Raw genomic sequence first — 57,671 nt, forward strand, 5'->3', positions numbered from 1 at the left:
GGCACGTCCGTCGGACGGACCACGGGCGCGGGCACGTCCGAGCTGTCGGTCTCCTCGGCGGCGGGCCATCCCACCGCCCGGGCCGCCTCGGCCGCAGGGGCGGCCGGGGGCACGGTGATGGCCATCGTGGGCCGGTCGTCGGGGCGCGGCGGAACGGCCGCGAGGTCGTAGCCGCACACCCCGCAGAACAGGTCGCCCGCGGCCGGCGGCTCCTCGCAGCCGGGACACTTCGACAGGGCGGGCTGCTGGTGGCTCTGTGACATCTTCACACCCACGTCCGGGGGCGGAAACGGTTGGCCCGCTCCACCAGTTCGATCCTCTCGTCGCCCCGCTGCGCGAGCCGGGCGAGCATCCGGTACGAGCGTTCCAGCCCGAACCGCAGCCCCCGCTCGTTCAGTTCGGCGCCGAGCAGCTTGCCTGCCCCGGACGAACCGGCGGCCGGTCCGCCCAGCCCCGGGACACCGGGACTACCGGAGAGTACCCAGTCGAGCGCCTTGCCCAGTACCTCGGTCGACAACTGCTCGTGACGCACCGGGTCCAGGCCGAAGGCGGCCAGCGCCGCCACCTGGACGCCGGCGGCCGTCAGGTCGGCCAGCAGCGGCTCCCGGTGCGAGCGCTCGCGCAGCCGCGCCCGCACGGCGGCGACCCGGGCCGCCGTGTAGTGGATCGAGGCCTCCGGCACCGACTCCAGGGTGCCCACCGCCCCGGCCCGCTCACCGGCGGCGATCTGCACCCGGGCCAGGCCGAACGCCGCGCTGACGAACCCCGGATCGGTCGCCCACACCAGGCGGTAGTACTCGGCGGCGTTGTCCAGCTGGCCCAGCACCTCCGCACAGATCCCGAGTGCCAGCTTGGGCGCCATCTCCCCGGGGAACGCGTCGTAGACCGCGTCGAAGGAGAGCGCCGCCGTCTCGTGGTCACCGGTCACCAGCGAGGTCACGCCGCGGTACCAGACGACCCGCCAGTCGTCCGGGTGTTCACCCTCCAGGGTGGTCAGCGCGCGGGCCGCCGAGTCCAGCTCCCGCATCTCCAGCCGGGCCCGCAACTCCCGCAGCCGGGTCTCCAGCGAGGGGGCCGCCACGGTGTGCAGGGCCGTGATCAGCTCGGCCGGGGCGGAGGCCATGAGACCGGCGAGGAAACCGGCGTTCGGGTCCATGGCGTCGACCCGGGGGACCGGCAGCGCCAGCGACGTGGCCCGCGTGTCGAACAGGGCGAGCAGGACGCCCCCGGAGGTCGCCCCGAAGGGCCCGTACGGTCCGGTCGCGACGTACGGCCCGGCCGACGTGCCCGGGGCCGGCTCGGCCGCCCGGGGCGCCGGGACCGGAGCCTGCGCCGGGGGAGCGTACGCGAGCGGGGCACCGCCCTGCGCCGAACCCCGGACATGGGTCGGCGGCGCCGCCAGCGGAGAGGCCCCCGCCGGGCCCGAGGGGCGGGCCCCCGCCGGACCGGGCGGCTGGGCGCCCACGGGCAGCGCCCCGGCCACCGCGGCCGTCACGGCCCCCGGCTCGACCGGAGCCGCGCCGCCGTGGGGCTGCCACGTGCCGCCCTGCGCGGGGACGCCGGACGGCGGGCCGCCGCGGCCCTTGCGGCCCAGGAGACCGCCGCGCCCGGAGCCGGTGTCCCGGCCGCCCAGCCGTGACACGTCGTCCGTCTGCCGGGCGAACAACTCGGTGTCGATCACCCGCAGTTCCGGGCCGAACAACGTCGACAGGGCGGGGCGCGGCCGACCCGTCTGGAGCGCCACGACCTCCCGCAGCACCCCTGTCAGCTGCTCGGCCATCTCCGCGGCCGAGGCGAACCGGCGGGCCGGATCCGGGTCGGTGGCCCGCACCAGCAGCCGGTAGAACGACTCGTAGGTCCGGAACACCTCGATGTTGTCCGGGTCCGGCAGCGAGTCCACGAAGACGTTCGTGTACCCCTGGAAGTCGAAGGTGAGGACCGCCAGCGTCCGGGCCACCGTGTAGAGGTCGGAGGCCACCGACGGGCCCACTTCCGCGACCTCGGGGGCCTGGTAGCCGACCGTCCCGTAGATGGCCGACTCCTCGTCGTCCATCCGGCGCACCGCGCCCATGTCGATCAGCTTGAGCTGGTCCTCGGTCTGGATCGCGTTGTCGACCTTGAAGTCGCAGTAGAGGAGGTTGCGGCTGTGCAGATGGCCGAGCGCCTCCAGCGCCTCGATCCCGTACGCGCAGGCCTGCTCGACCGGCAGCGGGTCGCGCTTCCCGGCCGGGGTGCGGCGCTCGTTGGCGATCTCCTTGAGCGCCTTGCCGCCGACGTACTCCATCACGATGTAGCCGTCGAGCGAGCCGGTCCGCTGGTCCAGGTGCTCGACGAAGTTGTAGATCCGCACGATGTTGGAGTGCTCGATCTCGGCGAGGAAGCGGCGCTCGGAGATCGCGGCGGCCATCGCGTCCTGGTCGCCGGTGTCCAACAGGCCCTTGAGGACCACCCAGCGGTCCGACACGGCACGGTCCACCGCCAGATACACCCAGCCGAGCCCGCCGTGCGCCAGGCAGCCCACGACCTCGTACTGGCCGTGCACGATGTCGCCGCCGGCCAGCTTCGGCACGAAGGAGTACGGGTGGCCGCACTTGGTGCAGAACCCCTCGGTGCGGCCCGGCCGTTCACCGCGCGAACGGCCCACCGGCGCACCGCAGTCCGAACGGGAGCAGAACCGCTTGCGCTCGGGCACCTCCGGGTTCTCCATCACCGCCGTACGCGGATCGGGCCGGGGCACGTCCGGGACCTCCACCAGGCCGACCCCGAGCCGCCCCCGGGCCGACGCGGCCGACGTCGAGCCGGAGGAACGCACCGAGACCGAACGGGAGGTGGCCGCCCCGGACAGCGAGCGCGACAGCCGGCCGGAGACCGAGCGGCGCGAGGTCGACGAACGGGACGAGGCGCGTCCGGAGGCGCGGGAGCTGGACCGCCCCGACGAGCTGCCCCGGCTGCTCGCCCGGCCGCCCCCGGCGATCCCGGTCGGCGGCGAGGAGACCATGCCCGTCGGCGAGACGACCGGAGCCAGACCGCAGGTGTCGCAGTACAGCTCACCGCCGCCCATGTCCTCGTAGTTCCCCTCGCACGCGGGGCGCTGGCACTGCGTACTCATCGTGTCTCCCCCTCTTCGCCGCTGCCCGTGGCCCGCCCGTCCTGCGGCCCGTCGGCCCGGCGCGGCGTCAGCATCTCCGCGACCGCGTGCTGGTAGCGCAGGACGGCCTGCTCGGCGACCCGCAGATCGCACGGCGCGCTCCACAGCATGCGGCGCGCCGCGTCGTACCGCTCGATCAGCACCGGGTCCTCCGCCAGCCCGTGCCGGGCCACCTTCGCCTTGAACGCGTCGAGCCGGCCGCGCAGCTCCGCACGGACCGCCAGCGGGGCCGTCACCGAGGTCAGCGACTCCCGGGCGCGCAGCAGTTCGTCCTCGGCCTCCTGCTCCAGCGACTCCAGCAGCGGCGACAGCCGGTGCCACTGGGCGTACCTGCGGTGGTCCGACGCCGCCGCCAGCCGCTCCTGGAGGGCGGTCGGCGGCCCGCTGACCGCGGGCACCTCGGAGGCGGCGATCTTGGCCAGCACCTCGCCGCGCGCCGCCCTCGCCTCCGTCAGCGTGCGGTCGGCCCGCGAGAGCACGTCCCGCAGCCGCACCAGCCGCGCCTCGGCGTCCTGCCGGACCGTGAGCACCGCCTCGATCTCCCGCCGTACGTCCTCCAGGGCGCGGGCCGCCCGGTCGTAGCGCGAGGTGTCGGGGCGGCCGCCGCCCGGCGCGGCGCTGCCGGGCCCCGGCAGCCAGAACGCCAGCGGGTCGGAGATCACCTGAACCCGCAGTGTGGCCAGCTCCTCGGTGATCTCCGCCAGGTCGTCCCCGGCCGGATGTTCACCGGGCCGCACCCCCACGCTGTGCGCCAGCGAACGTGTCCGGTGCAGCTCGGCGGCGAGCAGGTCGATACGGGCGGGCAGCGCCGACCACACGGAGTCGGAGGAGACCACCATGTCCAGGGACCTGGCGTACAGCTCGTTCATCCGGGCGACCAACTCCTGGAGGGAGAACCGCTCGGAGAGCCTGGCCGGACCCGCGACCGAGGGCGGCGGCACGGCCCCCGGATTGGCGACGGTGACGGCCTCGCCGCGCAGCAGGTCGGTCAGCGCGGTGAGGTCCTCCCGGTTCGGGTGGCGCCGCCGCGCACGGATCTCCCGGGCCTCGGACAGGGCGCCGGCGTACGCGTCGAAATAGCCCCAGAGCAGGGTGATCGACTGATCGGTCGTGGCCCAGCGCTCCCGGGTGACGCCGGTCAGCTCGGCGCCCTCCAGGAGCCGGCGGCCGGCATGGTCCTGGAGCGCGAGGAGCGAGGTCTCGATGGCCTCGTGCTCCGCACCGAGCCGGGCCAGCGCACGGTCCGCCTCCTCCCGGTCCAGGACCGGGCCGGGGGGCCTCCCCGCGAAGCTGGGGAAGGATCCCGCGACGCCCATCGATCACCTCTCCGCTCTCCCCGCCGGGCCGGTGGGCCCGGCGGGATCGGTCTGTCTCGGTCTGCTCGCCCTGTACCGGTCCGCTCGCCCCGGTCCGTGCGCGTGGGTGCGCTCCGGGTCAGTCGCCTCGGTACTTGGGGGCGGGCGGGCCCTCTATGCCGGGCAGCCCGGCCGCCAGCCACTTGCGGTACGACGTCATCCAGGGGCTGTTGTCACCGCCCGCCCGGTAGTCGACGAGGACCTTGTTCACCCGGGCCACCAGGTCGTCGGCGCCCTTCATCGCCGCGACGCCGTAGAACTCGGTGGTGAACGAGGTCTTCCCCTTGAGCTCCACCGCCGGGTCCTGCGCCGCCTGACCGGCCGCCAGGGCGTTGTCCGTGACGACCGCGTCGACCTCGCCGAGCTGGAGCCGCACCAGGCAGTCCAGCTGGTTGGGCACGGTCAGCAGGTCCCGGTCGCGCTCGGTGCCGTCGAAGTCGTCCTTGTAGAGCGCCCCGAACGACTTCCTCTCCAGAGCCTCGTACGCCGTGGAGCCCTCGGCCGAGCAGACCCGCTTGCCCTTCAGCGACGCGTCGTAGCCGGTGATCGTCGACTGCTTCGGGGCGAGCACCTGCTGCCCGGTCTGGAAGTAGGCGGTGGAGAAGGAGACCTGCTCCAGTCGCTTGCAGTTGATCGTCATCGTCCGCACGACGACGTCGACCCGGTCGTTCTCCAGGGCGGCGATGCGCTGGTTGGTGGGGATCGCACGGAAGATCACCGCGTCCGGGTCGCCCAGGATGTCCTTGGCGATGGCCCGCACCAGATCGATGTCGAACCCTTCGAGCTCACGGTTCTCCGGATTGCGGTAGCCCCAGCGGAAGCTGTTCTGGTCGACGCCCGCGATCAGCTTGCCGCGCTGCTTGATCCTGTCGATGAGGGGCCCGCCGTCGGCCGACGCGGGCAGGCTCGCCTCCGGCTCGGTGCACTCCTCGGCCCGTGCCCGGTCGGCCGTCACCGCCCCGCCGCCCGTGGCGCCCGCCCCTGCGGCCCCGCCGCTGTGGTGGGTCAGCGGCAGCAGGGTGACTGCCGCGGTGACCGCGCACGCCGCCGCCATCCCCGCCACGCCGCCCCAGCCGCGCAGGCCTCCGCGCGCGGGACGCTCCTTCGACCTGCTCATCGCTGCCCCTCTCACCGGTACTCCGAGAGCCTGCGGTTGACCCCGACGATCACGGCGGCGGCCCCCAGGACCGCCAGCGCCGCCCCACCGGTCGGCAGGCCCCGCAGGGCCCCGCGCCCGTCCTCCGCCGCCGAGGTGAACTCGCCCTGCTCATGCGCGAGCGCCTTCTCCAGCGCGGCGTCCACCCGCTGGAAGGACTGCCCGGTGGACTTGTCGGACCCGATGATCTTCGCCAGGGCGCCGTCGTATTCGCCGCGGTCGTCCGTGGCCCGCGCCTCGCGGTGGCGGACCTGCCACTCGGCCGCGCCCTCGGCCGCGTCGACCACCGGAGCGTTCCCGCTCTCGTCGTCCGCGAGCCGGTCGGCCTTCTCCAACTGGACCTTCAACGCCTTCATCCCCGTGCCGTAGTCCGCCTCGTACTGGTCGGCGGAGCCGTCGGGGGTCAGCACGGCGCCGCGCGCCACCAGCGTGAGGTTCTCGTTGGCGCGCGCCTTCAGGGAGCTGATCCGCGCGTCGTTGAGCACATCCAGGGACGCCTGGCCGTGCACCATCGCCGACCGCAGCTCCGCACGGGCCACCGCGTGCCCCACGGCCAGCCAGAGCACCACCACCGAGGCGGCGGCAGTCGCCGCCAGCAGCCCGTGGTTCAGCACCCGGTTCGTCCGGCGGTAGGTGCGCCGCTGCATCCACACCAGCGCGCCGAGCACCAGGATCCCGGCACAGAGCGACAGGACGGGCCACTGCCGGGCGTCGGCGGAGTCCGTCTCCAGCCGACCCGTCTCCGCCGCGTACAACCGCTCGGCGGCCGGCAGCATCTCGCCGGTCATCTTCTGGTTCGCGTACCGGAGATAGGCGCCGCCCAGCGGCAGGCCCTGGCGGTTGTTGGCGCGGGCGCGCTCGATCAGGCCCGTGTAGACCGGGAGCAGCTTGTTGAGGGTGGCTATCTCACGGCTGGACGCGCTGTCGGAGTCGGTGCTCCCGGACGCTTTCACCAGCAGCCGGGCCGCCTCCTCGATGTCCTTCCGATACTGCTCCTGCACGGCCTCGGGCTCCTGCGCGCCCGCGAGGAACCCACTGGCCGCCGTCGTGTCCGCGTCCGCCAGGAAGCGGTAGATGCCCGCCGCGTCGGCGCTGAGCGGCTGACTGCGGTTGACCACGTCGTCGGCCGACGACGCCCGCGACGAGATCTCCAGGGTGGTCACCGCGCCGAACGCCAGGACCAGCAGTGCCAGGACGGCTCCGATGATCTGGAGCCGGCCGGGCTCGGTCGTCGCCACGGCGCGCAGGCGCTCCGCCTGCGCGGCCCACGTGGTGCGGCGCTGTGCGTCCACGCCGGCGTGCGCGGACGCCGGATCCGGCGTCCGCAGCGTCTGCGAGCCGCCGCTCGGCGGGTGTGTCACTCGACCTCCCCCTCGGTCACTGACGGCGGGCCCGCGTCCCCGGCCCAGGGAAGCGCACCCGGCCAGAAGTATGGCCGCGGGGACGGACATCCACACCAGGAACGCCCGATTCCCGCAGGGGTCTCCACCGCGGACCCCACCGCGGACGACCGCGGACCCCCATCGGTCCCCGCATTCGATCAGGGCGGACGCGGCCGATCAAGACAAGCGGTGCAACGTGCCCTGATACATCCCCATAAGCGAACGGACTCCCCATCAGGTACACGTTCCAGGAGTCCGATCGGTTCCCTCCGGTCCCTCACGTGCCAGGTCTTCACCCGTACGAGGAGCGTCCCCCCACGCGAACCGCGTGGGGGGACGCCCCGTGACCTACGACGTGCTCCGGTCCTCAGAGGCACTGCCCCTCGGACGCACCGCCCTCCTCAGACGTACTGCGTGCGCAGCCTCCGGTGGACCTCCGGCGCCGCGCCCGTACGGTCCAGCCCCAGCAGTGCCGCGCCCAGCACCGGCGGCTCGGACACGACGCGCACCCCGGCCTTCGGGGCGCGTGCCGCGAGGAGTTCGGTGATCCGGTCGTTCAGCTGCGGATGGCGCGCGGCCAGCACGCTGCCGCCCAGCAGCACCGGAGCCTCCTCCGCCAGCAGACCGAGCCGGCTCAGCGCGACCGACGCCATCGCCACCACCTCCTCGGCCAGCCGCTCCACCAGTGCGAAGGCCACCGGGTCCCCGCCCGCGGCCGTCGCGAACAGCACGGGCGTCAGCTCGTGCCGCCGCGCCGACGGGATCCCGCCCCGGTGCAGCGCCTCGATGAGCGCGTACATCGAGGCGAGCCCGAAGTGGCCGGGCAGCGCACGGGCCAGCTCGGAGGGTTCGCCGCGCCCGTCCTCGGCGCGCGCGGCGAACCACAGCGCCTCCTCCGCGAGCCCCGAACCGCCGCCCCAGTCACCGGATATCCGCCCGATCGCGGGGAAGCGCGCTGTCCGCCCGTCCGGGGTCATGCCCACGCAGTTGATCCCGGCTCCGCACACCACCGCGACGCCCCGGGGCTCGTCCACCCCGGCGCGCAGGATGGCGAAGGTGTCGTTGCGCACCTCCACCGAGGAGCCCCAGCCGCGAGCCTCCAGGGCCGCGGCCAACTCGGCTTCCTCGACCGGCAGATCGGCGTTGGCCAGGCACGCGGAGACATGGGCGGAAGCATCGAACGCGCCACCGGTGTCCGGCAGCTCCGCGACGGCCCGCGCCAGCGCGGCGGCCAGCACGTCGATCGCGGCCTCCACCCCGACCACGGGCGGCTGGAAGCCGCCGCCGCGCGCCGAGGACAGCACGGTGCCGTCCTCGCCGATCAGTGCCACGTCGGTCTTGCTGTTGCCCGCGTCGATGGCGACGACCGACACGTTCACGCCCACGAAAGGTGCTCCCGGTTGTGCGCGATCAGCCGGTCGGTGAGGCCCTCGGCGTACTCGTACTGGCCGATCAGCGGGTGGGCGAGGAGAGCCTTGAAGACCCGGTCCCGGCCCCCGCGCAGCGCGGCTTCCAGGGCGAGGTCCTCGTACGCCGTCACGTTGGCGATCAGACCGGCGTACAGCGGGTCCAGCGCGGGGACGGCCAGCGGTGTCGCGCCGTCGTGCCCGACGCGGGCCTGGACCTCGATCACCGCGTCGTCCGGGAGGAACGGCAGGGTCCCGTTGTTGTACGTGTTGACCACCTGGACCGGGGAGCCGCCGTTGCCCAGCAAGGAGGCCGCCAGGTCCACGGCCGCCTCGGAGTAGAACGCGCCGCCGCGCTTGGCGAGCAGCTCGGGCTTCGTGTCCAGTGTCGGGTCGCCGTACATCGCGAGCAGTTCCTTCTCCATCGCCGCGACCTCGGCGGCCCGGGACGGCTTGGTGCCGAGCTCCCTGACCACCTCGTCGTGGGAGTAGAAGTAGCGCAGGTAGTAGGAGGGGACGACACCGAGCCGGTCGACGACCTGCCGGGGCATACGGAGGTCGTCGGCGATGGCGTCGCCGTGCTCGGCGAGCAGTTTCGGCAGGACGTTCTCGCCGTCCGGGCCGCCCAGGCGCACCCCCAGCTCCCAGGTCAGGTGGTTGAGCCCGACGTGGTCCAGGTGCACCTCGGAGGGGTTCACGTCCAGCAGCCGGGCGAACTTCCGCTGGAAGCCGATCGCCACGTTGCACAGGCCGACGGCCTTGTGCCCGGCCTGGAGCAGGGCGCGGGTGACGATGCCGACCGGGTTGGTGAAGTCGATGATCCAGGCGTCCGGGTTGGCGCGGCGGACCCGTTCGGCGATGTCCAGGACGACCGGCACGGTGCGCAGGGCCTTGGCGAGGCCGCCGGCGCCGGTGGTCTCCTGGCCGACGCAGCCGCACTCCAGCGGCCAGGTCTCGTCCTGGTTGCGCGCGGCCTGTCCGCCGACGCGCAGCTGGAGCAGGACCGCGTCGGCGTCGGCGACGCCCGCGTCGATGTCGGTGGTGGTAGTGATCCTCCCGGCGTGGTCCTGCTTGGCGAAGATCCGCCGGGCGAGACCTCCCACCAGGTCCAGGCGGTCGGCCGCCGGATCGACGAGCACCAGCTCCTCGATCGGCAGCGTGTCCCGCAGCCGGGCGAATCCGTCGATCAGTTCAGGGGTGTAGGTGGACCCGCCACCCACTACTGCGAGCTTCATGTCAGCCCTTTACTCCGGTCAGTGTGACGCCCTCGACGAATGCCTTCTGGGCAAAGAAGAAGACGGCGATCACGGGGGCCATGACCAGAACGGTCGCGGCCATGGTCAGGTTCCAGTCGGTGTGGTGTGCGCCCTTGAAGGATTCGAGGCCGTAACTGAGCGTCCAGGCGGCCGGGTTCTCGGAGGCGTAGATCTGCGGTCCGAAGTAGTCGTTCCAGGCGGCGAAGAACTGGAAGAGGGCGATGGCCGCGATGCCGGGCTTGGCCATCGGCAGGACGACCTTCATCAGCGTACGGAACTCACCGCAGCCGTCGACCTTGGCGGCGTCCAGGTACTCGTTCGGGATGGTCAGCAGGAACTGCCGCAGCAGGAAGATGGAGAACGCGTCGCCGAAGGCCATCGGGATGATCAGCGGCCACAAGGTGCCGGACAGGTCCATCTGCTTCGCCCAGAACAGGTACATCGGGATGATGACGACCTGCGGCGGCAGCATCATCATCGAGATGACGAGCATCAGCGACAGCTTGCGGCCCCGGAAGCGGAACTTCGCCAGCGCGTACGCCACCGGGACGGACGAGACGACGGTGAGGACGGTGCCGACGCCCGCGTACAGCAGGGTGTTGCGCCACCAGGTGAGGAAGCCCGGGGTGTTGAAGACCCGCTCGTAGTTGCCCCACTCCCAGGTGTTCGGGGTGAGGTCGCGGGTCAGTGCCTGCTGGTCGCTCATCAGCGAGGTCAGCACCACGAAGACGAACGGCAGCACGAAGAAGAGCGCGGCGGCGATCCCGAGCGAGTGCACGGCGATCCAGTGCAGCAGCGCCTTGCGGCGGGCGGTGCGCGCGGCGGGAGTCCGCGCGGAGGTTCCCGGGGAGGCGGTGGCGGTCTTGTCGACGGTGTCGAGGAGTTGGGTCATGGCTCAGTCACCGGCCTGGATCAGGTTGTTGCGGCCCCGCATGAGCAGCGCGGTGAAGGCCATGGCCAGGGCGAACAGGACGAGGGCGACGACGCAGGCCGCGCCGTAGTCGAAGCGCTGGAAGCCCAGGTTGTAGACGAGCTGCGGGAGCGTCAGTGTCGACTTGTCGGGATAGCCGGGTTCGAAGGACTGGCCGGAGCCGCCGATGACCCCCGAGGCCACCTTTCCGGCGACGAGTGGCTGCGTGTAGTACTGCATCGCCTGGATGACGCCCGTCACGACGGCGAACAGCACGATCGGCGAGATGTTCGGCAGCGTCACGAAGCGGAACTTCTGCCAGGCGGACGCGCCGTCCAGCTCGGCCGCCTCGTACTGCTCGGTCGGCACGTCCAGCAGCGACGCCATGAAGATGACCATCAGGTCCCCGATGCCCCACACCGCGAGCATGGTGAGCGCCGGCTTGGACCAGGTGGCGTCGTTGAACCAGCCCGGCGTCGGCAGCCCCAGGTCTCCGAGGATCGCGTTGACGGGCCCGGTGCCGGGGTTGAGCAGAAAGACGAAGGCGAGCGTCGCGGCGACCGGAGGGGCCAGATAGGGCAGGTAGAACAGGGTCCGGAAGACCCCGGTCCCCGTCTTGATCCTGGTGATCAGCATGCCGACGCCGAGGCCGAAGACGACCCGGCAGGTGACCATGACGAGGACCAGCCACAGCGTGTTGCGCAGCGACGGCCAGAACATCGGGTAGTCGCTGAAGACGTAGGTCCAGTTGGTCAGCCCGTTGAAGACCGGAGCCCCGAAGCCGTCGTACTGGGTGAAGGAGAAGTAGACGGTCGAGAGCATCGGGTAGACGAAGAAGACCGAGAACCCGATCAGCCACGGCGACATGAAGGCCGCCGTGCGCAGCGCCGACCTGCGGCGCTTCGAGCGGAGTGTGTGCGTCGTCATCGGGGGCTACTTGGCCTTGGCGATGTCGGTGTCGATCTGCTTCGCGGTCTTCTCCAGACCGGCCTGCAGGTCCTTCACCGCGCCCTTCTCGTACTGGTAGCCGAAGTCCTGGATCGTCTGCTGGTACGTCGAGCCGTTGACGGCCCCGTCGGGGGTGTTGGACTTCGGGTGCTGCGCGATGTCCAGGAAGGTCTTGAAACGCGGGTCGAACTTCAGGTCGGGGGACTTCAGCGCCTCGAAGGTGGAGGGCACGTTGCGGATGCCGTTGGCGAAGTCCACGACCGCCTTCGTGTCGCTGGTCATGAACTTGACCAGCTCCCAGGCGGCGTTCTGCTTCGTGCTGGCCGGGGCGATGCCCACGATGGTGCCGGAGAGGAAGCCCTTGCCGTAGCTGTCGGCCTCGTCGTCGGCGACGGGCATCGGCGCGACGCCGATCTCGAAGCCGGGCTCGGTGTCCTCGGCCATTCCGAGCCGCCACTCGCCGTCCAGCTGCATGGCCACCTGCCCGGTGTGGAACGGGTGCTTGGCGCCCCACTCGTCACCGAAGGTGCCCCGGTACTTCTCCAGCCTGTCGTAGCCGCCGAGGTCCTCGACGAGCTTCTTCTGGTACGTGAACATCTCCGCGAACGCCGGGTCCTTGGCGATGTCGGACTTGCCGTTCTCGTCGAAGTACCTGTGGTCCCACGAGGACATGTAGTGGTCGGCGACGGTCTCGTAACCGTGGAAGGTCGGCATGAAGCCGAGCTGCTCGTAGCTGTCGCCCTTCTCCACCGTCAGCTTCTTGGCGATGCTCGCCAGCTCCGACATGGTCTTCGGCGGCGCGGTGATGCCGGCCTTCTCGAAGGCGTCCTTGTTGTAGTAGAGGCCGTAGGCGTCGGTGAGCAGCGGCAGGGCGCAGCGCTTGCCCTCGAACTGGGTGTAGTCCAGGAGGACCTTCGGGAAGGTCTTCTCCAGGTCGAGCTTCGACTTCTCGATGAACGGCTTCAGGTCCGCGAACGCGCCGGACGAGCAGAACTTGCCGACGTTGGCCGTGGTGAAGGAGGAGACCACGTCGGGCCCGTTCGAACCGCCCGCGCGCAGCGCCTGGTTGAGCTTGTCGTCGTTGATGTTGCCGGAGACCTTCACCGTGATGTTCGGGTGGGCCTTCTCGAACCGGTCGATGTTGTCCTTGACCGCCTTCACCTCGGCGGGCGCGCTCCAGCCGTGCCAGAAGTTGATCGTGGTCTTCGCGTTCGGGTCGTCGGAGGCGCCGGCCTCCGACTGGCCGGTACACGCGGTGGCGAGCACCGATATCGCGGCGACGGCGACAGCGGTGGTGGTGAGACGACTTGTGCGCATGACAAAACTCCCAGGGACGGGGAAGAGGCAGACGGCGGGGAACGGGGGGAGGAGCGTGGTTCAGCGCGAGGTGTCGAACACTTCGTCGCGGGTGTCGGCGAGGGCCCTCTCCAGGGCTCCGCGCAGTACGGGGGTGCGGTCGATCTCGCCGACCACCAGGCGCGGCCGGGAGGCGGCGAGCTCGGACAGCTCGGACTGGATCAGGGAGCGCAGGATCTCGCCGCCCGCCGCGACCGCGCCGCCGGAGAGCACGATCAGCCCGGGGTCCAGGACGGCGGTGACGGAGGCGAGCCCGGTGGCGAGCCGCTGGGCGTACTGGCGCAGCAGCTCGGTGAGCGGCTCGTCCCGCTCGTACGCGTCGGCCGCCCGCGCCAGCAGTTCGGCGGCGACCTTCGCGTACGGCTGCTGCGGGGTGTCGACGCCCAGCGCCTTCGCGAGCCGGGGCACCGCCTGGGCGCCCGCCAGCTCCTGGAAGCCGCCGCTGTTGGCCTTGACGACCTGGCGCACGAGCGGGGTGCCCGGCACCGGGAGGAAGCCGACCTCGCCCGCGCCGCCGGTGAAGCCGCGGTGCAGTCGGCCGTTGATGACGAGGGCGGCGCCGAGGCCCTCCTCGTTCCACAGCAGGACGAAGTCCTCGTGACCGCGGGCGGCGCCCAGGCGCTGCTCGGCGACGGCGACCAGATTGACGTCGTTCTCGTACTCCACCGGCATCGGCAGGAACGCGGCCAGCTCGTCCAGCAGGGTGGGGGAGTGCCAGCCGGGCAGGTGCGAGGCGTAGCGCAGCCGTCCGGTGCCCGGGTCGAAGGCGCCCGGGGTGCCGATGACGAGCCGGTGGACGTCGGCGCGGGTGAGCCCGGCGTCCTTCACCGCCCCGTCGAGCGCGTCGGCGACCTGGCGCACCACGCTGTCGGCGCGCCGGCCCGGCGTCGCCAGCTCGAACTCCCCGACGGTCCGCCCGGTCACGTCCGCGACGGCGGCGACGATCCGCCGCCCGTTCACGTCGAGCCCGGCCACGTGGGCGGCCCGCGCGTTCACGGTGTAGAGCTGCGCGTTGGGCCCGGGGCGACCCTCGCTGGTCCCGGTGGCGACGACCAGACCGGCCGCCTCCAGCCGGGCCAGGAGCTGGGACGCGGTGGGCTTGGAGAGGCCGGTCAGCTTCCCGATCCGGGTCCGGGAGAGCGGCCCGTGCTCCAGCAGCAGATCGAGGGCGGCCCGGTCGTTCATGGCCCGCAGCACCCGTGGTGTGCCCGGGGTGCCGGGTGCGCCGGGAGTGGGTCCCGCCATCGTGGATGCACCGCCCTCTGTTCAGGACCTCCGGAGCGGATCCGGAGAAACTCTGTTAGGAAAGTTTCCTATTCGGTTGAGAGGACGGTAGGGCGCAGGTCACCGGGGCGTCAATGGGTGACCCCCGTCCGGCAATCAAAGTGTTACCCGGCACCGCGACGCCCCCGGCCGCCACCCTGGGGTCCAGGGTGGCGGCCGGGGGCGTCGCGGCAGGTGCTACTTGGCCAGGTTCGGCGGCGGTATCGGGGTCGCCGCCAGCGACTGCGGGGAGACGGCCGAGGCGTACGCCGACGGGGCGGCCATCGCGGCCGTCGGGTCCGCCGTGGACTCGCCCTCCACCTGGAGCGGCAGGGTGCCGACCATCCTGATGCCGGCGTCGTCCAGCGCCTGCTTGATGCGCCAGCGCAGCTCGCGCTCCACACCGAGCGCCTTGCCCGGCATCGTCTTGGCGGTGACGCGGACGGTCATGGAGTCCAGCAGGACCGCGTCCAGGCCGAGCACCTCCACCGGACCCCACAGCCGCTCCGACCAGGGCTCTTCCTTCGTCATCGTGTCGGCGGCCGCGGCGATCGCCTCGCGGACGTGCTCCAGCTTCTCCGTCGGACGCACCGTGACGTCGACCCCGGCCGTGGACCAGCCCTGGCTGAGGTTGCCTATCCGCTTCACCTCGCCGTTGCGGACGTACCAGATCTCGCCGTTGTCGCCGCGCAGCTTGGTGACGCGCAGCCCCACCTCGATGACCTCGCCGGAGGCGACGCCCGCGTCGACGGTGTCCCCGACGCCGTACTGGTCCTCAAGGATCATGAAGACGCCGGAGAGGAAGTCCGTGACCAGGTTGCGGGCGCCGAAGCCGAGTGCCACACCCGCGACACCGGCGGAGGCGAGGAGTGGAGCCAGGTTGATCTTGAAGGCGCCCAGGACCATCAGGGCGGCCGTTCCCATGATCACGAACGAGGCCACCGAGCGCAGCACCGAGCCGATCGCCTCCGAGCGCTGGCGTCTGCGCTCGGCGTTCACCAGCAGCCCGCCCAGCGCCGTGCCCTCCACCGCCTGGGCGCCGCGGTTCATCCGCTCGATCAGATTGGTCAGGGCGCGCCGGATCAGATAACGCAGCGTGATCGCGACCGCCACGATCACCAGGATGCGCAACCCGGTGCTCAGCCAGGTGGACCAGTTCTCCTCGACCCAGCCCGCGGCGTTCCCGGCCTGTTCGGCGGCTTCGCCCAGCGAGCCGCCCGGCTCGGGAGACGGGGCTGCGGCCAAGAGGACGGACAGGGACACGACAGGGACCTCCAGGGGGACGACGGCTGGTCAACAACACTAACGAAGCAGGGGGAGTGGATCGTTGCCGTCGCGGGAGGAGAGACGGGTCTCACCGGGAACACCTCCGCTGTGGCCGATCGCACAGTGCGGACGGCCACCCAGGTGAAACACCTGTTCGGAACCGCCGAACGGTGTGCGGAGCCCGGAGTGAGAAAAATCCTCCCGGCCCGTTACCCGTACGTGGTGGCGCTTTGACCAGGCATGAGGAGAGACTGAGATCGGATCGTCCCGGCGCGAGCCACGCGCCGCCGGCGTACAAGGAGGCATCCACCGTGCCGCACGTCCTGGTTCTCAACGCGTCGTACGAGCCGCTCGGCGTCGTACCGCTCCGCCGCGCGCTCGTCCTCGTCCTGGAGAACAAGGCCATCTGCCTTGAAGAGTCCGGCTCCTTTCTGCACAGTGCAACCCGTGCCGTGCCCGCACCCAGTGTGGTCCGGCTCAAGCGCTTCGTCCGGGTCCCCTACCGAGGCCCCGTCCCGCTGACGCGGCGGGCGCTGTTCGCCCGGGACGGCGGGCGCTGCATGTACTGCGGGGCCGCCGCGACCAGCGTCGACCACGTCATCCCGCGCAGCCGCGGCGGGCAGCACGCCTGGGACAACGTGGTGGCGGCCTGCCGCCGCTGCAACCACGTGAAGGCCGACCGCCATCTGCCCGAGCTCGGCTGGCGGCTGCGCCACCCGCCCGCCCCGCCGACCGGCCTGGCCTGGCGGATCATCGGAACCGGACACCGCGACCCGCGCTGGCTGCCGTATCTGCAACCGTTCGGCGCGGACGACGTGATGGCCCGGATCGACGGCGTGTCCGCCTGAGACCGGGCCTTCGTCGTCCCCCGGCCCACTCCTGCCCCGCTCCCGGGCCGCCCCGGCCTGCTCCCGCTCAGTCGTCCGCGACCGCGTACGCCTCCACCGACCAGAGCGAGTAGCCGTACTCCGTCGCCCGGCCGTCCCCCTGCACCCGGATGAACCGGGTGTCCTTCGCGTCCATCCGGACCGACTCGCGCCCGCCCCGGCCCTGCGCCACCGTCGCGGCGGTGCGCCAGACGCGGCCGTCGGCGGAGACCTGCACGCGGTAGCGGGAGGCGTACGCGTCCTGCCAGTTCAGCACCACCTGGCCCAGGCGCACCGGCTCCGGCAGCTCGGCCCCCCACCAGGCCCCGTCCTCCACCGGCGAGGACCACCGGGTCTCCGGATCGCCGTCCAGGGCCGCCGAAGCGGGGAAGTCCGGGGTCTCGTCGCCGGACGACGAGGCCTTCGCCGTACGGGCCAGATCCGGGCCGCCCGTACGCGGGAAGGCCCGCACGGTCAGCGTGGACTCCTGGCCGCCGAAGGTCAACGGGACCTCGTACTCGCCGGCCGGGGTGTCCGCCGGGACGGTGATGTCCACGGGCACGTCGGTGCGCGATCCGCGCGGCACGGTCGTCTGCTTCGGGACCCGCACCTCGATCCCCTCGGGGGCCTTCGCGGTGAGCTTGCCCTTCACCTCGACCGGACGCCGCCCGGCCAGCCGCGCCGCGACCCGCTGGGGCTCGCCGCCGATCTCCGCGTCCGTCTCGCCGCGCGTCAGGTCGAGCGTGGCGGCGGGCTCGTCGCCGAACCACGGCACCAGGGCACGCACCTGCGGGGACCCCGCCACGACGGCGGGGGAGGGGGGCAGGGTGGGGCTGAGGTAGGAGGGCGGGGCGGTGCGGGCGGCCTCCGGCACCGTGACCCGTACGGCGTCCGCGCGCAGCCCCTTCGCGGCGGTCTGGGTCCAGCCGCTCGGCGAGAGCTTCCCGAGGGCCCGCCACCCCTGCCCGGGCACGTGCGCCTCCACGACCGCGTCGGCGAGGGCGCCTCCGGGCTCGGCGAGCGCCGTGACGGCCTCCACCGGGCGGGGCCCGGCCAGCCGGACCGTATAGCTGTGCGCGTCCTTGACGACCCGGCCCGAGGCGCGGTCGGTGCCGTTCCACCCGGCCGACACCTTCGCCGCCCTGTCCAGGAACGGGTCCAGCACGCCCTCGCCGACCGTGGCCCGGCTCGCCGCGATCTCCTCGCGCAGCGGCTCCAGGGCCAGTTGGATGCGCCAGGCGGCGGCGCCGTCCCCGGCGGCCTGGGCCTGGAGCAGGTCCACCGCGAGCTCGCCGGCCCGGCCGTAGCGGGCCAGCTGCTCCGTCCAGGGGCGCACCTCGTCGGTCAGCCGGCCGTCGGCGAGGGTCTTCAGCCGCTCGGGGGCCCCGCGCATCACGGAGAAGGCCGCGCGCAGCTCGTCCGCCGCCCTGTCGCGCCGGGAGCCGTCCGCGCGGGAGTTCCAGAACGCGGCGAACAGGGGCTGGAGGTAGGCGGACTCCTTCGCGCCGAGCACCGAGCCCGCGCTGTTCCCGGCCAGCGCCAGCAGCGCCTCCCGGGCGCCCGCGTCGCCGCCCGCCAGATCCTCGACGGCCGCCCGCCACGACTCGTCCGGGCGGTAGCCCTTCGGGTTCCAGGCGAAGTCGGCGGCGGTGAACAGCGGGATCCGCGAGGCGGACGCCTGCTCCATCGCGTTGGCCAGCAGCGCCGCCGAACCGCTCGCCACCGCCGGGTCCCGGCCGGTGTACGGGCCGAGGAAGATGCGGTCCTGGGCGTAGTCGTTGACCGGGTAGTTGTCCATCGTCACCAGCGGGTGGCGGAACGCGGCGCGGGCCCCGGCCAGTTCACCGCCGGTGATCTTCTTCGGCACCACCCCGACACCGGTCCAGGCCACTTGCGCCCGGTCGTCCAGCTCGGCCGCCAGCGCGGTGCGGTAGTCGGTGGCCCCGTCCTGGTAGAACTCCGTCGGCAGCACCGACAGCGGGGCCGCGTCCGGGTGCCGTTCCTCCAGATGCCGGGCGAGGGCGCCAGCGACCCGGGCCTGCGCGCGGGCCGCCGCCTTCGGGCCGCTGCCGAAGGTCTCCGCGTCCAGGTCGCAGTGCCACTCGCTGTAGCTGACGTCCTGGAACTGGAGCTGGAAGACCCGGATGCCCAGCGCCCACATGGCGTCGATCTTCTTCGTCAGCGCCCGGACGTCCTGGTCCGAGGCCATGCACATCGCCTGACCGGGAGAGACCGCCCAGCCGAGCGTGACGTGCTCGGCGCGCGCCCGCTCGGCGAGCGCCCGGAAGTCGGCCCGCTTGTCGGCCGGGTACGGCTCGCGCCAGCGCGCCAGCCGGTAGGGGTCGTCGCCCGCCGCGTAGAGATAGCGGTTCTGCTTGGTGCGGCCCATGAAGGAGACCTGGGCGAGCCGTTCCTCGCGGGTCCACGGCTCTCCGTAGAACCCCTCGGCCATGCCGCGTGCGGCGGTTCCCGGCCAGTCCCGTACGGTCACCCCGGCCACCGAGCCGTCGGAGACCAGCTGACGCAGGGTCTGGACGGCGTGGAAGAGGCCGTCGGAGCCGAGCCCGTCCAGCGCGACGGTGGCGCGTCCGGAGACCTGGCCGACCGCGATCCGGTAGCCGCCCGAGGGCAGGTCGGCCTGTTCGGGAGCGCGCAGCGCCCGCAGCGCCTCGCCGGCTCCGCTGCCGCCGACACGGATCACGGGCCCGCCGCCCGGCAGGCTCTCGTGCAGGGTGCGGACGCCCGCCCCGCGCAGCAGTGTGCGCGCCTGCTCGACGGCGTGACGATCGGCGTCGGGCGCGGCGACGAGCGTGGCCTCGGTGCCCAGCGGCACGGCGGGCCCGGTGGCCTTCATGCTCTGCGGCCGGGGCCATACGGGCGGGGTCAGCGCGCTGTCGGAGCGGTCTGCGGAGCCGACCGCGGGCCTTTCGGGATCGGCGGGAGCGGCCGTCGCGGCCGGAGCGACGGAGACGGATCCGAGGAGTCCGCCGATCACGGCGGCGGCCACGGCCGCCGCCTGCCTTCTGCGTCCGATCCGCACGTCGCGCTCCCCCTCGTCACGTCCAACTGCCGGTGGTGGACCGCCGTGCCGACCCCCTCGGACCGCAGGCGGTGGGCCCCGGCGGGCTCCGAGCCCACCACCCGGGCGCGAGGGTGTCAATGCGCATGGCCGTTCTGCCGTATTTGCCGGGAATAGCGACACCTTCGAGCCCTCTGGGGCTGGTGTGGCGGCCGCGAATGGCTGAAAACGGCCCATACCTGCCGTTCGGGGGAACGAAATGTGACCCAGAGCACGTTGGGCTCGTTGTCATAACGCCTGCATCACGTTCACGTCTGCCGCGGCGAGGCCTGGGTAGGCCTGCTGTGTCCTGTTCTCCATGGCCAGGAGGCCACCATGCCCGCTGCCGCGCAGCTTCTGCTCTCCGCCCTCTCCAAACAGGTACCCACACGGCCCGAATCCGCGCCGCTGACCAGCGAACTTCCCCTTGCCGACGTCGCCCACCTGATCAGCGGGCCGCCGCTCGCCGACGTCTCCCTCCTGCTCGGCGAATCCTCGTTCGCCGATTCCGCGCCGCTGACCAGCGAGCCTCCGCTCGCCGATGCCACCCCTCTCACGAGCGAGCCTCCGCTCGCCGCCGTCGCCCCTCTGACCAGCGAGCCGACCGCACCCGGCACCGCAGGGGGCATGGAGTTCCCAGGAGTCTGAATGGGCTTGTCCCGGCTCGCCGCACTGCACGGTGTCGCCACCTCCTACTCCCCGTCGCCGGATGTCACGGTGTCCGTCCCCGACGACACGGTCATCGCCGTGCTCGCCGCGCTGGGCGTCGACGCCGGCACTCCGGCGGACGTACGGAAGTGCCTCGTCGCCGCGGAGTCCCGCTCGCGCCTGCTGCCGCCGACCGTGGTGGTCTGGGCCGGCGAGCCCCTGCCGCCCGCCCTCACCGGACTGCCCCCCGGCTCGACCGTCACGGTCGAGCCGGAGCCGCCCGGGACCCCGGGACGCCCCTCGGCCCGTCCGCCCGCCCCGCTGAGCATGCGGGCCCGGGCGGAGGCCTCCGCCCCGCCGCCGGGCGCCTCCGCCCCGCCCGTGCCGCCGCCGGGTGCCTCCGCCCCGCCCGGGACGCCTGCGGCGGGCATCCCGGGCGACTCCGTGCCGGCGATGACGCCCGGGGGAGGCACCGCCGCCTCCGCGCCGTCCGTAACGCCTCCCGCGGGCACCGTCACCGCCTTCGCGTCCGCCGCCGCATCCGCCACCGCGTCCGCGCCGCACCCGCAGCGCGCCGACGGGGCGCCCGGCGCTCCGGCGGCCGTCCCCGCCTGGTGGATCCCGCCCGCCCCCGGCGTCCACCGCGTCCACGTCCGTACGCCGGACCACCGCCGCGCCACGGCCACCCTCGTCGTCGCCCCGGCCCGCGTCCCGCAGCCGCCCGAGCGCTCCCACGGCTTCCTGGTCCAGCTCTACTCCCTGCTCTCCGCCCGCTCCTGGGGCATGGGCGACCTCGGTGACCTGGCGGACCTCGCCGCCTGGTCCGGGCGGACCCTCGGCTCCGGGTTCGTCCAGGTCAACCCGCTGCACGCGGCCGTTCCCGGGCACCCCACCGACCCGTCCCCCTACCGCCCGTCCTCGCGCCGCTTCCCCGACCCGGTGCACCTGCGCGTCGAGTCGATCCCCGAGTACGGCCACGTCCGCGACCGGGCCGCCCTGGACGACCTCCGGCAGGACGCCGCCGCTCTCAGCGAGGCCGTGCTGAACAAGGGCGCGCTGATCGACCGGGACGCCGTCCGGGAGCTGAAGCGCCAGGCCCTGGAGCTGGTCGTCGAGGTCCCGCTCACCCCGGGCCGCCGCGCCGCCTACTGCGACTTCCTGGCCGAGCAGGGCCAGGCGCTGGAGGACCACGCCCTGTGGTGCGCGCTCGCCGAGGTGCACGGCCCCGACTGGCACACCTGGCCCGAGGCCCTGCGCGACCCCCGCTCCCCGGGAACCGCCCGCGCCCGGACCGAGCTGCTGGACCGGGTGGACTTCCACTGCCGCCTCGCCTGGCTGACCGCCACCCAGCTCGCCGACGCCCAGCGGGCCGCCGAGGACGCGGGGATGGGCATCGGGATCGTCCACGACCTCGCCGTCGGTGTGCACCCGGCCGGCGCCGACACCTGGGCCCAGCAGGACGCCTTCGCCCACGGCATGTCCGTCGGCGCGCCCCCCGACGCCTTCAACGCGCGCGGCCAGGACTGGGGCCTGCCGCCCTGGCGCCCCGACGTCCTCGCCGCCACCGGCTACGCCGCCTACCGGGGCCTGCTGCGCGGACTGCTGGCCCACGCCGGGGCCCTGCGCATCGACCACGTTATGGGCCTGTTCCGGCTCTGGTGGGTGCCCGAGGGGCGCCCGCCCACCGACGGCACCTATGTCGCCCAGGACGCCGAGGCGATGCTCGCCGTCCTCGTCCTGGAGGCCCACCGGGCCGGCACCGTCGTCGTCGGCGAGGACCTCGGCACCGTCGAGCCCGGGGTCCGCGAGGCGCTCGCCCGGCGCGGCGTGCTCGGCACCTCGGTGCTCTGGTTCGAGCGCGACTGGGACGGCGACGGACGGCCGCTCGCCCCGGAGAAGTGGCGCCGGGACTGCCTGGCCACCGCCACCACCCACGATCTGCCCTCCACCGCCGCCCGGCTGACCGGCGACCATGTGACGCTGCGCCACCGCCTCGGCCTGCTCACCCGCCCCTTGGAGGAGGAGCTGACCGAGGACGCCACCGACACCGCCGAGTGGCTGGCCCTCCTGGCCCGGCTGCGGATGCTTCCCGAGGGCGACGGCGACGAGGAGGCCGCCGTCCGGGCCGTCCACCGCTTCCTGCTGCGCACCCCCGCCCGGATGACCGGTGTCTGGCTCCCCGACACCACGGGTGACCGCCGCCCGCAGAATCTCCCCGGCACCTGGGACCAGTACCCCAACTGGCGCCTCCCGATCGCCGACGCCGAGGGGCATCCGGTCACCCTGGAGGAGATCACCGCCTCACCGCGGCTGCACGCGCTGATGGACGTCCTACGGCCCCGAAAGCCTCATACGGCACCCCCGGGCGAGCGCCGTCCCTAGCTGTTCGCTACGTTGGCACCGTGGAAAAGATGAACGCTATGCGCGCCGGCGTCGTTGCGGCCGGGACGACGCTGATGATGCTGCTCATGTCGAGCCCGGCGCTCGCGCTCACGCCCGACGACGGTGACGACCCGGCTCCGCGCCTGAGCGCGATCGAGACCATCGGTCTCTACGTCGTCGCGCCCATCGCCCTGTTCGTGGTGATCACGGGCCTGGTCATGGTCCTGGACAAGTCCAAGAAGCAGGTCTGACCCGCACACGTAACCCAGGCACGAAGGGTGCGCCGCCGGTGGGAACCACCGCGCGGCGCATCCGTGCGTCCGGCCCCGTACGCGCGTCCGGCCCGGGGCGGGAACGGCCCGGGCCGGACCGGACCGGTAGGTTGCGCCCATGACCGAGTGGGACGTCAAGAAGCTCCGCATCCTGCGCACCCTGCGCGACCGGGGCACCGTGACGGCGACCGCCGAGGCGCTCCGGATGACCCCCTCCGCCGTCTCCCAGCAGCTCACCAACCTGGCCAAGCAGCTCGGCGTGGACCTCCTGGAGGCCCAGGGCCGCCGCGTCCGTCTCACCGACGCCGCCCACCTCGTCCTGCGCCACGCCGAGGCGGTCTTCGCCCAGCTGGAGCGGGCCGAGGCCGAACTGACCGGCTATCTGCGCGGCGAGGCAGGCGAGGTCAGGGTCGGCGCCTTCTCCACCGCCGTGCCCGCCCTCGTCGTCCCCGCGGTCCGGCTGCTGCGCGCCGAGGAGCGCCCGGGGCCCGACGTGCGTGTTCGGGAGGCCGAGGCCGCCCAGGCCTACGAGCTGCTCACCGCGGGCGAGGTGGACCTGGCCCTGTCGCTGGCCGCCCACGCGCCCACCGCCCGCGATCCCCGCTTCAGCCTCTTCCCGCTGCTCGCCGACCCCCTGGACGTGGCGCTCCCCGCCGGCCATCCGCTGGCCGGCGCACCCGCGCTGCGGCTCGCGGACCTGGCCGCCGACCGCTGGATCTTCGGCGGCTCGGGACCCTGGTCCGAGATCACCACCGCCGCCTGCGAGGCGGCGGGCTTCGTTCCCGAGCAGGCCCACAGCGCCGCCGGGTGGACCGCGATCCTCGCCCTGGTCGAGGCGGGCATGGGCGTCGCGCTGGTCCCCCGGATGGCCGCCCGGGAGCGTCGCGAGGGCGTGGTGATGCGGGTGCTGGAGGCGGACCGGCCGCGCCGCCACGTGGTGGCGGCGGTCCGGCACGGGGCTTCGAGCGGACCGGCGGTGGCCCGGGTCCTCGCGGCGCTCACCAGCGTAGCCGCATCATTCAGTTGAACTGAAAGGTATCTGCGAAAACTTTCGATGGACCTGATGGGTCCGGTGGCGCGAAGGTAGGAGCCATGACCTTCGACGCGAGCGAGACCACATTCCAGGACCCCGACACCGACCCCCACGCCAATGACGCCGCGCCCTACGGCGGCGGCGACCCGTACGCCGACTACCGCGAAGCCGGAGACCTCCCCTTCACCGAGCTGGTCGACCTCGCCGACCGCCGCCTCGGCGCGGGGGTGATCGCCGCCAACGACGAGTTCTTCGCCGAGCGCGAGAACCTGCTGATCCGTGAGCGCGCCGTCTTCGACCCCGAGCACTTCGGGCACAAGGGAAAGATCATGGACGGCTGGGAGACCCGCCGCCGCAGGGGCACGGACGCCGAGACCCCCTTCCCGGCCCCCGGGGACCACGACTGGGCGATCGTCCGCCTCGGCGCGCCCGGGATCATCCGCGGCCTGATCGTCGACACCGCCCACTTCCGCGGCAACTACCCGCAGCGCGTATCGGTACAGGCCACGTCCGTCGAGGGCGCCCCGAGCCCCGAGCAGTTGCTCGCCGACGACGTGAAGTGGGAGGAGATCCTCCCGCCCACCCCCGTCCGCGGCCACGCCGCCAACGCCTTCGAGATCACCGGTGGCCGCCGCTACACCCACCTGCGCCTCTGCCAGCACCCCGACGGCGGCATCGCCCGCCTCCGCGTGCACGGCGAGGTCGTCCCGGACCCGGCCTGGCTCGCCGCGCTCGGCACCATCGACCTGATCTCGGTGCTCAACGGCGGTACGTACGAGGACGCCTCCGACCGCTTCTACTCCTCGCCCACCCAGATCATCCTGCCGGGCACCTCCCGCAAGATGGACGACGGCTGGGAGAACCGCCGCCGCCGGGTCCGCGACACCAACGACTGGGTCCGCTTCCGCCTCCCCGCCCAGGGCGCGGTCCGCGCGATCGAGATCGACACCGCCTACCTCAAGGGCAACTCCGCCGGCTGGATCGCCCTCCAGGGCCGCAACGGCGACACCGGCGAGTGGTTCGAGATCGTCCCGCGCACCCGCCTCCAGCCCGACACCCTCCACCGCTTCGTGCTGCGCGCCCAGGCCGTCGTCACCCACGTCCGCCTCGACGCCTTCCCCGACGGCGGCGTGGCCCGGATGCGCCTGCACGGCACGCTCACGGAGTCCGGCGCGGCCGAGCTGACCCGCCGCTACGAGGAGTCGGGCGCGTGACCCCGTAACCCTCGGGTCGGCCCCGCAGTTCCCGCCCGGCGGACGGTTGCGCTCCTGCGCCCGCCCGCCGGGCGGTTTCCACCCGGGCGGGCGGCTCAGGCGGCGTACGCGGAGAAGCGCAGCGTCTTCGCCAGCACCCGCCAGGTCCCCCAGGCGAACACCCGGTTCACCGTGTTGCAGAAGGCCTCGCCCGTGCAGTCGGTGGGCCGGTCCTGCCAGGCCCGGACCGTCAGGGAGTGGAAGCCGAGGGTCCGCGAGAAGGCGAAGCGGATGTGCATGCCCCGGCCCAACTGGTGCCCCGGCAGCGTGTTGATCTGGAAGAAGTCGTTCCCGATGTACTCCACCTCGACCGGATTGCCGCCCAGCAGCTCGCAGCGCGCCCCCGCCCGGATCCGCCCCGCGCAGCCGCCGCTGACCGGGAACAGCCAGAAGTGGCCGGTCAGTTGCTCCCGGACGTCGTCCGCCCCGGTGAACGGATGCAGCCCGAGGCTGTAGCCGTACGTGTAGAGGTCGTAGCAGCCCGCCGGACCCGCCCGGCAGTCCGGCCGGCCGGCCACCGGGGCGGCCGGGCCCGTCAGCAGACCCGCGCACAGCGCCAGCGCGACCGGCACGGCGGCGAAGCCGGGCATCCGAACCCTCCCGTGGCCTGCGACCGAAGCTTCCTGCGACGACCCTTCGGACCGTAGGCCACGGGAGCCCCCACCGCGCGCCGACGACGCCCGAACGCGCGAGGGCCGAACGGGCGGCGCCCCAGGGCACGGGCTACCCTGCGGACGTTCGCATCCGATACCGCACTCCCCGGGGATCATCAGATGGCAGAGGCCGTGCTGTGCGACGGACTGGATCCGGACGATCCGGACGCCATGACGGTCGTCGTGGTCGTGTCGGACGTGGCCGACCATCACGAGCGCGCCGTGGCCCGGCTCGCGTCCTACGGGTACGAGGGGGAGAACTGCCTCTACCTGGTGCGGACGGACGGCTGGGCAGAACGGCGGCTGGACGATGGGCTGCTGACCGTGGACATCGTCGCCCACTCCGCCCTGCTCAGAGGGCTGGAGGTGGACCGGGACCGGTTCACCGAACGCTCCGTGGGCGACCCGGCGGCGCTGCGGCTGCTGCGCGTGGAGGCGCGCGTCGACCCCGGGGCGTACGGCAGGGCCTCGGAGGTCACCCTCGTCCTGACCGTGCCCGCCGGGACCCCGGCCGAGCAGGCCGTGGAGGGGGTCCGGACCGGTGAGGACTGGCCGCTCGTCCTCACGCCGCAGCCGGATTGACGGGTCGCCCGGGTCAGGGCGTCACCGTGGTGGTGCCGCCCCGGGAGCCGTGGACGGAGTCCGGGGTGAAGGGACGGATCCGGCCCCCGTCGAGAACCACGATCCGGTCGGCGGCGGCGAGGCCCTCCTGCTCGTGGGTGACCAGCAGAGTGGTGCGGCCGCGGGTGGCGTCGAGGATGTCGGCGAGCACGGCGGCCGCGGTGTCCGGGTCGAGCCCCTCGGTCGGCTCGTCCAGGACGAGCACCGGCGGATCGGCGAGCAGGGCGCGGGCCAGGAGAAGACGGTGGCGCTGACCGCCCGACATGGTCGAGCCGTCGCCACCGAGCCGGGTGTCCCAGCGGTCGGGCAGTGACTCGATCCAGTCCAGGAGCCGGGCCCTGCGGGCCGCCCCACGCAGCTCGGCATCGGTGGCGTCGGGGCGGGCGAGGAGCAGGTTGGCGCGGATCGTGGTGTGGAAGACGTGCGCGTCCTGGGTCATGCCGGTGATCGCACGGCGTACGTCGGCGCCCGAGCGGTCGCGCAGTTCGCGCCCGCCGACGCGGATGCTCCCGGCCTCGTACGGCACGAACCGCATGAGCGCCGCGATCAGCGTCGACTTGCCGGATCCGCTGGCGCCGAGGAGGACGGTCCGGCGGCCGGGCGACAGCCGCAGGTCCACCCCGTCGAGAGCCGGCGGGCCCTCGGGGCGGTGGCGCACCCGCAGGCCGGTGATGTCCACGCCGAGCGGTTCGCCGGTGGCGAGCGGGAGCGGCACGGGCGGATCGACGACCGGCGGCGGAGTGTCGAGGAGATCCGCCAGCCGGCGCGCGGAGGACCGTACGCCGACGAGGGAGCGGGCGGCGGCCGGCAGCGGCGTCAGGGCCTCGAAGGAGACCAGCGCGAGGACCGCGACGACGGTGAGGTGGACGGCCGGCAGCGTTCCCGCGGCGTGGGCGCCCAGCGCGACCCAGGCGACGCCGACCGTCGCCCCGCCCTGGAGCAGCAGCACCACGGCCGAGGCGAGCGAGGTGGTCAGGGCCCGGTGGCGCTCCAGAACGGCGATCCGGGCGGAGGCGTCGCGGACCAGCCCGTGGGCGCGGCCCCGGGCGCCGTACGCGGCGAGATCCGCCGCGCCCCGGGTGACGTCCACGGTGAGCGCCGCGAGTTCGGCGCGCGCGGCCTTCTCCGCGCGGCCGGCCCGGCCGGACACCACCAGCACCAGGGCGGGGACGAGGAGACCCGCCACTGCCAGGAGCAGCCCGAGCAGGATTCCCGCCCGCGGCAGGAGCACCGTGGCCGTCGCGGTGGCGGCCAGCGCGACCGCGGCGGCGGCCGCGACCGGGATCAGCACCCGCAGCAGCAGGTCCTGGGCGGCGTCGACGTCGTCGACGAGGCGGGTCAGCAGATCCCCGCTGCGGAAGGCCGGGGTGCCCGCCGGGGCGAGCGGCACGAGGGCCTCGTACACCCGGGTGCGGAAGCCCGCGACGGCCCGCAGCACGCCGTCGTGGCCGAGGAGCCGGTCGGCGTAGCGCAGCGCTCCGCGTCCCAGGGCCAGGGCGCGCACGGCGACGATCGCGAGGCTCACGGAGGCGAGCGGCGGCTGTTCGGCGGCGCGCGTGATCAGCCAGGCGGCGGTGGCCGTCAAGGTGGCGGCGGCGAGCTCGCTGCCCGCGGCGGCGAGGGCGGCGGGCAGCAGCCTGCGCCAGTGAGGCAGGAGGTGGCGCAGCAGCCGGAAGGTGGGGCGGGGGCCGCGCGCAGGGGCGGGGGCGTCGGTCCCGACGGTCCGGCCGGTCCCGACGGGGGAGGCCATGGGGGAGGTCATGGGGCCACCGCTCCTTCTGCCGGGGCCGACCGGGTCGGCGCGAGGCCGCCCGCCCGTACCGTCACGATCCGGTCGGCGTGGGGCAGCAGAGCGGTGCGGTGGGCGACCACGATCGAGGTCCGGCCGCGCATGAGGCGGACCGTGGCCCGGGTGACGGCGGCCTCGCTCCCGGAGTCCAGGTGGGCCGTCGGCTCGTCGAGGAGCAGCACGGGGGCGTCCTTGAGGAACGCGCGGGCCAGGGCGATCCGTTGGCGCTGGCCCGCCGAGAGCCCGGCGCCGTGCTCGCCCAGCGGGGTGTCGTACCCCAGCGGCAGTTCTTCCACGAAGCGGTCGGCCGAGGCGGCGCGGGCCGCCCGCCGCACCTCGGCGTCGCTCGCGTCCGGGCGCCCGAGGCGGATGTTCTCCGCGACGGAAGCCGCGAACAGGTGAGGCCGCTGAGGCACCCAGGCCACCTGGGTGTGCCAGCTTTCGGGGTCGAGGCCCGCGAGGTCGGCGCCGTCGACGGTGACCCGGCCCGCGTCCGGGCGCACGAAGCCCAGGAGCAGGGCCAGGAGCGTGGACTTGCCGGCACCGCTGGGGCCCACGAGGGCCACGTGTTCGCCGGGGCGCACGGAGAGGGACAGGTCGCGGAGGGCGGGCTCGGCGCGGTCCGCGTAGTGGACCGTGACCCGGTCCAGGCGCAGGTGCGCCGTTCGGGCGGCGGGCGCCGGGGCCCGAACGGCGGGGCGCGCCGCACACGTCCCGTCCTCGTCGAGGATCGCGAACACCCGCTCGGCCACCGTGACGCCCTCGGCGCTGTCGTGGAAGGCCGCGCCCGCCGCCCGCAGCGGGAGGTAGGCCTCGGGGGCGAGGAAGAGGACGATCAGCGCCGTGCGGAGGTCCGTTCCGCCGGCCAGCAGCCGCAGGCCGACCGGGACGGCCACCAGGGCCACGGAGAGGGTGGCGACCGTCTCCAGCACGAGCGAGGAGAGGAACGCCACGCGCAGCGTGCGCATGGTGGCCCGCCGGTGGGCGTCCGCCATCTCGCCCACGACCCGGGTCTGATGCCGCTCGCGGCCGAACGCGCGCAGCGTCGGCAGCCCGGCCACCACGTCCAGGAAGTGGCCGCCCAGAGTGGCCAGCGACCGCCACTGCCGGGCGGTGCGCCGGGCGGTGTGCATGCCGACCAGCGCGCCGAACACGGGGATCAGCGGCAGCGTCACGATGATGATCAGCGCCGAGGACCAGTCGGTCCACAGCAGCCAGCCGACGACCGCCGGCGGCACCACCGCGACGGCCGCCTTCGTGGGCAGATAGCCGACGACATAGGGGTCCAGCGCGTCGAGACCGCGCGTGAGCAGGGTGACGGTCTCGCCGTGGCGGCGGTCCGCCAGCTCCTGCGGGCCGGTCTGGCGCAGCCGTTCGGTGATCCGGTCCCGCAGCGTGCGCCTGGCATCGGCCGCGGCGAGCTGGGCGAGTGCGCCGCGGGCCCACGCCAGGAGTGCGCGCAGCGCCGTGACCGCGCCGAGTGCGACCAGTGGTGCGCTCCGGAACGGGCGCCCGGCGAAGCCGTCCGCGAGGACCGTCGCCAGCAGGACCGCCTGGGCCACGACGATCCCGGCGCCCAGCAGTGAGAGTGCGGTCGAGTACGCCATATGGCGGCGCAGTAAGGGGAGTTCGCGCATCAGGCGACGTTCCACAGGCTTCATCGGGTGTCCCTCTCCTCGCTCCCGCGGCTCAGAAGTAGCTGGGGTGACGGCGACCCGTCCGCCCCCGGAAGGCCCACCAGCTCCACGTCTGGTAGGCGAGGATCACCGGGAACAGCACGACGCCGAACGCGAGCAGGATCTTCAGCGAGGCGCTGTCCGCGGCGGCCTGCTGGAGGGTCATCCCGGGCCCCGTCGAGCTGATCAGGACGTACGGGTAGTGGCCCGCGCCCACGAGCACCACGGGCAGCACGGTCGCGGCGCAGGTCGCGGCGAACGCCCGGCGGTGGCGCCCGTGGGAGAGGTGCCACCAGGCGGCGGCGAGCGCCGCCGCGAACAGGGCGACGACGGCTCCCGAGGTCGCACGGTTCTCCATCGAGGCGCCCGCGCCGAAGAGCGTCAGCAGCAACGGGAGGGCCCCGGCGGCGCCGGCCGCCCGCAGCAGGGCGGCGCCCAGCCGCCGGGCCTCGGAGGCGACCCCGGGAGCCGAGCGCAACGCGACGAAGGCCGCCCCGTGCGCCGCGAAGAGCAGTGCGGCGGTCACGCCGCAGGCCAGCACGAACGGCGAGAACACGTCACCGAATCCGATGTGGAAGCTTCCGTCGGCCCGCCGGGGAACACCGCGCAGCAGCAGCCCCACGAAGAGTCCCCAGCACACGGCGGGCAGCGCGCCGCCGAACACGATCAGGGCGTTCCACCACCGGCGCCCGCGAGCGCTCCGGGCGCGGCCGCCCAGCTGGACCGCGGCGTTGCCGAGGACCAGGCCGACGAGGATCGCCACGATCAGCGGGTACAGGCCGGACAGGAGGCTGCCCTCCAGGTGCGGGAAGGCCCCGAACAGGACTCCGGTGAAGGCGACCAGCCAGACCTCGTTGCCGAGGAAGAAGGGCGCCATGGCGTCGAGGGCGGCGTTCCCGCCCGAGCGAGCGGCCTCCTGGCCGTCCCGGCCGCCCCGACCGCCCTGGCCGTCCCGCCCTTCCCGCCCGCCGAGCAGGGGGTGCAGCATCTGTACGCCGTAGTCGTAGCCGCCGAGCACGAAGTACCCGGCGAGGAGCAGGCCCAGCAGGACCAGCCAGACGGTCTCCAGGGTCATCTCTCTCACCTTTCCCTTGCATCCTGATCAGAAGGCCGGGCTCGTCCGCTCGTCCGGGGCGCCGCCCCCGGGCACGTCGTCGTCCAGCGGTTCGGTGGCGCCGAGCTGGGTGGCGTCCGGACCTCGGCGGGCGAAGCGGGTGATCAGGGTCCAGTTCGTCACCGCCAGCGCGAGGAAGACGGCGATGAACACCGCGCAGGAGACGGCCAGGGAGGTCCTGCCGACCGAGGACAGCGCGTCCTCGACCTTCAACTGGCCGTAGACGATCCAGGGCTGACGCCCGACCTCCCGCAGGACCCAGCCGCTCACGGAGGCGATGAACGGCAACGGGATCATCGCGGTCATCAGGTGGGCGAAGGGGCGCCAGCGGATCAGCCGGTCCTTCCACAGCAGGAGGACGGCGATGATGGTGATCGTGGACACGGTGTAGCCGATGACCGTCATGAGGTCCATCGAGAAGCGCAGCCACGCGTCCGGCGGTGTGTAGTCGCCCGGCCCGTACCGCTCGACGAGCTGCGCCTGGACCCGGTCGATGTCGCCGTTCTCCAGGATCGCCGCCTTCATGGGCTGGGACCGCTCGATCTGGGGCAGCTGCATCTCACCCACGGTGGCGACGAACCAGCTGGTGGGCGTGGCCACCAGGAGCGCCAGGCGCAGGGAGCCCCGGAACAGCTCGGTCTCCTCGGTGCCCCGGGCGAGGTGGTGGGCGCTGATGCCCAGGACGAACACGCTGCCCGTCATCAGCGCGGCGAGCGTGACGTGGGCGAGCGCCATGAGGGCGCTGGAGTTGGTGAGCAGCGCTCCGAAGTCGGTGAGGTGGGCGGCGCCGTCGCGCACCTCGAAGCCGACGGGGTTCTGCATGAAGCCGTTGGCGATCAGGATCCAGTACGCGGAGGCGTACGCGGTCAGGGCGACCAGCCAGATGAGTGTGACGTGTACACCTCTGCGCAGCCGGCCCCAGCCGAAGATCCACATGCCGAGGAAGGTGGACTCGGCGAAGAAGGCGATGAGGGTTTCGAGGGCCAGCGGGACACCGAAGACGTTGCCCGCGAACTTGCTCAGGCCGCTCCAGCTGAGCCCGAACTGGAACTCCATGACCAGACCGGTGGCGATGCCGACCGCGTAGTTGATGACGTAGAGCTGCCCCCAGAAGCGCGTCATGCGCTCCCGGACGGCACGCTCTGCGGGATCACGGGTGAACGCGGCCCGGGTGTGCATGATCGCGACCAGGGGGACGACCCCCATGGTGAGGATCACGAACAGCCAGTGGATGCCGGTCGTGGCCGCGAACTGGAGTCGTGCCAGCTCGACAGCGCTCATGAGCGTCCTTCCTGGGGGCGGGGGGCCACCTGTGCGGTGCCCCTGCCGAAGACCGTAGGAAGAATTGCTTATGCACTCCAAGACCGATTTCGTCATGTGAACATAGCTCTGGAGCTATGAATGAAGGTGGAATGTGGATCTTCTGCAGTTGCGCTACTTCCAGGTCGTCGCCCGGTACGAGCACATGAGCCGCGCCGCGGAGGAGCTGCGCGTCGCCCAGCCCTCCCTCAGCCGCACCGTCGCGCGCCTGGAGACCGAGCTGGGCTCCCCGCTCTTCGACCGTCATGGCCGCCGTATCCGGCTCAACCAGTACGGGGCGATGTTCCTGCGCCACGTCGACCGGGCCCTGAGCGAGCTCGACGACGGCCGCAGAGCCGTTCGTGAGGCCCGTGACACGGGGCTCGGCCGGGTCGGCGTCGCCTCCGAGACCCTGCTGACGATCACCCCGCTCCTCGGCAGCTTCCGCGTCACGCACCCGCGCGCGGACGTGAGGCTGTTCCAGTCGGACGCGGACGGGATGAGCCGTCGGCTGCGCTCCGGCGAGGTCGACTTCTGCGTGGCCTCGCAGCCGCTGGCCGGTACGAACCTGGAGTCGATCGAGCTGGCCCGGGAGGAGGTGCTGCTCGCGGTCCCGCCCGGACACCGGCTCGACGGGCGGGAGAGCGTGACGATCCCCGAGATCGCCGACGAGCCCTTCGTCACCACCCGTGTGGGCAACTGGCAACGCGCTCTCCTCGACCGGCTGTTCGCAGCCGAACGGCTGACGCCGCTGCTGTCCTGCGAGGGCGACGAACCAGGGGCCAGCCAGGACATGATCAGCGCCGGCCTCGGCATCGGCCTCATCCCGGCGACGTCCCGCCAGGTCGGCACACACGCCCCGGTCGCCTGGGTGCGCCTGGACGCGCCCGACTGCCACCGGGTGCTCACCCTGGTGTGGAACCGCGGCGCCTACTTCTCCGAAGCCGCTCTGCGTCTCAAGGAGTTCATCACCAGCAGGCCCTTCATGGCGCATCATCTGCCCGACCCGCGCCGCGAGCGCGGCCGCGACGCGCCCTGACGGCTCGCGCGCCCGGCCCCGGCGCCGGCCCCGGCGGCGGTCCCGGCGGCGGTCCAAAAAAGGGGCGCCCCCTCCGCCGCGGCGAAGAGGGCGCCCCTCGGGGTCGTACGCGAAGGGGTCAGGCCGTGGCCGCCGCCGCGTCCGCCGCCCGGGCCTTCAGGGCGCGCTCCACACCGGACCGCGACTCCGACATCAGCCGGCGGAGGGCCGCGCCCGGCTCGGCCGAGGCCAGCCAGGCGTCCGTGGCGTCCAGCGTCTCCTGCGAGACCTGGAGGGCCGGGTAGAGGCCCACGATGATCTGATGGGCCATCTCGTGGCTGCGCGATTCCGAGACGTCCTTCACCGAGGCGAAGTACTTCTCCGTGTACGGGGCCAGCAGCTCGCGCTGGTCCGTCTGGACGAAGCCGCTGATGACCGCTTCCTGGAGCGAGTTCGGCAGCTCGCCGGACTCCACGACCGAGGCCCACGCCTGCGCCTTGGCCTCCTGCGACGGCTGCGCCGCCCGCGCCGAGGCAGCGTGGCGCTCGCCCGCCGCCGTCCTGTCGCGCTCGTACTCGGCGGCGATCTCCTCCTCGTCCAGCAGCCCGGTGGCCGCCAGCCGCTGCACGAACGCCCACCGCAGCTCGGTGTCGACGGCCAGGCCCTCGATGGTCTCCGTGCCGTCCAGCAGCGACTGGAGCAGGTCCAGCTGCTGCGGGTTGCGGGCGGTGGCCGCGAAGGCGCGGGCCCAGGCCAGCTGGTGGTCGCTGCCCGGCTCCGCCGCGTGCAGGTGCGCCAGCGTCGCGTCGCTCCACTGGATCAGCGCGCCCTCACGGGCCTCCGGCGCCGCGTACACGTCGAGTGCCAGCTTCACCTGGCGGTGCAGCGACTGCACGACGCCGATGTCCGACTCCTTGCCGATGCCGGAGAGCACCAGGGCGAGGTAGTCGCGGGTGGCCAGCTCGCCGTCGCGCGTCATGTCCCAGGCCGAGGCCCAGCTCAGGGCGCGCGGCAGCGACTCGGTGAAGTCGCCCAGGTGCTCGGTGACGACCCGCAGCGACTCCTCGTCGAGGCGGACCTTGGCGTAGGAGAGGTCGTCGTCGTTGAGCAGGACGACCGCCGGGCGGGCCTTGCCCACCAGGGCCGGCACGTCGGTGCGCTCGCCGTCGACGTCCAGCTCGATCCGGTCGGTGCGCACCAGCTTGCCGGCCGCGTCGAGGTCGTAGGCGCCGATGGCGATGCGGTGCGGGCGCAGCGTCGGCTCGCCCTTCGCGCCGGCGGGCAGCGCCGGGGCCTCCTGGAGCACGGTGAAGGAGGTGACCCGACCGGTCTCGTCGGTCTCGATCTCCGGGCGCAGGATGTTGATGCCGGCCGTCTCCAGCCACGCCTTCGACCAGGTCTTCAGGTCGCGGCCGGAGGTCTTCTCCAGGGCGCCCAGCAGGTCGGAGAGGCGGGTGTTGCCGAAGGCGTGCGCCTTGAAGTACGCCTGGACGCCCTGGAAGAACGCGTCCTTGCCGACGTACGCCACGAGCTGCTTGAGCACGGACGCGCCCTTGGCGTACGTGATCCCGTCGAAGTTGACGAGGACGTCGTCCAGGTCCTGGATGTCCGCCATGATCGGGTGCGTGGAGGGCAGCTGGTCCTGCCGGTACGCCCAGGTCTTCATGGAGTTGGCGAACGTGGTCCAGGAGTGCGGCCACTTCGATCCGGCGGCGTCCGCCTGGCAGGCGATCGAGGTGTAGGTGGCGAACGACTCGTTCAGCCAGAGGTCGTTCCACCACTCCATCGTCACGAGGTCGCCGAACCACATGTGGGCCAGCTCGTGCAGGATCGTCTCGGCCCGCACCTCGTACGCCGCGTCCGTCACCTTGGAGCGGAAGACGTACTGGTCGCGGATGGTGACCGCGCCCGCGTTCTCCATCGCGCCCGCGTTGAACTCCGGGACGAAGAGCTGGTCGTACTTGGCGAACGGGTACGCGTAGTCGAACTTCTCCTGGAACCACTCGAAGCCCTGCCGGGTGACGGCGAAGATGTCCTCCGCGTCCAGGTACTCCGCGAGGGAGGGGCGGCAGTAGATGCCGAGCGGGACCGACTGGCCGTCCTTCTCGTAGCTGCTGTGCACCGCGTGGTACGGGCCCACGATGAGGGCCGTGATGTACGTCGAGATGCGCGGTGTCGGCTCGAAGGTCCAGACGTCGTCCCTGGGCTCCGGCGTGGGGGAGTTCGAGACGACCGTCCAGCCGGACGGGGCCTTCACGGTGAACGCGAAGGTCGCCTTCAGGTCGGGCTGCTCGAACGAGGCGAAGACGCGGCGGGAGTCCGGGACCTCGAACTGCGTGTACAGATAGGCCTGCTCGTCGACCGGATCGACGAACCGGTGCAGGCCCTCGCCGGTGTTGGTGTACGAGCAGTCGGCGACGACCCTCAGCTCGTTGGCGCCCGCACGCAGATGCGGCAGGGCGATCCGCGCGTCGCGGAACACCGCGGCCACGTCCAGGTCCTTGCCGTTCAGCACGACGTCGTGGACGGCCGGCGCGACCAGGTCGATGAACGACTCCGCGCCCGCCTCCGCGCAGTCGAAGCGCACGGTGGTCACGGACCGGTAGGTGCCGCCCTCCTGCGCTCCGGAGAGGTCGAGGTCGATCTCGTACGCGTCCACGGTCAGCAGGCGCGCCCGCTCCTGTGCCTCTTCGCGGGTCAGATTCGTGCCAGGCACGCGGTCAGCTCCTAGGTGTGCGACTTGATAAGCGACGTTTCCGCCCATCCTTCCACGCACGTGCTCCCAACGCGATGTCCGTTTTCCGCCGGACGCGGACGGTTCCGCGGGACACGCTCGAACCATGACCGGACACCAGCCACGACCCATCGATCCCGCCGCCCTCGCCGAACTCCGCGCCGCCGACGACGCGGGCCGGCCCTGTCGCCCGTACACCGCGGCCGAGGGCGGCCACCCCCTGCGCTGCTGTCTGCGCGGCTGCCGGCCGGGGGAGCGCATCGCCCTCGTCTCCTACGCCCCGCTGCGCCGCTGGGCCGCCGCGACCGGGGCGAGCCCGGGGGCGTACGACGAGCAGGGCCCCGTCTTCATCCACGCCGAGGAGTGCCCGGGACCGGACCCGGAGCAAGCCGGATATCCCTTCGCGCGTGCGGGCGCGCTGCGCGCGGTGCGCCGCTACGACGCCCGCGGGCACATCGTGGGCGGCCGGCTGCTGGAGCTCCCGGCCGACCCGGAGAAGGGCTTCGACGCGGCCCTCGACGAGGCGTTCGCGGACCCGGAGGTGGTGTCGGCGCACGTGCGGGCCGTGGAATACGGGTGCTTCCACTTCGAGGTGCGGCGAAGCTGAGCCGGTACGGGCACGGGGAAGGGGCGGCCACCGGTGTCCGGTGGCCGCCCCTTCCCCGTACGCGTGACGCCGCGGGTCAGCCCTTCAGCTCGGCCGCCACCAGCTCCGCGATCTGCACGGCGTTGAGCGCCGCGCCCTTGCGGAGGTTGTCGTTGGAGACGAACAGCGCGAGGCCGTGCTCGACCGTCTCGTCGACCCGGACGCGGCCCACGAAGGAGGCGTCCTTGCCGGCCGCCTGGAGCGGCGTCGGGATCTCCGAGAGCTCGACGCCCTCGGCGTCCTTCAGCAGCTCCAGGGCGCGCTCGACGCCGATCGGACGGGCGAAGCGGGCGTTGATCTGGAGCGAGTGGCCGGAGAAGACAGGGACGCGGACGCAGGTGCCGGACACCTTCAGCTCCGGGATCTCCAGGATCTTGCGGGACTCGTTGCGGAGCTTCTGCTCCTCGTCCGTCTCGAACGAGCCGTCGTCCACGATCGAGCCCGCCAGCGGCAGCACGTTGAAGGCGATCGGGCGCTTGTAGACGGCCGGCTCGGGGAAGTCCACTGCCTCGCCGTCGTGGGCCAGCTTCTCGGCCTCGGCGACGACCTTGGCGGCCTGGCCGTGCAGCTCGGCGACCCCGGCGACCCCGGAGCCGGACACGGCCTGGTAGGTGGCGACGGTCAGCGCTTCGAGCCCGGCCTCGTCGTGCAGCGGGCGCAGCACGGGCATCGCGGCCATCGTCGTGCAGTTCGGATTGGCGATGATCCCCTTCGGGCGGACCCGGGCGGCGTGCGGGTTGACCTCGGAGACGACGAGGGGGACCTCGGGGTCCTTGCGCCAGGCGGAGGAGTTGTCGATCACCACGGCGCCCTGGGCGGCGACCTTCTCGGCCAGCGCCTTCGAGGTCGCGCCGCCGGCGGAGAACAGCACGATGTCCAGGCCCGTGTAGTCGGCCGCGGAGGCGTCCTCGACGGTGACGCCGGAGCCCTTGAAGTCGATCGTGGAGCCCGCGGACCGGGCCGAGGCGAACAGCCGCAGCTCGTCGACCGGGAAGTCCCGCTCGGCCAGGATCCTGAGCATGACAGTGCCGACCTGACCGGTGGCGCCGACGATTCCGACCTTCACGAGGACTCCTCTGTTCTGCACGTGCGGCGTCTGCTCGTCCGTGCGGCTGTACGGCCCGTTTGCCGCTCCATGATGCGTATGTCCTGGCCCGCCTTGTCCAATCCATTGTCCGACCTGCGGACTCTTCCCGCGAGGACCGCAGATTCTGCGACGTCCGTGCGTACCGGGGGAAACATCTGCGGCGGGCGGCGGAGGCTGTGACGAGGAACACGCACAGCGGGGCGGGTGCTCGTGAGAGCGCCCGCCCCGCCGTCGTGCCGATGGGGTCCGTCACGGCCCCGTGGGAGCCGTTGCGGGGTCCGTTACGGCGTGACCTTCTCGATCACGACGCTGCCGGTGCCCGCGGCGGTGCCGCGCGCGTTGACCAGCTTGACCTCGCCGAAGAACTGACGGCCCGCGGGGGCCGCCCCGGCGACCACGACCTCGGCGCCGACCTGGGCCGACGCGCCGTTGGCCAGGTTCACCGCCTTGGTGGAGTCGACCTTGATCGTGCCGAGCGACGCCGAGTAGTACACGTCGCGGTAGTCGTACGTGGTCGACCCGGCCGGGACCGAGTAGCCGTCGACGACGACGGTGTACGTGCCCGCGGCGGGCTTCAGCAGGCTGACCGCCTCCTCGGAGCCGGCGGTGGTCGCGCTGCCGACCTGCGTGGCGCCCCGGAAGACGTACAGGTCGAGGTCGGCGTTGGCGTCCGACGTGCCGCCGATGGCGATGTCGAGCTTCTCGACGCCCGCACCGATGGTGACCGTGGTCTGCCGGCTCTCGCCCGTCGAGATCGACGGCTTCGCCACCTTGGCCGAGCCCAGCGAGCCGCCCTGGAGCTTGCCCTGGAGGTCGGCGGCGCGGTTGGTGACCTTCCAGTCCACCGGGGCCGGAGTGCCGATCTTCGCCTCGGCGATGGTCCGCACCGCCGGGTCGAAGGTCGCGCCGAGCAGCGAGACGTCCAGCTTGTACGGGTTGTCCAGCAGCGGCGACGTACGACGCGCCTCGACCTCGATCTCCCACACGCCGGGCTGCGGGTCCTTGTAGGAACGCGCGTCCGGGCGGCAGGTGTTGGCCGGGTTCTCGTAGTTCGGGTAGCAGAAGGTCGTCGTGGTCGGGTCGACCGGCGTCCCGTACGGGTGCAGGGAGACGAACCGCGTCTGGCTGCCCGAGCGCAGCGCGCTGAGGGCGACCTCAAGGGTCTTCGCGCCCTCCGGCACGTTGACGAAGTACGACGTGGTGCCGTTGCGCTGGACCGAGCCGGACGCCTTGTAGGCGTAGCCGGGCTGCTGCAGCTCATGGGCGACGACGACCGTGGTCATGATCTGGTGGTCCACGCCGGAGGTCTTCTTGTCGTCGACCCGCAGGATGGCGCTGTGGACGCCGGCGGACTTCGCCTTCGCCTTGACCTTGAGCTTGACCGGCGTGTCGAGCGGCAGCGAGACGTACTGGGGGCTGCTGAGCTCGAAGGTGCCGTCGTTGTTCTTCCAGGACAGCTTGTGCTGGACGTTGCGGTCCGGGCCCGTGGTGCGGGTGACGACGACGTCGTAGACCTTGGTCGCGCCGACCTTCAGGCCGCCTTCGCGGTCGTAGAGGCCGGTGCCGAAGCCCGGGTCCTTGAGCGCGAAGTCGATCGCGGTGTCGACCGGGGCCTTCACCGAGAACTCGTGCGCGGGCTTGCCCTGCTTGGCGATCTGCTTCCACGCCTTGACGATGTTGATCAGACCGGAGCCCTGGGCGTGCGCGGGCACGTCCTCGATGTGGGTCGCGGTGCTGGTCAGCGCGGTGCGCAGGTCGGCCGGGGGAAGCTCGATGCCCTTCTGCTTCGCCGCCGACAGCAGCAGCGCGGCGGCGCCCGCCGCCTGCGGGGAGGCCATCGAGGTGCCCTGGAGCATGGAGTAGCCGGCCGGCAGGGCGTAACCCGCCTCCTTGACCGGACCGCCCGGCGCCCAGGTCTGGGTGGTGTTGATGGACGCGCCCGGCGCCGCGATGACCGGCGTGAAGCCGCCGTCCTCACGCGGACCGCGCGAGGAGAAGGGCTGCATGTCGTACTTCTTGGTGACGGCCGAGCCGTAGTTGGCCGCCCACGTCTCCTTGGAGATCGACGCGCCGACCGAGATCACGTGGTCGGCGACCGACGGGTCACCGATGGTGTTGAGCCCCGGGCCGCTGTTGCCGGCCGAGATGACCAGCTGCACGCCGTAGATGTCGATGAGCCGCTTGTACAGCTCGGCGCGCGCGTTGTTGCCGTCGTTCAGCGGCGGCAGGCCGCCGATCGACATGTTGACGATGTCGACGCCGCGGTTGACGACGAGGTCGATCATGCCCTCGGTCAGCGCGATGTTGGTGCAGCCGCCGGACCAGGTGCAGGCACGCGAGGAGACGATCTTGGCGCCGGGGGCGGCGCCGCTCATCTCGCCGCCGAACAGCCCGTTGGCCGCGGTGATGCCCGCGACGTGCGTGCCGTGCGCGCCCTCGATGACGCCGATGTTGACGAAGTCCGCCTTCGCGCCCGAGGCGTCGAGGACCACGCCTCTGCGGGTCTCGACGACGAACGGGATGCGCTCGACGACCTGGGTGCGCGGGTCGTCCTCACCGAAGTAGGAGACCTGGAACTTCTCCTTGTACGGCTTGAGGACCTTGTCGTCGGAGAAGTCCGCGTTGTTGTTCAGGTCGACCCGCGTGGTGCCGGTGACCGGGTCGTACAGCACGCCCCAGACGTCGGTGGTGTCACCGTCGCGGTTGAGGTCGCCCGCCATCTCGCCGCCGGTGGTGGCCGCCTCGGCGAACGTGGCGAACTTGTAGCTGCCCGCCGGCGCCGAGTAGGTCTTCCCGCCGGACGTGAACGTCGGGCCGGCCACCGACTGGGACATCTCCAGCCAGGTGCCGTCGCCGTCGCTCACCGGGTCGGTCGCGGTCACCCAGTCGACGATCTTGCGCTCGCCGGTGGTGGTCTTCTTCAGGGCCGGGTGACCGAGGTCGACGCCGGAGTCCAGGACGCCGATGGTGATCCCGCGGCCGTCGGCCGTCGGGTGCTTCTCGACGAAGTCGACCGCGCCCGTCTCGAACGACGGGTTGTACGGGTTCTTCGCCGGGGTCTTCTTGTCCGGCGCCGCGTAACTGCCGGTGGCCTTCGGCTGCTTCGCTCCGGCGGCCCGGTCGCCCCTGGGCGTCGGGTCGTCCAGCTTGATCTCCTGCTTGAGATCGATGCCGAGGACGGAGGAGAGCTTCGAGGCCGCCTTGATGGTGGACTCGGCGCGGCTGGTCGGGACCGTCGCCCGGACGTAGCCGAGCTTGTCGTAGGTCTGGCCGAGCACGGAGCCCTCGACGGCGTCCAGCTGCTTGCTGACCTGCTCGGTCGCCCCCGGGGTGGTGGCGACCATCATCGTGACGCTCTTCTCGCCCTTGGCCTCGGCCTTCGCCAGGACATCGGCGTCGGCCTTGCCGAGCTTGTCGCCCCGGTCGCTCGTGGCGGCCGGTTTGACGGGTGCCGGTGCCGGGTCCTCGGCGGCGAACACCGGAGCGGCGCCGGAGGCGGCGAGTGCCGCCGCCAGTCCGGCGGCGGCCGCGATACGAGCCGCGCGTCTGGCCCCGGGTATGGAGCTGGGGGATTCCTTGGTCATCAGCATCCCTGTAATTGAAAGAGAGAGTCCGGAATTCGGTACCGGATGACCGCTCAGCCTGTCGTAAATGACAGAGGTTTGTGGAGAGTTGGCGGAGGCCAGTCAGGGACATGGCATAGACCCGCCATGGGGCGTGACATGCCACGAGGGATGAATGAGGTCAAACAGTGCGCCCGTGGCACCTGATGGCGCAGTTGGCGGCCGCTGTGGTCCGGACCAGGGGTGTCGGTGGCCGATGCCGGACGGGTCGGTGGCCGGGAACAGTCGTGGCCCCGGGGCCGGTCGCCCCGTGGTTCCGGGCCGACCGCAGCGCCTTCGCGGCCCGCCTTCCCGGCCGGCCCCTTCACACCGCCGCCCCGCTCAGCGCGGCAGCACCATCACATACGCCGCCGGCTCCCGGTCGGCCGCCGCCATCAGCGCCGTCCGCACCACCGTCGCCTGCTGGTCCGCCGCCTCCCGCAGCTTCCTCGGCGTGAGGTGGACGACCGTGACCCCGAGCCGCTCCAGACGCTCACGCTTCGCGGCGTACGTCGACCACTGCGGGTCCTCCTCCGCCCGGCCTCCGCGCCCGGGCGCGCCGTACCCGGGCGCGCCGTACCGGGGCGCCCGGGCGTCCAGCTCCACCGCCACCGCCTGGTCGGGCCAGTAGGCGTCGACCCCGCCGAGCAGGGGCCCGCCCGGCAGTCGCAGCTCCACGTTCCACAGCGGCTCCGGCAGCCCGTGCTCGCGCACCATCGCGTACAGCCGCGCCTCCGCCACCGCCCGCCCCTCGGCCAGCAGCGCATCGACCGCGCCCACCACGGCGGGCCGCCCCAGCAGCTTCGCCTCGCTCAACTCCCGTACCACGGCAGCCGGCTCGCAGTGCCGGTCACGGACCGCCTCGGTCAGCAGTCGGCGGACGGCCGCCGCCTCGGCCGTGCCCGCCACCGCGTCCGCCAGGGCCCGCTCCACCGGTGCCACGGGCACCTCGCCCACCCGCGCCGCGCTCGGCATCGAGGCGGTCCGCAGCACCTCCACGAACCGGGTGGACCGCAGCCGCCGGGTGCGCGGGACCAGCACGTCGATCCGGTGCAGCGCCGCCACGTCCCCGGCCGCCGCGAAGCCGTACAGCGCGAGCGCGGCGATCCCGGTGACCATCGACTCGCCGTACCCCGCGTCCGCCGGGCCCGCCGGAGCGCGCCGCGCGGAGGCCGGCGGCCGCCCCGCGTAGAGCAGCGCTCCGTGCAGCCGCTCCCGGCCGGTGGGCGGGCCCGGGTGCAGCAGATAGACCCCCGGCAGCAGGTGCTGCCACGGGCCGCCGGGCAGGCACTGGGCGGACGTCTGCGCCGCGGACACGCCCCGCGCCCTCAACTGCGCGGCGGACAGGACGCGGTGCGCCACGTCCTCGGGGTGGAGGGGGTGGAGGGGGCGGCGGGGGGAGAGCGGGGTGTTCTGGGTCATGTCCCGGGGTTTCCCGCCCGTGGAGGGTGCCCTAACCCCTGTTACACGCCCGTCGACAATCCCGGACAACGCCGTCCTAAAGTACGAACGTTCGACAACCGAAAAGGGCCGTCGCGCCGGGAATCGGGAGCGGGGCGACTCGGGCGGGTGTACGAGCGCCGCTTTCACGCCGCACGCACGCCTCGCCCGAGCGCCCCCTCAAGCATCCCGCCCGAGCGCTCCCTCACGCGTCCCGCCCGACCCACCGGCGACGGGGGGCGGGCGGGGCGGGCCCTACGCCGCTGCCCGGTCGCACTCCTGGCCGCGCAGCGCCCGCGCGAGATCGTCCCGGGCCTCCAGCACCAGCCGCCGCAGCGCCGGAGCGGCGTTCTCGTGCTCGCCCAGCCAGGCGTCGGTCGCCGCGAGGGTCGCGGGGCTGTCCTGGAGGCCGGGGAACATCCCCCGCACCACGTGCATGCCGATCTGGATGGACCGCTCCGCCCAGACCCGCTCGATCACCTCGAAGTAGCGGCTCGCGTACGGGGCGAGCAGCTCCCGCCGGGAGGGCTGCCCGAAGCCGGAGATCGTCGCCTCGACCAGCGCGTTGGACAGCTTGTCCGACTCCACGACCGCCGCCCACGCCTGCGCCTTGACCGCCTCCGAGGGGCGCGAGGCCAGGCACCGCACGTGGTGGCGCTTGCCGGAGGCCGTGTCGTCGCGGGCCAGCTCGGCGTCGATCGCCGCCTCGTTCGCCACCCCGTGGGAGGCCAGCGGGGAGAGGAAGGCCCAGCGCAGCTCCTGGTCGACGTCGAGACCGTCGATCCGGGCCGTGCCCTCCAGCAGCCCGCCCAGCAGCAGGAAGTCCTCCTCGGACGAGGCGACCGCCGCGAAGAAGCGGGCCCAGGTCAGCTGGTGCTGGCTGCCCGGCCCGGCGCTCCGCAGTTCGTGCAGCGCACCGTCGGCCAGCGCCCGGCCCCCCTCCTCGCGCCAGTCGGGGGCCGCGTAGTTGACCAGTGCGGACTGCGCCCAGGCGTGCAGCATCTGGAGGACCCCGATGTCGCTCTCCCGCCCGGCGTGCGCCAGCACCAGCGCGACGAAGTCGCGGGCCGGCATCAACGCGTCCCGGGTCAGGTTCCACAGGGCCGACCAGCACAGGGCACGGGCCAGCGGGTCCGTGATCGCGCCCAGGTGGTCGCGCAGCGTGGCCAGCGAGCCCTCGTCGAAGCGGACCTTGCAGTAGGTGAGGTCGTCGTCGTTGACCAGGATCAGATCGGGCCGCTCGGAGCCGGCCAGGGCGTCCACCACGCTCCGCTCACCGGCCACGTCCACCTCGGCGCGCGCGTAACGCGTCAGCTCCCCCTCCGGCGTACGCCGGTACAGGCCGACCGCGACGCGGTGCGGGCGCAGCTCCGGGTGCGAGGCGGCGGCCTCCTGGACGACGGCCAGCTCGGCCAGCTTCCCGTCCGCGTCGTACGTGGGCACGGGGGTGAGCACGTTGACGCCCGCCGTCTGGAGCCAGGAGCGCGACCAGGCCGTCATGTCGCGGCCGGACGTCTCGGCCAGCACCGACAGCAGGTCGCCCAGGCGCGTGTTGCCGTAGGCGTGGCTCTTGAAGTAGCGCCGGGCGCCTTCGAGGAACGCGTCGCGCCCCACGTACGCCACCAGCTGCTTGAGCACGGACGCGCCCTTGGCGTACGTGATCCCGTCGAAGTTCAGCTTGGCGTCCTCCAGGTCACGGATGTCCGCCGTGATGGGGTGGGTGGAGGGCAGCTGGTCGGCGCGGTAGGCCCACGCCTTGCGGTTGTTGGCGAAGGTGATCCAGCCGTTGGTGAAGCGGGTCGCCTCGACCATCGAGAAGGAGCCCATGAAGTCCGCGAAGGACTCCTTCAGCCACAGGTCGTCCCACCACTCCATGGTGACCAGGTCGCCGAACCACATGTGCGCCATCTCGTGCAGGATGACGTTGGCGCGCCGCTCGTAGGCCGCCGAGGTGACCTTGCCGCGGTAGATGTACTCCTCGCGGAAGGTGACCATGCCCGGGTTCTCCATGGCCCCGAGGTTGTACTCGGGCACGAACGCCTGGTCGTACTTCCCGAAGGGGTACGGGTAGTCGAAGTGGTCGTGGAAGAAGTCCAGGCCCTGCTTGGTGATCAGGAAGACGTCGTCCGCGTCGAAGTGCTTCGCGAGCCCCTTGCGGCACATCGCGCCGAGCGGGATCTCCACCGTGGTGCCGTCGTCGAACGTACGGCTGTAGTGATCGCTGACGTAGTGGTAAGGACCGGCGACGACGGCCGTGATGTAGGTGGAGATCGGCTTCGTCTCGGCGAACGTCCACACCCCGGCCTCGTGCGACTCCTCGGCCCCGTTGGACCAGACCCGCCAGCCTTCGGGGGCGGCCACCCGGAAGCGGTAGGGGGCCTTGAGGTCGGGCTGTTCGAAGTTGGCGAAGACGCGGCGGGCGTCGGCCGGCTCGTACTGCGTGTAGAGGTAGACCTCGCCGTCCTCCGGGTCGACGAAGCGGTGCATGCCCTCGCCGGTCCTGCTGTACGCGCAGCGGGCGTCGACCACGAGCGTGTTCTCGCCCTCGACGAGCTCGTCCAGCGCCACCCGCGTCCCGTCGAACACGACGGCCGGGTCGAGGGCCGTCCCGTTCAGCGCCACCGCGTCCACCCCCGGGGCCACCAGGTCGGCGAAGGTCGAGGCGCCCGCACGGGCCGAGCGGAACCGGATCGTGGTCAGCGAACGGAAGGTCCGCGGACCGGACTCCCCGTCGCCCCCGTCGGCCCCCTCGGGCTCGCCGGCGGCGGACCGCAGGTCGAGCTCGACCTCGTATCCGTCGACGGTCAGCAGCTCGGCCCTCTTCTGGGCCTCGTCGCGGGACAGGTTTTCACCGGGCACGGGCACTCCTTCGTGACGCGCGTCATGTGTCGTGTTCGAACCCATTGATCCTTGCATGCGTCTTCGCGTGGCTCCCGTGCGGGGAATGGGAGCCACGCGGGAGGCGTTCTCGCCCGCAGGCGGAGCACGCCCTTCTGTGGAACACGCCCTTCTGAGGAGAGACATGTCCGAGAACACCCCGGCCGACGGCAGGACCCCGGTCGATTTCTGGTTCGACCCCCTCTGCCCCTGGGCGTGGATGACCTCGCGCTGGATGCTGGAAGTGGAGAAGGTCCGCGACGTCGAGGTCCGCTGGCACGTGATGAGCCTGGCCGTCCTGAACGAGGACAAGCTGGACGAGCTGCCCGAGGAGTACCGCGACCTGCTGGAGAACAAGGCCTGGGGTCCGGTCCGGGTCGTCGTCGCCGCCCAGCAGCTCCACGGCGACGCGGTCGTCGGCCCGCTCTACACCGCGCTCGGCACCCGCTTCCACAACAACGGCGAAGGCCCCACCCGCGAGGCCGTCGCCGCCGCGCTGAAGGACGTCGGCCTGCCCGCCGACCTCGCCGAGTACGCCGACTCCGACCGTTACGACACCGAGCTGCGGGCCTCCCACAAGGAGGGCATCGACAAGGTCGGCCAGGAGGTCGGCACCCCGGTCATCGCCGTTCCCGGCGCGGACGGCGAGCAGATCGCCTTCTTCGGCCCGGTCGTCACTCCCGCGCCCAAGGGCGAGGAGGCGGCGAAGCTCTGGGACGGCACGCTGCTGGTCGCCTCCATCCCGGGCTTCTACGAGATCAAGCGGACCCGGACGCAGGGCCCGATCTTCGACTGACGCCGGTCGGGCCGGTGGCCGCGCGTATCCGCACGGGGGACGATGACCCCATGCGGATACGGGCGGGCGAGGCGGTCGAAGCCGCCGCACTGACCGAACTGGCCCTCCGATCGAAGGGCCGGTTCGAAGCGGAGTCGGCTTCACCCGTCTCACCATCGACGCCGACCCGAACGCGGAGCGGTTCTACCGGGCCATGGGCGCGGTCCGGATCGGCGTCACCCCGTCCGGCTCCATCCCGGGCCGCGAACTCCCGCTGCTGGAGGTCGCGCTGGCCCGAGGGCTGCCGACAACGGGCCGGGTGCCTGCTTCCGGCCCGTTGTCAGTGGTGCGTCGTACGGTGAGGAGCATGCGCATCTCACCGGAAATGATCACGATCGACTGTGCCGATCCCCAGGCCCTGGCCGCTTGGTGGGCCGAGGCGCTGGGCGTCGAGGACACACAGGACTACGACGCCTTCGTCGTCCTCGCGGCGACCCCGCTGGTCCTCGGCTTCCAGCGGGTGCCCGAGCCCAGGGCCGCGAAGAACCGGGTGCACGTCGACTTCTCCTCGCCCGACCGCCCGGCCGACGTGGAGCGCCTGGCGAAGCTGGGCGCGACCGTCGTCGGCGAGCAGTCGATGCAGGGGATGTCCTGGACCGTCCTCAGGGATCCGGAGGGCAACGAGTTCTGCCTCTCCGACGCCGGGAGCCACTGACCCGGACCGCCCCGGGCCCCGGCGCCTACTTGAGACCGAGGATCTGCTCCAGCGGGTCGATGATGAAGTAGACCAGGAAGAGCGCGGCGGTGCCCCACAGCAGCCAGTGGACTTCGCGCGCCTTGCCCAGGCACGCCTTGATGATCACGTAGGCCACGAAGCCCGCGCCGATGCCGTTGGTGATGGAGTAGGTGAACGGCATGACGACGATGGTGAGGAAGGCCGGGATGGCGACGTCGTAACGGTCCCAGTCGATGTGCTTGACCTGGGTCATCATCAGGAATCCGACCACGACGAGCGCGGGCGCCGCCGCCTGCATCGGCACGATCGTCAGGACCGGCGTGAGGAAGAGGGCGAGCGCGAACAGCCCGCCCGTGATCACGTTGGCGAAGCCGGTACGGGCGCCTTCGCCGACACCCGCGGCGGACTCGATGTACGTGGTGGCCGACGACGAGGACGCGGCGCCACCGGCGACGGCGGCGGCGCCGTCGATGAGCAGGACGCGGCCGAGGCCGGGCACCTGACCCCGCTCGTCGAGGAGCCCGGCCTCCGCCGTGACACCCACGACCGTGCCCATCGTGTCGAAGAAGTCGGACAGGATGAGGGTGAAGATGAGCAGGATGACCGTCAGAACACTGACCTGACCGAACGACCCGAACAGGTCGAACCGGCCCAGCAGCCCGAAGTCGGGCGCGGCGACGGGGTTGCTGGGAATCGAGGGCGAGGTCAGTCCCCAGGACTTGATGCGGGCGAACTCGTTGATGACGATGGCGACGACGGTCATCAGGACGATGCTGATGAGGATCGCGCCCTTGACCTTCCGGGCGACCAGCACGATCGTCAGGAGCACACCGAGGCAGAAGACGAGCATCGGCCACCCGGTGAGCGTGCCGGTGCCGAGCTGGACGGGCACGGTGGAGTTCGCGGCGTCCGGGATGCGGGTGACGAACCCGGCGTCCACGAAGCCGATGAAGGCGATGAACAGACCGATGCCGACGCTGATGGCCTGCTTGAGGGGCTGCGGAATGGCGTGCATGATCGCCTCGCGCAACCCGGTCATCACCAGAACGCAGATCAGCAGCCCTTCGAGCACGATGAGGCCCATCGCGTCGTCCCAGCCCATCAGGGGAGCGATCTGGTACGCGACGACGGCGTTGATGCCCAGGCCCGCCGCCAGGGCCAGCGGCAGATTTCCGCCCACACCCATGATCAGCGTCATCACCGCGGCGACCAGAGCGGTGGCGGTGACCAGCTGCACGTTGTCCAGCTGCTTGCCGAACTTGTCCTCGGCCCCGCCGAGGATGATCGGGTTGAGCACCAGGATGTATGCCATCGTGAAGAACGTGGCGAATCCGCCGCGTATCTCCTGGAGATAGGTCGAACCGCGCTCGCTGATGCGGAAGAACCGGTCGACGGCGCCCCCCGATCCGTCTGGCTTCGCGTCGAGCGGCGGGCTGGTCGTACTGGGGTGCATGACGGAGTCTCCTGAGCCTGCGAATGATGGGGAAGGGGAGGTGCGCCGGTGCTGCCCGAAGAGAGCGGCGGGCGCTGTGCGAACGCACATGCGGCACCTTGCGAGCGGATCATACGCGGCGACGACGGGATCGCAACTACCCGCGTAGAGCGTGTAGTTGGTCCCTTTTCGGCCCTGTGGCTTCCTACGGAATCAGCGGCGACCTTTTCCGCCAAATCGGCAGGCAGCCGACAGTGGGTATGGAAGTCTCGGTGACAGCACCCCTACGCTCCGTATGTGCACCCTCCACTCCCTTTCAACGCGCGGGCAGCGCGCGCCCTGCGCGAGAAACTCGGGATGGCACCCGGTCATGTCGCCTACGGCATGCGCGCGTCCTTCGGCACGTCACACGTCGGTCCCGAGCATGTGATCGCGTGGGAGCGCGGGACCCATGTGCCGGACGCGACGGAGTTCACCGCCCTGGCGGGCGCGTTGTGGTGTCGGCCCAGTGAACTCATGGGCCATCCACGCACCTTGCTCGAACACCGCATCGCGCGCGGCGTCTCGGCCGAGGAGGTCGCGCGCGCCACCGGCCTCACCCTCGACGCGTATCTGTCCATGGAGGAGGCCGGCCTGTGGACCGGCGACAAACGGCAGTCCGTCAAGCTCGGCGAGGTCCTCGCCCTCCCTCCGCGTGACTTCATCGCCATCACCAGGCTGGAGGAGGAGCTGGCCCGCCTCCTCACCGAGGCGGTCTCCACGCGCTGGCAGGCGCACATCCGCGACATCGCGAAGCTCGTCTCCATGGAGCGCCGCGACCTGAAGAGCCCCCTGTCCACCATGCACCAGGAGTACCAGGGCCTCCTGGCGGCCACCCTGAGCCGGGCCGGCGGCACCACGGCGTCCGGCGAGGACGGGCGCCGCTACATCGAGGACATCGTCGACCACTTCTGGACCCGGCTGCCGGGGTCCTCCCGGGAGTAGCCCGGCGGGGGCTCCCGCGACCCGCCGGGTCCCGCCGTCGCTACCGCGCGTCCGGCTCCGCCGCCTTCTTGAGGACCTCGAACACCGCCAGGTAGTTGGACCCGCCGTGGCCGTCCCTGATGGCCTGTGCCGCGATCTCCCGCATCAGTCGCGGCTGCCCGGCGTGCACGCCCTGCTCCTCACAGGTGAGGGCGATGTGCTCCAGCGCGTTCAGGTTCATGTGCAGGGTGCCCAGGTCGCCCGGGTAGTGGCCCGCGTCCAGATCCGGTGCCTGCTCGACGAGGGTCGCGTCCACCACCGTGGGCAGGAACCAGTTCACCGCGAGGTCGGCGAACTCCGAGGCCGGTACGCCCGCCGAGCCGACCAGCGCGGTGGCGTGCAGGAAGCCGTTCATCGTCGCGTACATCAGGCCGAGCAGCGCCGCGTTGTGGAGCACCGCGAGCCCGGGGTCGGAGCCGAGGTGCCGGGGGTCGCCCAGGCACGCCAGCGTGGCCCGGTGGGCGTCGAAGACCTCGCGCGGACCGCTGAAGAGGAAGACGGATCCGGCGTCCCCGACGAGGGGCGGCGGCACCATGACCGCGCCGTCCAGGTAGCCGGCGCCCCGCTCGGCCGCCCAGGAGGCCGCCTCGTGCGCCTCCTTCGGCGTACCGGAGTTGAGGTTGACCAGGGTCCGGCCCGCCGCCGCGCCGCCGACGGGATCGAGCACCTCGTACAGCGTCGCGTAGTCCTTGAGGCAGACGACGGTGAGAGGGCTCGCGGCCATGGCGTCGGCCGCGGACTTCGCGAGCAGCGCGCCCCGGGCGACGAGATTCTGGGCCTTTTCCGGGGTGCGGTTCCAGACGGTGGTGGGATGGCCGTTCTTCAGGAGGGCGCCGGCGAGCGCGAGGCCCATGGGGCCGAGGCCGATGACGGTAACGGGGTTGTCCTGCGGGCGTGTTGAAGGCTTGTGCGTCATGCGGAATAGGCTGCTGTCTCACACCGGTGTGAGAGTCAATCGAATGTGGTGGTCGTCATATGCGCATGGGGGAGTTCTCCCGACGGACAGGCGTCAGCCAGCGTTTGCTGCGCTACTACGAGGAGCAGGGCCTGCTGAGCCCGGCCCGCCGCCCGAGCGGCTACCGCGAGTACGAGGAAGCGGACGTCGTGACCGTGCGGGGCGTGCGCATGCTGCTGGCCGCCGGTCTCAACACGGCCGTCATCGCCGAGCTGCTGCCCTGCATGGTCGACGAGGGCCGCATCCTGGAGCCGGCCTGCTCCAGCATGCTCCCCGACCTGCACCGCGAACGCGCGCGCATCGACGAGGCCGCCGCCGCCCTCCTGGCCGCCCGTGACCGGCTGGACGCGCTGATCGAGCTGACGGCGCAGGAGGGCGTGACCGACGAGGAGGCGTGCGCGGCGGCCGGGCGTGTGACGAGCGGTGATCACCCGGTCGTCGGCGGTCCGAGGTAGGTACCGCCGGAGGCATCGATGGCCTGGCCGGTTATCCAGCGCCCCCGCGGCCCCGCCAGGAACCCCACCACGTCGGCGATGTCCTCCGGCAGGCCCATCCGCCCGAGCGCGGTGATCGACTCCAGCGCGGCCACCGCTTCGGGAACGTCGGCGTAGGCGCCGATCATGTCGGTCAGCACCACTCCGGGTTCGACCGTGTTCACGGTGATCCCTCGTCGGCCCAGTTCGTTGGCGAGCGACGGGCCGAGAGCCGCCAGCGCCGCCTTGCTGACGGTGTAGCCGATCTGGAGGGGATTGGCGATCCGGGTGGCGGCCGAGCCGATGTTGACGATCCGCCCGCCGTCCCGCAGCAGCGGCAGCGCACGCTGGACGACGAAGACCGGCGTGCTCACGTTGATCGCCAGTACCCGCGCGAACTCCTCCTCGGTGAGCTGCCCGATCGACGTGGCCGAATGGATGCCCGCGTTGTTGACCAGGATGTCCAGGCCGTCCACGCCGTGGTCCTTGAGCCCGGTGGCCAGCCCCTCGAACAGCCGGTCCACCGCCCCGCTCCCGCCGAACAGGGCCCGCACCGCGAAGGCCCTGCCGCCGGCCTCGACGATCCGCCCCACGGTCTCGGAGGCTGCCGCCTCGTTGCCGCCGTAGTGGACCGCGACCAGCGCCCCCTCGGCGGCGAGCCGCAGGGCGACCGCCCTCCCGATGCCCCGCGAGCCGCCTGTCACCAGTGCGGTCCGGCCGTCCAGTTCCCCCATGATCGCCTCTCCGCTCGCGATGACCGGGCTCCTGGCCGGACCCGGGAACGATTCAGCCCAGGCGGCCGCGACGCAGCGCGGTGGTGGATGCGCCGAAACGTCAAGGGCCGTGGTCGCCACTGGTGTTGTCGCCCTCGGATGCGGGGCGCTGGACCTCACCGTGGATGTGCTGGGTGATGAGATCGCCGAGCGGGTCGGTCACGGAGAAGGAGTGCGGGCCGGAGTGGTGGTCGAAGTACGCGCACGAGGTGACGGCGCGGGCTTTGCCCGGAGACGGGATCGGGTCAGCGCGCTCGGACGCGCCGTGACGTCCGGTGCGGCGGCGCGAAGGGCATCTCGCCGTACAGCACCTGGCAGAATCCCGCCATGGTTCGGAAGAAGCTCGACGCGCTCTCGCGGATAGTTGCCGAGTGCAGGGCCATGCCGTTTCCCGAGGGGTTCCGCGGCTTGGACATTGAGGACCAGGACATGGTCATGCTCGACGCGGACACCGCCGGCTACGTCTCCCGCGTGCTCGTGGGCCCGCTCCCCGAACCGGCCCGTGAAGGCTTGCTCAGGTTGGTGGGAGTGTTCGAGAAGGTGCTTCCGGCGATCAGCGACGAGTATGCGAGGAAGTACTACACGCGTGCACGCGACGCGGCCGCGCTGGCTGCCGAGATCGAAGCCGTGCGCGACAAGTAGTGCCCTGGCGGGAGGCGTTCGCCGGGCCGGTGGTCGCGAGGGCAGCAGGTCCGGTGACGTCCGGCCTACGCTCTCGGAGCACTGGGCGTTCGCGGTGCCGTGTCGTAGCGGGTCGCGAGCCCTCGCCGGGTTCCCCCGCGCGGCGGAGGCGGATCATCACGCGGGAGGACGTGCCGGGCCGTGCGGCGCGCGAGATTCGGGGTATGACGACGACGGATCCCACCCCGCCGGACACCCACGTGCCGCCACCGGCCCGGCCGCCGGTCCCGCCGCCCCCGCGCTGGGCGGTCCGTGCCGCTCGGGTCGCGGCGTGGTCGACGGTTCCCTCCGGGCTGTGGCGCGTCGCGCTCGTGCTCGGGGTGCCGGTCGGGGTGATGGAGCGCGAGGAGTTCCTCGCCGGGTTCCCGGACAACTCCCCGCTGCTCGCCCTCGCTTACGTCCTGCTGCTCGGCGCGGTCGCCGAGGCCGCCTCGTACCTCACGCTCGGCCTGGTGCGGCCCTGGGGGGAGGTGGTGCCGCGCTGGATTCCGCTTCTCGGCGGGCGCCCGGTCAAGGCCGGGCTCGCGGTCCTCGCCGCCTCCCTGGGGGCCCTCACGGTCACCTTTCTGTGGTGGGTCCTCTTCTTCGGCGGACTGCTCACCGCCGACAGTCCGGACCCCGGCGTCTCGGCCGGTGAAGCCCTCTTCGTCGCCGCCTACGCGCCCCTCCTGCTGTGGGGCCCGCTCCTGGCGGCGGTGACCTGGTCGTACCACCGCCGCTTCCACCCCGTACGGACCGTGCCGGAGTCCGGCCGACAGCACCGCACCTTGTGTGCTGGTCGACCCGGAACTGCTCGGGCCCGAGTCAAGGGCTGTCCCGTAGGAATGCAGGCCCGGCCCGGCGACGTTTCTCGATCCGGTGTTCCGCGCGCAGACGAGCGAGGAGCTCGCGAGAGTCACCCGCCGGATCGGTGAAGAACCGGCAGTGCGGCCCCTACGCGAACCGGAGAGACGAACATGGCTACAGCGCGGGAGCAGCCGGCCAGAGCCGAGGCCCGTGCCGCCCACGCCGACGACAGCGCGATCGCGTTCGAGCAGCCGGCCACCGCACTCTGCCCGGACTCAACCATGGCGCCGTCGTCATTACCCCGAGGAGAATCGCCCCGTAGCGCATCGAGTTCATCAAGGGATGAGCTTGTCGTCTCAGCGGTTCGGCAACCTGGAATGAGAGTGAAGATGTCCCTGCTTTCCACGGCCGAAGAAGTGGACGCGTGGCTGACAGAAGCCGGGTGGTATCCAGGGCGGGATGCCGCACGGGAGGCTGCGGAGGCTGTCGCGACGGTGACCGGCCGTTACCGCGCCTACGGAGTGGACATCGAGCCCTCGGCGGCGGCGCTCGCCTTCATCCGGGAGCATGTCTCTCTCCGGGCGGTCATCGACACCGCTCCGGAGAACGTCGCCGTCCTCACTCCGCACCTCGTGTTCAAAGGTGACGCCGCCGAGATCGCCGAACTGGCCGGGGAGCTCGGCGTCACGCTGTTCCCGGTCGGTTACGACACGTACGACGGATCCACCGTTCTCATGGATGAATCCGGCCGGTTCTTCCTCTCCCATCATGCTGGTTCCTACTATCTGGGAAGCGAAAAGTACGAAGCCCTGATGAGTCTTATGTCCAGCGAAATGGATGACGCCGAGGACTACTTCGTCCGTGTGCCGCCGCTCTGGCCGGGCACCCGCGCGCGCTGACCGGTTGCCGGTTGCCGGGGGCCGGGGGCCGGGGGCTTGAGCCCACCCGCTCCGCCCCTACCCGACCACGCCCGGTGCCGCCGCCTCCAACTCCGCCACCGTGCCCGACATCACCGTACGGATATGGTGCGTCAGGTGGTCCGCCGGCCAGTCCCACCAGGCCACCGCCAGCAGGCGCCCGATGTCCGCCTCCTCGTACCGGGTGCGGATCAGGCGAGCCGGGTTGCCGCCGACGATGCCGTAGTCCGGGACGTCCGAGACCACCACGGACCGTGAGCTGACGATCGCGCCGTGCCCGATGCGGACACCCGGCATGATCACGGCCTCGTAGCCGATCCAGACGTCGTTGCCGATCACCGTGTCGCCCCGGTCGGGCAGGCCCGTCAGCAGGTCGAAGTGGTCGGCCCAGGAGCCGCCGAGCGTCGGGAACGGGAACGTGGACGGCCCGTCCATCCGGTGGTTGGAGCCGTTCATGATGAACCGCACCCCGGTGCCGAACGCGCAGAACTTCCCGATCACCAGGCGCTCCGGACCGTAGTGGTAGAGCACGTTGCGGGTCTCGAACTCCGTGGCGTGCTCGGGGTCGTCGTAGTACGAGTAGTCCCCGGCCTCGATCAGCGGCGAGGTGACCAGGGGCCTCAGCTGCACCACGCGCGGCTGGCCGGGCATCGGGTGCAGGACGGTGGGGTCGGCCGGTACGGGCGCGGGGGCAGAAGTCATGGGGTCGCTTCCGGGGAGGGTGCGGGGGTACGGGCGGACGGGCGTGGATCATCGTGGCATCCGGGCCCGATGGGCCGCGGGCATTTTCCCGCCGGCCGTGTACCGGGACGGGCTGCCGGGCCCCGCCGACCGCTACGATCCCGCCCGCGCCGCCACCGGTCTGCGTGCCCTCGCCACGGATCCGGGCCTCGTCCGGGCCGCGGCCCGCCGTCAGCTTCCGGGCGTCCACGCCGCCGATCCGCAGCAGGCGGACCCCGGCCACCGCATGGGTGCACGTTCGGCCCATGAGCTGACCAGCTGAACAGCAGCCATGGGAGAGCCCCCGCGAGTCATGTCCTCGCGGGGGCTCTCCGTCCATCCGCCTGCCGTGTGAAGGTTGAGAAGACGATCACGAGGCAGGACGCCTGTGGTGGTGCGGCGTGCGGGTGTCCGGTCAGGGGGCGAGCAGCAGTACGTCCGCGCGCTCCTTGGCGGCGGCGTAACGCTTCGCCACGTCCTGCCAGTTGACGACCCGCCACATCGCCTCGATGAAGTCCACCTTCTGGTTCTTGTACTGCAGGTAGAAGGCGTGCTCCCAGGCGTCGAAGACGAGGACCGGGACCGAGCCCTGGCCGACGTTGCCCTGGTGGTCGTAGACCTGCTCGACGATCAGCTTGCCGCTCACGGGCTCGTACGCGAGCACGCCCCAGCCGGAACCCTGGGTGGTGGCCGCGGCCTTCGTCAGCTGGGACTTGAAGCCCGCGTAGGAGCCGAAGGACTCGGTGATCGCGTCGGCGAGGTCGCCCACGCCGTCCGCCGCGAGGGGCTCGCCGCCGCCGTCGCCGGTCATGTTGTGCCAGTAGATCGAGTGCAGGATGTGGCCGGAGAGGTGGAACGCGAGGTTCTTCTGGAGGCCGTTGATCGCGCCCCAGGCTTCCTTGTCGCGGGCCTCTTCCAGCTGCTCCAGGGTGTCGTTCGCGCCCTTGACGTACGCGGCGTGGTGCTTGTCGTGGTGCAGCTCGATGATCTGCGGGTTGATGACCGGTTCGAGCGCCGCGTAGTCGTACGGGAGTTCCGGGAGCGTGTACGTGGCCATGATGCGAGCCCTCCGACTGCTGGGAATGCCGTCCAGTTGTTATTGCAAGCTATACGCAAGAGCAGGCTAACAGCAGGAGTGTCCGCGAAGTGATCAGCCCTTCGGCCTAGGACTCGCGGCGCTGCCCCTCCACTTCCTCCCTCCTCCTCCGGTTTACGCGGTAAAGGTGGTTTGCTCCCTTTCGGTGCTACGCGATTCCGGGCCGCGCACACCGCCGCGCGTTTGTTTCCGTCGTTCCGGGGGACCCGGCCGAACAGCCGGGCGGCTCGGGGCCGGACCGCGGTCGAGCCGCCTGCCGCACGCCCGCCCCACTGATCAGGAGGACTTGATGGCACCCGCCGAAACGCCGAACGGCCCGAACGACGGCCGCGACCCGCGACTGGCCCCGCCCCTCGCGGACGCGGCGGGCTGGGGGCCGCTCGACGTCCGTGCCGTCGACACCGTGCGGGTGCTGGCCGCCGACGCCGTGCAGAAGGCCGGCCACGGCCACCCGGGCACCGCGATGAGCCTGGCCCCGCTGGCGTACCTGCTGTTCCAGCAGGTGATGCGGCACGACCCGGCAGACGACCAGTGGCTCGGCCGGGACCGCTTCGTGCTGTCCTGCGGCCACTCCAGCCTCACCCTCTACATCCAGCTGTACCTGAGCGGCTACGGCATGGAGCTGGCGGATCTGGAGGCGCTGCGCACCTGGGGTTCCGCCACGCCCGGCCACCCGGAGTACCAGCACACCCGGGGCGTCGAGATCACCACCGGACCGCTCGGGCAGGGGCTGGCCTCGGCCGTCGGCATGGCCATGGCGGCCCGCCGTGAGCGCGGCCTCCTCGACCCCGACGCGCCGGCCGGCACGAGCCCCTTCGACCACCACGTGTACGTCGTCGCCTCCGACGGCGACCTGATGGAGGGCGTGACGTCCGAGGCCAGTTCACTGGCGGGACACCAGGAGCTCGGGAATCTCATCGTCTTCTACGACTCCAACCACATCTCCATCGAGGACGACACCGACATCTCCTTCAGCGAGGACGTCACCGCCCGCTACGCCGCGTACGGCTGGCAGGTCCAGACGGTCGACTTCACCCGGACCGGCGACTACGTCGAGGACGTCGACGCCCTGCTCGCCGCCGTCGAAGCCGCGAAGAGCGAGCGCGGCCGGCCCTCCCTGATCCTGCTGCGCACGATCATCGGCTGGCCCGCGCCCACCAAGCAGAACACCGGCAAGGCCCACGGCTCCGCGCTCGGCGACGACGAGGTCGCCGCCACCAAGAAGCTGCTCGGCTTCGACCCGGACGCCGACTTCACCGTCGAGAACGACGTGCTGAGGCACGCCCGGGCGGTCCGCGAGCGCGGCGCCGAGGCGCATCGCGCCTGGGAGCCCGGCTACCAGCGGTGGCGCTCCGACCACCCCGAGCGCGCCGAACTCCTCGACCGGCTGCGCGAACAACGGCTTCCGGAGGGCTGGACCGACAGTCTGCCCGTCTTCGACGCCGACCCCAAGGGCATCGCCACCCGCAAGGCGTCCGGCGACGTGCTCACCGCCCTGGCGCCCGTGCTGCCCGAGCTGTGGGGCGGCTCGGCCGACCTCGCGGGGAGCAACAACACCACGATGGAGGGCGAGCCGTCCTTCGTGCCGGAGAGCAAGCAGACCGGCGAGTTCCCCGGCGACCCCTACGGCCGTACGCTCCACTTCGGGATCCGCGAGCACGCCATGGGCGCGATCCTCAACGGCATCGCGCTCCAGAGCCTCACCCGCCCCTACGGCGGTACGTTCCTGATCTTCAGCGACTACATGCGCCCGGCCGTCCGCCTCGCCGCCCTGATGAAGCTCCCGGTCA

46 protein-coding genes (2 of these 46 cut by a window edge) are annotated in these 57,671 nt (G+C 72.2%); 18 read left to right on the top strand and 28 right to left on the bottom strand.

All coding sequences use genetic code 11. The features are described from left to right. From ACIRJT_RS35115 to ACIRJT_RS35170, 12 genes are all read right to left on the bottom strand, one after another. A protein-coding gene (locus ACIRJT_RS35115; RefSeq protein WP_403917612.1) for a protein phosphatase 2C domain-containing protein crosses the window boundary here: on the bottom strand, positions 1–263 show its 5' end (the start). It extends 1,162 nt beyond the left edge of the window; the window shows 263 of its 1,425 coding nt (coding positions 1–263); the start codon lies at positions 261–263; the stop codon falls past the left edge of the window. A 2-nt stretch (positions 264–265) separates the two neighbouring features. After that, the gene (locus tag ACIRJT_RS35120) at positions 266–3,109 is read right to left on the bottom strand and encodes a tetratricopeptide repeat protein (protein WP_403917615.1); all 2,844 of its coding nucleotides are present in this window, start codon (positions 3,107–3,109) and stop codon (positions 266–268) included. Further along, positions 3,106–4,464 (bottom strand): hypothetical protein, encoded by a 1,359-nt coding sequence (locus tag ACIRJT_RS35125; protein WP_403917617.1) that lies wholly within the window; start codon positions 4,462–4,464, stop codon positions 3,106–3,108. Before ACIRJT_RS35125 ends, ACIRJT_RS35120 begins: the two co-directional genes overlap by 4 nt. Positions 4,465–4,582: 118 nt before the next feature. Then, a complete protein-coding gene (locus tag ACIRJT_RS35130) occupies positions 4,583–5,620 on the bottom strand; it encodes a glutamate ABC transporter substrate-binding protein (RefSeq protein ID WP_403917619.1) in 1,038 nt (345 codons plus the stop codon). Positions 5,621–5,631: 11 nt separating this feature from the next. Beyond that, positions 5,632–7,020, bottom strand: a complete 1,389-nt coding sequence (locus tag ACIRJT_RS35135; protein ID WP_403917622.1) for a hypothetical protein — start codon at positions 7,018–7,020, stop codon at positions 5,632–5,634. Positions 7,021–7,442: 422 nt separating this feature from the next. Next, on the bottom strand, positions 7,443–8,426 hold the full coding sequence (locus ACIRJT_RS35140; protein WP_403917624.1) for an N-acetylglucosamine kinase: 984 nt from the start codon (positions 8,424–8,426) through the stop codon (positions 7,443–7,445). After that, positions 8,417–9,682, bottom strand: a complete 1,266-nt coding sequence (locus ACIRJT_RS35145; RefSeq protein WP_403917626.1) for a 6-phospho-beta-glucosidase — start codon at positions 9,680–9,682, stop codon at positions 8,417–8,419. The genes ACIRJT_RS35140 and ACIRJT_RS35145 overlap by 10 nt, the downstream gene beginning before the upstream one ends. Position 9,683: 1 nt before the next feature. Continuing rightward, positions 9,684–10,595: a carbohydrate ABC transporter permease gene (locus tag ACIRJT_RS35150; protein WP_403917629.1), complete on the bottom strand. Its 912-nt coding sequence runs from the start codon at positions 10,593–10,595 to the stop codon at positions 9,684–9,686. A 3-nt stretch (positions 10,596–10,598) separates the two neighbouring features. Next, positions 10,599–11,540, bottom strand: a complete 942-nt coding sequence (locus ACIRJT_RS35155) for a carbohydrate ABC transporter permease (protein WP_403917632.1) — start codon at positions 11,538–11,540, stop codon at positions 10,599–10,601. 6 nt (positions 11,541–11,546) lie between these two features. Further along, on the bottom strand, positions 11,547–12,878 hold the full coding sequence (locus ACIRJT_RS35160) for an ABC transporter substrate-binding protein (protein ID WP_403917634.1): 1,332 nt from the start codon (positions 12,876–12,878) through the stop codon (positions 11,547–11,549). Between the two features lie 60 nt (positions 12,879–12,938). Continuing rightward, positions 12,939–14,162 (bottom strand): ROK family protein, encoded by a 1,224-nt coding sequence (locus ACIRJT_RS35165; protein WP_403917637.1) that lies wholly within the window; start codon positions 14,160–14,162, stop codon positions 12,939–12,941. 216 nt (positions 14,163–14,378) lie between these two features. After that, positions 14,379–15,443, bottom strand: coding sequence for a mechanosensitive ion channel family protein (locus ACIRJT_RS35170; RefSeq protein WP_403917638.1), 1,065 nt, complete (start codon positions 15,441–15,443; stop codon positions 14,379–14,381). A gap of 314 nt (positions 15,444–15,757) precedes the next feature. Between ACIRJT_RS35170 and ACIRJT_RS35175 the strand changes: the two genes are divergently transcribed. After that, entirely contained in the window at positions 15,758–16,294 is a 537-nt protein-coding gene (locus ACIRJT_RS35175; protein ID WP_403917640.1) for an HNH endonuclease, read from the top strand. A 67-nt stretch (positions 16,295–16,361) separates the two neighbouring features. Here the strand turns inward: ACIRJT_RS35175 and ACIRJT_RS35180 are convergent, their stop codons facing one another. Then, a complete protein-coding gene (locus ACIRJT_RS35180) occupies positions 16,362–19,352 on the bottom strand; it encodes a beta-N-acetylglucosaminidase domain-containing protein (RefSeq protein WP_403917643.1) in 2,991 nt (996 codons plus the stop codon). A 354-nt stretch (positions 19,353–19,706) separates the two neighbouring features. On the opposite strand from ACIRJT_RS35180, the gene ACIRJT_RS35185 reads away from it, so the two are divergent. The 5 genes from ACIRJT_RS35185 to alc all read left to right on the top strand — a co-directional run bounded on the left by ACIRJT_RS35185 (position 19,707) and on the right by alc (position 24,919). After that, positions 19,707–20,018, top strand: coding sequence for a hypothetical protein (locus tag ACIRJT_RS35185; protein ID WP_398617395.1), 312 nt, complete (start codon positions 19,707–19,709; stop codon positions 20,016–20,018). Then, positions 20,019–22,400, top strand: a complete 2,382-nt coding sequence (gene malQ, locus ACIRJT_RS35190; protein ID WP_403917646.1) for a 4-alpha-glucanotransferase — start codon at positions 20,019–20,021, stop codon at positions 22,398–22,400. It begins immediately after the preceding gene. 38 nt (positions 22,401–22,438) lie between these two features. Continuing rightward, entirely contained in the window at positions 22,439–22,651 is a 213-nt protein-coding gene (locus ACIRJT_RS35195; RefSeq protein ID WP_032793216.1) for a hypothetical protein, read from the top strand. A gap of 139 nt (positions 22,652–22,790) precedes the next feature. Then, on the top strand, positions 22,791–23,699 hold the full coding sequence (locus tag ACIRJT_RS35200; RefSeq protein WP_403917649.1) for a LysR family transcriptional regulator: 909 nt from the start codon (positions 22,791–22,793) through the stop codon (positions 23,697–23,699). A gap of 65 nt (positions 23,700–23,764) precedes the next feature. Continuing rightward, on the top strand, positions 23,765–24,919 hold the full coding sequence (gene alc / locus ACIRJT_RS35205) for an allantoicase (RefSeq protein ID WP_403917651.1): 1,155 nt from the start codon (positions 23,765–23,767) through the stop codon (positions 24,917–24,919). Positions 24,920–25,014: 95 nt separating this feature from the next. Here the strand turns inward: alc and ACIRJT_RS35210 are convergent, their stop codons facing one another. Further along, positions 25,015–25,548, bottom strand: coding sequence for a hypothetical protein (locus tag ACIRJT_RS35210; RefSeq protein WP_403917653.1), 534 nt, complete (start codon positions 25,546–25,548; stop codon positions 25,015–25,017). Between the two features lie 183 nt (positions 25,549–25,731). On the opposite strand from ACIRJT_RS35210, the gene ACIRJT_RS35215 reads away from it, so the two are divergent. Continuing rightward, the gene (locus ACIRJT_RS35215; RefSeq protein WP_403917656.1) at positions 25,732–26,193 is read left to right on the top strand and encodes a hypothetical protein; all 462 of its coding nucleotides are present in this window, start codon (positions 25,732–25,734) and stop codon (positions 26,191–26,193) included. 13 nt (positions 26,194–26,206) lie between these two features. Here ACIRJT_RS35215 and cydC read toward each other — a convergent pair whose 3' ends face one another. Genes cydC through ACIRJT_RS35235 form a run of 4 tightly spaced genes read right to left on the bottom strand, consistent with a single transcriptional unit; the run spans position 26,207 to position 32,092 of the window. Then, the gene (gene cydC, locus ACIRJT_RS35220) at positions 26,207–27,994 is read right to left on the bottom strand and encodes a thiol reductant ABC exporter subunit CydC (protein WP_403917657.1); all 1,788 of its coding nucleotides are present in this window, start codon (positions 27,992–27,994) and stop codon (positions 26,207–26,209) included. Beyond that, positions 27,991–29,682 carry a thiol reductant ABC exporter subunit CydD gene (gene cydD / locus ACIRJT_RS35225; protein ID WP_403917659.1) on the bottom strand — a complete coding sequence of 564 codons (1,692 nt, stop codon included), beginning with the start codon at positions 29,680–29,682 and terminating at the stop codon, positions 27,991–27,993. Before cydD ends, cydC begins: the two co-directional genes overlap by 4 nt. A gap of 28 nt (positions 29,683–29,710) precedes the next feature. Beyond that, positions 29,711–30,772, bottom strand: coding sequence for a cytochrome d ubiquinol oxidase subunit II (locus ACIRJT_RS35230; RefSeq protein WP_403917662.1), 1,062 nt, complete (start codon positions 30,770–30,772; stop codon positions 29,711–29,713). 27 nt (positions 30,773–30,799) lie between these two features. Next, positions 30,800–32,092, bottom strand: coding sequence for a cytochrome ubiquinol oxidase subunit I (locus ACIRJT_RS35235; RefSeq protein WP_403917665.1), 1,293 nt, complete (start codon positions 32,090–32,092; stop codon positions 30,800–30,802). 133 nt (positions 32,093–32,225) lie between these two features. Here ACIRJT_RS35235 and ACIRJT_RS35240 point away from each other — a divergent pair, with 133 nt between their 5' ends. Further along, positions 32,226–33,149 carry a LysR family transcriptional regulator gene (locus ACIRJT_RS35240; RefSeq protein WP_403917668.1) on the top strand — a complete coding sequence of 308 codons (924 nt, stop codon included), beginning with the start codon at positions 32,226–32,228 and terminating at the stop codon, positions 33,147–33,149. A 118-nt stretch (positions 33,150–33,267) separates the two neighbouring features. Here ACIRJT_RS35240 and pepN (ACIRJT_RS35245) read toward each other — a convergent pair whose 3' ends face one another. Then, complete coding sequence (gene pepN, locus ACIRJT_RS35245; protein WP_403917671.1) at positions 33,268–35,844, bottom strand: aminopeptidase N; 2,577 nt, start codon at positions 35,842–35,844, stop codon at positions 33,268–33,270. A 124-nt stretch (positions 35,845–35,968) separates the two neighbouring features. Here pepN (ACIRJT_RS35245) and ACIRJT_RS35250 point away from each other — a divergent pair, with 124 nt between their 5' ends. Then, positions 35,969–36,469 (top strand): DUF1203 domain-containing protein, encoded by a 501-nt coding sequence (locus ACIRJT_RS35250; protein WP_403917673.1) that lies wholly within the window; start codon positions 35,969–35,971, stop codon positions 36,467–36,469. 76 nt (positions 36,470–36,545) lie between these two features. Here the strand turns inward: ACIRJT_RS35250 and ACIRJT_RS35255 are convergent, their stop codons facing one another. The 4 genes from ACIRJT_RS35255 to pepN (ACIRJT_RS35270) form a co-directional block, all read right to left on the bottom strand. Then, positions 36,546–37,574: an aspartate-semialdehyde dehydrogenase gene (locus tag ACIRJT_RS35255; RefSeq protein ID WP_361868288.1), complete on the bottom strand. Its 1,029-nt coding sequence runs from the start codon at positions 37,572–37,574 to the stop codon at positions 36,546–36,548. 302 nt (positions 37,575–37,876) lie between these two features. Then, entirely contained in the window at positions 37,877–41,185 is a 3,309-nt protein-coding gene (locus ACIRJT_RS35260; RefSeq protein ID WP_403917676.1) for a S8 family serine peptidase, read from the bottom strand. A 354-nt stretch (positions 41,186–41,539) separates the two neighbouring features. Next, a complete protein-coding gene (locus ACIRJT_RS35265; RefSeq protein WP_403917678.1) occupies positions 41,540–42,619 on the bottom strand; it encodes a hypothetical protein in 1,080 nt (359 codons plus the stop codon). 273 nt (positions 42,620–42,892) lie between these two features. Next, a complete protein-coding gene (gene pepN, locus ACIRJT_RS35270) occupies positions 42,893–45,496 on the bottom strand; it encodes an aminopeptidase N (RefSeq protein WP_403917681.1) in 2,604 nt (867 codons plus the stop codon). Between the two features lie 163 nt (positions 45,497–45,659). Between pepN (ACIRJT_RS35270) and ACIRJT_RS35275 the strand changes: the two genes are divergently transcribed. Together ACIRJT_RS35275 and ACIRJT_RS35280 are read left to right on the top strand one after the other, a co-directional pair. Further along, positions 45,660–46,310 (top strand): DsbA family protein, encoded by a 651-nt coding sequence (locus ACIRJT_RS35275; protein ID WP_403917684.1) that lies wholly within the window; start codon positions 45,660–45,662, stop codon positions 46,308–46,310. A gap of 346 nt (positions 46,311–46,656) precedes the next feature. Beyond that, entirely contained in the window at positions 46,657–47,004 is a 348-nt protein-coding gene (locus ACIRJT_RS35280) for a VOC family protein (protein WP_402094675.1), read from the top strand. Between the two features lie 25 nt (positions 47,005–47,029). On the opposite strand, the gene ACIRJT_RS35285 is transcribed toward ACIRJT_RS35280, so the two are convergent. Further along, positions 47,030–48,478, bottom strand: a complete 1,449-nt coding sequence (locus ACIRJT_RS35285; protein WP_403917687.1) for an NCS2 family permease — start codon at positions 48,476–48,478, stop codon at positions 47,030–47,032. A 336-nt stretch (positions 48,479–48,814) separates the two neighbouring features. Here ACIRJT_RS35285 and ACIRJT_RS35290 point away from each other — a divergent pair, with 336 nt between their 5' ends. After that, complete coding sequence (locus ACIRJT_RS35290) at positions 48,815–49,441, top strand: XRE family transcriptional regulator (protein WP_403917690.1); 627 nt, start codon at positions 48,815–48,817, stop codon at positions 49,439–49,441. A gap of 40 nt (positions 49,442–49,481) precedes the next feature. Here ACIRJT_RS35290 and ACIRJT_RS35295 read toward each other — a convergent pair whose 3' ends face one another. After that, on the bottom strand, positions 49,482–50,396 hold the full coding sequence (locus ACIRJT_RS35295; RefSeq protein WP_403917692.1) for an NAD(P)-dependent oxidoreductase: 915 nt from the start codon (positions 50,394–50,396) through the stop codon (positions 49,482–49,484). Between the two features lie 59 nt (positions 50,397–50,455). Here ACIRJT_RS35295 and ACIRJT_RS35300 point away from each other — a divergent pair, with 59 nt between their 5' ends. Further along, positions 50,456–50,890: a MerR family transcriptional regulator gene (locus tag ACIRJT_RS35300; protein WP_403917694.1), complete on the top strand. Its 435-nt coding sequence runs from the start codon at positions 50,456–50,458 to the stop codon at positions 50,888–50,890. Here the strand turns inward: ACIRJT_RS35300 and ACIRJT_RS35305 are convergent. Further along, a complete protein-coding gene (locus ACIRJT_RS35305; RefSeq protein WP_403917696.1) occupies positions 50,863–51,642 on the bottom strand; it encodes an SDR family NAD(P)-dependent oxidoreductase in 780 nt (259 codons plus the stop codon). The genes ACIRJT_RS35300 and ACIRJT_RS35305 overlap by 28 nt on opposite strands. A gap of 366 nt (positions 51,643–52,008) precedes the next feature. On the opposite strand from ACIRJT_RS35305, the gene ACIRJT_RS35310 reads away from it, so the two are divergent. The 3 genes from ACIRJT_RS35310 (at position 52,009) to ACIRJT_RS35320 (ending at position 54,047) form a co-directional block, all read left to right on the top strand. Beyond that, positions 52,009–52,323, top strand: a complete 315-nt coding sequence (locus ACIRJT_RS35310) for a hypothetical protein (protein WP_403917698.1) — start codon at positions 52,009–52,011, stop codon at positions 52,321–52,323. A 203-nt stretch (positions 52,324–52,526) separates the two neighbouring features. After that, positions 52,527–53,276 carry a hypothetical protein gene (locus tag ACIRJT_RS35315; protein WP_403917701.1) on the top strand — a complete coding sequence of 250 codons (750 nt, stop codon included), beginning with the start codon at positions 52,527–52,529 and terminating at the stop codon, positions 53,274–53,276. Positions 53,277–53,537: 261 nt separating this feature from the next. Further along, on the top strand, positions 53,538–54,047 hold the full coding sequence (locus ACIRJT_RS35320; protein WP_403917704.1) for an SUKH-3 domain-containing protein: 510 nt from the start codon (positions 53,538–53,540) through the stop codon (positions 54,045–54,047). 57 nt (positions 54,048–54,104) lie between these two features. Here the strand turns inward: ACIRJT_RS35320 and ACIRJT_RS35325 are convergent, their stop codons facing one another. Continuing rightward, positions 54,105–54,767, bottom strand: a complete 663-nt coding sequence (locus tag ACIRJT_RS35325; protein ID WP_403917707.1) for a CatB-related O-acetyltransferase — start codon at positions 54,765–54,767, stop codon at positions 54,105–54,107. Between the two features lie 43 nt (positions 54,768–54,810). Here ACIRJT_RS35325 and ACIRJT_RS35330 point away from each other — a divergent pair, with 43 nt between their 5' ends. Further along, a complete protein-coding gene (locus ACIRJT_RS35330; protein ID WP_403917709.1) occupies positions 54,811–55,068 on the top strand; it encodes a hypothetical protein in 258 nt (85 codons plus the stop codon). A 132-nt stretch (positions 55,069–55,200) separates the two neighbouring features. Here the strand turns inward: ACIRJT_RS35330 and ACIRJT_RS35335 are convergent, their stop codons facing one another. Then, positions 55,201–55,842 carry a superoxide dismutase gene (locus ACIRJT_RS35335; RefSeq protein ID WP_018959211.1) on the bottom strand — a complete coding sequence of 214 codons (642 nt, stop codon included), beginning with the start codon at positions 55,840–55,842 and terminating at the stop codon, positions 55,201–55,203. Positions 55,843–56,170: 328 nt separating this feature from the next. On the opposite strand from ACIRJT_RS35335, the gene tkt reads away from it, so the two are divergent. Then, positions 56,171–57,671: the 5' portion of a transketolase gene (tkt, locus tag ACIRJT_RS35340; protein WP_403917712.1), read on the top strand. It continues 722 nt past the right edge of the window; only the first 1,501 of its 2,223 coding nucleotides appear in the window; it begins with the start codon at positions 56,171–56,173; its stop codon lies off the right edge, out of view.

It is taken from the genome of Streptomyces sp. NPDC102283 (genome assembly GCF_044766265.1).
GTDB lineage: Bacteria > Actinomycetota > Actinomycetes > Streptomycetales > Streptomycetaceae > Streptomyces.

Bases quoted from the DNA above. Each gene is read 5' to 3' on its own strand.
- ACIRJT_RS35120 (WP_403917615.1), bottom strand. From the start codon at position 3,109: ATGAGTACGCAGTGCCAGCGCCCCGCGTGCGAGGGGAACTACGAGGAC.
- ACIRJT_RS35125 (WP_403917617.1), bottom strand. From the start codon at position 4,464: ATGGGCGTCGCGGGATCCTTCCCCAGCTTCGCGGGGAGGCCCCCCGGC.
- ACIRJT_RS35130 (WP_403917619.1), bottom strand. From the start codon at position 5,620: ATGAGCAGGTCGAAGGAGCGTCCCGCGCGCGGAGGCCTGCGCGGCTGG.
- ACIRJT_RS35145 (WP_403917626.1), bottom strand. From the start codon at position 9,682: ATGAAGCTCGCAGTAGTGGGTGGCGGGTCCACCTACACCCCTGAACTG.
- ACIRJT_RS35150 (WP_403917629.1), bottom strand. From the start codon at position 10,595: ATGACCCAACTCCTCGACACCGTCGACAAGACCGCCACCGCCTCCCCG.
- ACIRJT_RS35155 (WP_403917632.1), bottom strand. From the start codon at position 11,540: ATGACGACGCACACACTCCGCTCGAAGCGCCGCAGGTCGGCGCTGCGC.
- ACIRJT_RS35160 (WP_403917634.1), bottom strand. From the start codon at position 12,878: ATGCGCACAAGTCGTCTCACCACCACCGCTGTCGCCGTCGCCGCGATA.
- ACIRJT_RS35165 (WP_403917637.1), bottom strand. From the start codon at position 14,162: ATGGCGGGACCCACTCCCGGCGCACCCGGCACCCCGGGCACACCACGG.
- ACIRJT_RS35185 (WP_398617395.1), top strand. From the start codon at position 19,707: ATGCCCGCTGCCGCGCAGCTTCTGCTCTCCGCCCTCTCCAAACAGGTA.
- malQ (WP_403917646.1), top strand. From the start codon at position 20,019: ATGGGCTTGTCCCGGCTCGCCGCACTGCACGGTGTCGCCACCTCCTAC.
- ACIRJT_RS35195 (WP_032793216.1), top strand. From the start codon at position 22,439: ATGCGCGCCGGCGTCGTTGCGGCCGGGACGACGCTGATGATGCTGCTC.
- ACIRJT_RS35200 (WP_403917649.1), top strand. From the start codon at position 22,791: ATGACCGAGTGGGACGTCAAGAAGCTCCGCATCCTGCGCACCCTGCGC.
- alc (WP_403917651.1), top strand. From the start codon at position 23,765: ATGACCTTCGACGCGAGCGAGACCACATTCCAGGACCCCGACACCGAC.
- ACIRJT_RS35210 (WP_403917653.1), bottom strand. From the start codon at position 25,548: ATGCCCGGCTTCGCCGCCGTGCCGGTCGCGCTGGCGCTGTGCGCGGGT.
- ACIRJT_RS35215 (WP_403917656.1), top strand. From the start codon at position 25,732: ATGGCAGAGGCCGTGCTGTGCGACGGACTGGATCCGGACGATCCGGAC.
- cydC (WP_403917657.1), bottom strand. From the start codon at position 27,994: ATGACCTCCCCCATGGCCTCCCCCGTCGGGACCGGCCGGACCGTCGGG.
- cydD (WP_403917659.1), bottom strand. From the start codon at position 29,682: ATGAAGCCTGTGGAACGTCGCCTGATGCGCGAACTCCCCTTACTGCGC.
- ACIRJT_RS35230 (WP_403917662.1), bottom strand. From the start codon at position 30,772: ATGACCCTGGAGACCGTCTGGCTGGTCCTGCTGGGCCTGCTCCTCGCC.
- ACIRJT_RS35235 (WP_403917665.1), bottom strand. From the start codon at position 32,092: ATGAGCGCTGTCGAGCTGGCACGACTCCAGTTCGCGGCCACGACCGGC.
- ACIRJT_RS35250 (WP_403917673.1), top strand. From the start codon at position 35,969: ATGACCGGACACCAGCCACGACCCATCGATCCCGCCGCCCTCGCCGAA.
- ACIRJT_RS35260 (WP_403917676.1), bottom strand. From the start codon at position 41,185: ATGCTGATGACCAAGGAATCCCCCAGCTCCATACCCGGGGCCAGACGC.
- ACIRJT_RS35265 (WP_403917678.1), bottom strand. From the start codon at position 42,619: ATGACCCAGAACACCCCGCTCTCCCCCCGCCGCCCCCTCCACCCCCTC.
- ACIRJT_RS35275 (WP_403917684.1), top strand. From the start codon at position 45,660: ATGTCCGAGAACACCCCGGCCGACGGCAGGACCCCGGTCGATTTCTGG.
- ACIRJT_RS35280 (WP_402094675.1), top strand. From the start codon at position 46,657: ATGCGCATCTCACCGGAAATGATCACGATCGACTGTGCCGATCCCCAG.
- ACIRJT_RS35285 (WP_403917687.1), bottom strand. From the start codon at position 48,478: ATGCACCCCAGTACGACCAGCCCGCCGCTCGACGCGAAGCCAGACGGA.
- ACIRJT_RS35290 (WP_403917690.1), top strand. From the start codon at position 48,815: ATGGCACCCGGTCATGTCGCCTACGGCATGCGCGCGTCCTTCGGCACG.
- ACIRJT_RS35295 (WP_403917692.1), bottom strand. From the start codon at position 50,396: ATGACGCACAAGCCTTCAACACGCCCGCAGGACAACCCCGTTACCGTC.
- ACIRJT_RS35300 (WP_403917694.1), top strand. From the start codon at position 50,456: ATGCGCATGGGGGAGTTCTCCCGACGGACAGGCGTCAGCCAGCGTTTG.
- ACIRJT_RS35305 (WP_403917696.1), bottom strand. From the start codon at position 51,642: ATGGGGGAACTGGACGGCCGGACCGCACTGGTGACAGGCGGCTCGCGG.
- ACIRJT_RS35310 (WP_403917698.1), top strand. From the start codon at position 52,009: ATGGTTCGGAAGAAGCTCGACGCGCTCTCGCGGATAGTTGCCGAGTGC.
- ACIRJT_RS35315 (WP_403917701.1), top strand. From the start codon at position 52,527: ATGACGACGACGGATCCCACCCCGCCGGACACCCACGTGCCGCCACCG.
- ACIRJT_RS35320 (WP_403917704.1), top strand. From the start codon at position 53,538: ATGTCCCTGCTTTCCACGGCCGAAGAAGTGGACGCGTGGCTGACAGAA.
- ACIRJT_RS35325 (WP_403917707.1), bottom strand. From the start codon at position 54,767: ATGACTTCTGCCCCCGCGCCCGTACCGGCCGACCCCACCGTCCTGCAC.
- ACIRJT_RS35335 (WP_018959211.1), bottom strand. From the start codon at position 55,842: ATGGCCACGTACACGCTCCCGGAACTCCCGTACGACTACGCGGCGCTC.